The sequence below is a fragment of the Brevibacterium litoralis genome (assembly GCF_040212315.1).
Lineage (GTDB): Bacteria > Actinomycetota > Actinomycetes > Actinomycetales > Brevibacteriaceae > Brevibacterium > Brevibacterium litoralis.
In genome coordinates this window covers 1-44,155 of sequence record NZ_JBDIUY010000009.1, presented here as the reverse complement: position 1 = coordinate 44,155, position 44,155 = coordinate 1, and the positions used below count along the sequence as shown (strand labels likewise).

Annotated in this window: 41 protein-coding genes, 1 pseudogene and 1 riboswitch; of the genes and pseudogenes, 22 read left to right on the top strand and 20 right to left on the bottom strand. The window is 70.4% G+C overall.

Annotation, left to right across the window (positions count from 1 at the left end):
* On the top strand, window positions 1–123 hold a 123-nt coding region (locus AAD496_RS02135), incomplete at its 5' end, for a WhiB family transcriptional regulator (protein ID WP_349826987.1).
* Between the two features lie 185 nt (window positions 124–308).
* Here the strand turns inward: AAD496_RS02135 and AAD496_RS02130 are convergent.
* The 6 genes from AAD496_RS02130 to AAD496_RS02105 all read right to left on the bottom strand — a co-directional run bounded on the left by AAD496_RS02130 (window position 309) and on the right by AAD496_RS02105 (window position 8,909).
* Window positions 309–2,120 (bottom strand): dipeptide ABC transporter ATP-binding protein, encoded by a 1,812-nt coding sequence (locus AAD496_RS02130; protein ID WP_349826984.1) that lies wholly within the window; start codon window positions 2,118–2,120, stop codon window positions 309–311.
* A complete protein-coding gene (locus tag AAD496_RS02125) occupies window positions 2,117–3,133 on the bottom strand; it encodes an ABC transporter permease (RefSeq protein ID WP_349826983.1) in 1,017 nt (338 codons plus the stop codon). The genes AAD496_RS02130 and AAD496_RS02125 overlap by 4 nt, the downstream gene beginning before the upstream one ends.
* Window positions 3,134–3,135: 2 nt before the next feature.
* Window positions 3,136–4,164, bottom strand: coding sequence for an ABC transporter permease (locus AAD496_RS02120; protein WP_349826986.1), 1,029 nt, complete (start codon window positions 4,162–4,164; stop codon window positions 3,136–3,138).
* 134 nt (window positions 4,165–4,298) lie between these two features.
* Window positions 4,299–5,936, bottom strand: a complete 1,638-nt coding sequence (locus tag AAD496_RS02115; RefSeq protein WP_349826982.1) for an ABC transporter substrate-binding protein — start codon at window positions 5,934–5,936, stop codon at window positions 4,299–4,301.
* Window positions 5,937–6,195: 259 nt separating this feature from the next.
* Window positions 6,196–7,449 carry an acyl-CoA dehydrogenase family protein gene (locus AAD496_RS02110; RefSeq protein WP_349826981.1) on the bottom strand — a complete coding sequence of 418 codons (1,254 nt, stop codon included), beginning with the start codon at window positions 7,447–7,449 and terminating at the stop codon, window positions 6,196–6,198.
* Window positions 7,446–8,909 carry an LLM class flavin-dependent oxidoreductase gene (locus AAD496_RS02105; RefSeq protein ID WP_349826980.1) on the bottom strand — a complete coding sequence of 488 codons (1,464 nt, stop codon included), beginning with the start codon at window positions 8,907–8,909 and terminating at the stop codon, window positions 7,446–7,448. Before AAD496_RS02105 ends, AAD496_RS02110 begins: the two co-directional genes overlap by 4 nt.
* Window positions 8,910–9,074: 165 nt before the next feature.
* Window positions 9,075–9,215: riboswitch (FMN riboswitch) on the top strand.
* A 136-nt stretch (window positions 9,216–9,351) separates the two neighbouring features.
* Here AAD496_RS02105 and ribD point away from each other — a divergent pair.
* From ribD to ribH, 4 genes are all read left to right on the top strand, one after another.
* Window positions 9,352–10,446: a bifunctional diaminohydroxyphosphoribosylaminopyrimidine deaminase/5-amino-6-(5-phosphoribosylamino)uracil reductase RibD gene (ribD, locus tag AAD496_RS02100; RefSeq protein WP_349826979.1), complete on the top strand. Its 1,095-nt coding sequence runs from the start codon at window positions 9,352–9,354 to the stop codon at window positions 10,444–10,446.
* Window positions 10,447–11,226, top strand: a complete 780-nt coding sequence (locus AAD496_RS02095; protein ID WP_349826978.1) for a riboflavin synthase — start codon at window positions 10,447–10,449, stop codon at window positions 11,224–11,226.
* Window positions 11,223–12,572 (top strand): 3,4-dihydroxy-2-butanone-4-phosphate synthase, encoded by a 1,350-nt coding sequence (gene ribB, locus AAD496_RS02090; RefSeq protein ID WP_349826977.1) that lies wholly within the window; start codon window positions 11,223–11,225, stop codon window positions 12,570–12,572. The genes AAD496_RS02095 and ribB overlap by 4 nt, the downstream gene beginning before the upstream one ends.
* Before the next feature lie 78 nt (window positions 12,573–12,650).
* Window positions 12,651–13,112 (top strand): 6,7-dimethyl-8-ribityllumazine synthase, encoded by a 462-nt coding sequence (gene ribH, locus AAD496_RS02085; protein WP_349826976.1) that lies wholly within the window; start codon window positions 12,651–12,653, stop codon window positions 13,110–13,112.
* Between the two features lie 73 nt (window positions 13,113–13,185).
* Here the strand turns inward: ribH and AAD496_RS02080 are convergent, their stop codons facing one another.
* The 5 genes from AAD496_RS02080 to AAD496_RS02060 form a co-directional block, all read right to left on the bottom strand.
* Window positions 13,186–14,166 carry a hypothetical protein gene (locus tag AAD496_RS02080; protein WP_349826975.1) on the bottom strand — a complete coding sequence of 327 codons (981 nt, stop codon included), beginning with the start codon at window positions 14,164–14,166 and terminating at the stop codon, window positions 13,186–13,188.
* A gap of 303 nt (window positions 14,167–14,469) precedes the next feature.
* Complete coding sequence (locus AAD496_RS02075; RefSeq protein WP_349826974.1) at window positions 14,470–15,024, bottom strand: hypothetical protein; 555 nt, start codon at window positions 15,022–15,024, stop codon at window positions 14,470–14,472.
* 169 nt (window positions 15,025–15,193) lie between these two features.
* A complete protein-coding gene (locus AAD496_RS02070; protein WP_349826973.1) occupies window positions 15,194–16,330 on the bottom strand; it encodes an alpha/beta fold hydrolase in 1,137 nt (378 codons plus the stop codon).
* Between the two features lie 70 nt (window positions 16,331–16,400).
* Window positions 16,401–16,835 carry a thiol-disulfide oxidoreductase DCC family protein gene (locus AAD496_RS02065; protein ID WP_349826972.1) on the bottom strand — a complete coding sequence of 145 codons (435 nt, stop codon included), beginning with the start codon at window positions 16,833–16,835 and terminating at the stop codon, window positions 16,401–16,403.
* Complete coding sequence (locus tag AAD496_RS02060) at window positions 16,832–17,569, bottom strand: M50 family metallopeptidase (protein ID WP_349826971.1); 738 nt, start codon at window positions 17,567–17,569, stop codon at window positions 16,832–16,834. Before AAD496_RS02060 ends, AAD496_RS02065 begins: the two co-directional genes overlap by 4 nt.
* A 21-nt stretch (window positions 17,570–17,590) precedes the next feature.
* On the opposite strand from AAD496_RS02060, the gene AAD496_RS02055 reads away from it, so the two are divergent.
* The 8 genes from AAD496_RS02055 (at window position 17,591) to AAD496_RS02020 (ending at window position 24,279) form a co-directional block, all read left to right on the top strand.
* The gene (locus AAD496_RS02055) at window positions 17,591–18,502 is read left to right on the top strand and encodes a phytoene/squalene synthase family protein (protein ID WP_349826970.1); all 912 of its coding nucleotides are present in this window, start codon (window positions 17,591–17,593) and stop codon (window positions 18,500–18,502) included.
* Window positions 18,499–20,217, top strand: a complete 1,719-nt coding sequence (crtI, locus tag AAD496_RS02050; RefSeq protein WP_349826969.1) for a phytoene desaturase family protein — start codon at window positions 18,499–18,501, stop codon at window positions 20,215–20,217. Before AAD496_RS02055 ends, crtI begins: the two co-directional genes overlap by 4 nt.
* Complete coding sequence (locus AAD496_RS02045) at window positions 20,214–20,564, top strand: lycopene cyclase domain-containing protein (protein WP_349826968.1); 351 nt, start codon at window positions 20,214–20,216, stop codon at window positions 20,562–20,564. The genes crtI and AAD496_RS02045 overlap by 4 nt, the downstream gene beginning before the upstream one ends.
* A complete protein-coding gene (locus AAD496_RS02040) occupies window positions 20,561–20,971 on the top strand; it encodes a lycopene cyclase domain-containing protein (protein WP_349826967.1) in 411 nt (136 codons plus the stop codon). The genes AAD496_RS02045 and AAD496_RS02040 overlap by 4 nt, the downstream gene beginning before the upstream one ends.
* A 2-nt stretch (window positions 20,972–20,973) precedes the next feature.
* Window positions 20,974–21,876, top strand: coding sequence for a prenyltransferase (locus AAD496_RS02035; protein WP_349826966.1), 903 nt, complete (start codon window positions 20,974–20,976; stop codon window positions 21,874–21,876).
* A gap of 389 nt (window positions 21,877–22,265) precedes the next feature.
* Complete coding sequence (locus AAD496_RS02030) at window positions 22,266–23,387, top strand: asparaginase domain-containing protein (protein ID WP_349826965.1); 1,122 nt, start codon at window positions 22,266–22,268, stop codon at window positions 23,385–23,387.
* A gap of 106 nt (window positions 23,388–23,493) precedes the next feature.
* Window positions 23,494–23,691, top strand: coding sequence for a hypothetical protein (locus AAD496_RS02025; protein ID WP_349826964.1), 198 nt, complete (start codon window positions 23,494–23,496; stop codon window positions 23,689–23,691).
* Window positions 23,692–24,279: a nucleotidyl transferase AbiEii/AbiGii toxin family protein gene (locus AAD496_RS02020; RefSeq protein ID WP_349826963.1), complete on the top strand. Its 588-nt coding sequence runs from the start codon at window positions 23,692–23,694 to the stop codon at window positions 24,277–24,279.
* 39 nt (window positions 24,280–24,318) lie between these two features.
* Here the strand turns inward: AAD496_RS02020 and AAD496_RS02015 are convergent, their stop codons facing one another.
* The gene (locus tag AAD496_RS02015; RefSeq protein ID WP_349826962.1) at window positions 24,319–25,713 is read right to left on the bottom strand and encodes an aminotransferase class III-fold pyridoxal phosphate-dependent enzyme; all 1,395 of its coding nucleotides are present in this window, start codon (window positions 25,711–25,713) and stop codon (window positions 24,319–24,321) included.
* 186 nt (window positions 25,714–25,899) lie between these two features.
* On the opposite strand from AAD496_RS02015, the gene AAD496_RS02010 reads away from it, so the two are divergent.
* The gene (locus tag AAD496_RS02010) at window positions 25,900–26,964 is read left to right on the top strand and encodes an NADPH-dependent curcumin/dihydrocurcumin reductase (protein WP_349826961.1); all 1,065 of its coding nucleotides are present in this window, start codon (window positions 25,900–25,902) and stop codon (window positions 26,962–26,964) included.
* Between the two features lie 16 nt (window positions 26,965–26,980).
* Here AAD496_RS02010 and AAD496_RS02005 read toward each other — a convergent pair whose 3' ends face one another.
* Window positions 26,981–27,703, bottom strand: a complete 723-nt coding sequence (locus AAD496_RS02005) for a ribonuclease FAU-1 family protein (protein WP_349826960.1) — start codon at window positions 27,701–27,703, stop codon at window positions 26,981–26,983.
* Window positions 27,704–27,794: 91 nt separating this feature from the next.
* Here AAD496_RS02005 and AAD496_RS02000 point away from each other — a divergent pair, with 91 nt between their 5' ends.
* Window positions 27,795–28,679, top strand: a complete 885-nt coding sequence (locus AAD496_RS02000) for an amidohydrolase family protein (protein WP_349826959.1) — start codon at window positions 27,795–27,797, stop codon at window positions 28,677–28,679.
* Between the two features lie 52 nt (window positions 28,680–28,731).
* Here AAD496_RS02000 and AAD496_RS01995 read toward each other — a convergent pair whose 3' ends face one another.
* The 7 genes from AAD496_RS01995 to AAD496_RS01965 form a co-directional block, all read right to left on the bottom strand.
* Window positions 28,732–29,586 carry an enoyl-CoA hydratase/isomerase family protein gene (locus tag AAD496_RS01995; protein WP_349826958.1) on the bottom strand — a complete coding sequence of 285 codons (855 nt, stop codon included), beginning with the start codon at window positions 29,584–29,586 and terminating at the stop codon, window positions 28,732–28,734.
* 134 nt (window positions 29,587–29,720) lie between these two features.
* Complete coding sequence (gene idi / locus AAD496_RS01990) at window positions 29,721–30,248, bottom strand: isopentenyl-diphosphate Delta-isomerase (RefSeq protein WP_349826957.1); 528 nt, start codon at window positions 30,246–30,248, stop codon at window positions 29,721–29,723.
* Window positions 30,249–30,433: 185 nt separating this feature from the next.
* Window positions 30,434–31,321, bottom strand: coding sequence for a PhzF family phenazine biosynthesis protein (locus AAD496_RS01985; RefSeq protein ID WP_349826956.1), 888 nt, complete (start codon window positions 31,319–31,321; stop codon window positions 30,434–30,436).
* Window positions 31,322–31,503: 182 nt separating this feature from the next.
* Window positions 31,504–32,823, bottom strand: coding sequence for an MFS transporter (locus tag AAD496_RS01980; RefSeq protein WP_349826955.1), 1,320 nt, complete (start codon window positions 32,821–32,823; stop codon window positions 31,504–31,506).
* Between the two features lie 73 nt (window positions 32,824–32,896).
* Window positions 32,897–34,018, bottom strand: a complete 1,122-nt coding sequence (locus AAD496_RS01975; RefSeq protein ID WP_349826954.1) for a hypothetical protein — start codon at window positions 34,016–34,018, stop codon at window positions 32,897–32,899.
* Window positions 34,019–34,178: 160 nt separating this feature from the next.
* Entirely contained in the window at window positions 34,179–34,823 is a 645-nt protein-coding gene (locus tag AAD496_RS01970; RefSeq protein WP_349826953.1) for a response regulator transcription factor, read from the bottom strand.
* Entirely contained in the window at window positions 34,811–36,181 is a 1,371-nt protein-coding gene (locus AAD496_RS01965) for a sensor histidine kinase (protein ID WP_349826952.1), read from the bottom strand. Before AAD496_RS01965 ends, AAD496_RS01970 begins: the two co-directional genes overlap by 13 nt.
* Before the next feature lie 284 nt (window positions 36,182–36,465).
* On the opposite strand from AAD496_RS01965, the pseudogene AAD496_RS01960 reads away from it, so the two are divergent.
* The 7 genes and pseudogenes from AAD496_RS01960 to AAD496_RS01930 all read left to right on the top strand — a co-directional run.
* Window positions 36,466–36,789 (top strand): annotated as a pseudogene (locus tag AAD496_RS01960) (TIGR00366 family protein); the annotation flags it as partial.
* Window positions 36,790–36,886: 97 nt separating this feature from the next.
* Entirely contained in the window at window positions 36,887–37,402 is a 516-nt protein-coding gene (locus tag AAD496_RS01955; protein WP_349826951.1) for a TIGR00366 family protein, read from the top strand.
* Window positions 37,403–37,578: 176 nt separating this feature from the next.
* A complete protein-coding gene (locus tag AAD496_RS01950; protein ID WP_349826985.1) occupies window positions 37,579–38,181 on the top strand; it encodes a hypothetical protein in 603 nt (200 codons plus the stop codon).
* An 84-nt stretch (window positions 38,182–38,265) separates the two neighbouring features.
* Complete coding sequence (locus AAD496_RS01945) at window positions 38,266–40,131, top strand: AMP-binding protein (RefSeq protein WP_349826950.1); 1,866 nt, start codon at window positions 38,266–38,268, stop codon at window positions 40,129–40,131.
* Between the two features lie 135 nt (window positions 40,132–40,266).
* Window positions 40,267–41,457 (top strand): acyl-CoA dehydrogenase family protein, encoded by a 1,191-nt coding sequence (locus AAD496_RS01940; protein WP_349826949.1) that lies wholly within the window; start codon window positions 40,267–40,269, stop codon window positions 41,455–41,457.
* A gap of 246 nt (window positions 41,458–41,703) precedes the next feature.
* Window positions 41,704–42,759, top strand: a complete 1,056-nt coding sequence (locus AAD496_RS01935) for an alcohol dehydrogenase (protein ID WP_349826948.1) — start codon at window positions 41,704–41,706, stop codon at window positions 42,757–42,759.
* A 221-nt stretch (window positions 42,760–42,980) separates the two neighbouring features.
* The gene (locus tag AAD496_RS01930; RefSeq protein WP_349826947.1) at window positions 42,981–44,045 is read left to right on the top strand and encodes an alcohol dehydrogenase; all 1,065 of its coding nucleotides are present in this window, start codon (window positions 42,981–42,983) and stop codon (window positions 44,043–44,045) included.
* The last annotated feature ends 110 nt before the right edge of the window (window positions 44,046–44,155 follow it).

Here is a 44,155-nt window from a genome sequence, read left to right as displayed (position 1 = left end):
GCGGAGAGCTGCCTCCAGTGGGCTCTGGAATCCGGACAGGACGCCGGCGTCTGGGGTGGTCTGAGCGAGGACGAACGCCGCGCACTCAAGCGCCGCGCCGCCCGCGCCCGCCGCGCCGGCTGAGGCCGCCCCGGCCCCGGCACCCCACCGCTAGTGCTTTACGCCGCCCGAACCCCGGCACCCCACCGGCGAAGTCCGACACCGGTCCTGGCCCGCTGAATCGCTTCGGCCCCCTGAGATGAGCATCTCAGGGGGCCGAAGCGATTCACGGGGCCACGACTTCGACGACTCCGACGAAGGGAGCGGGCTCAGCCGATTGCGTCTCCGCGGAGCTTGCGGGCGACCTCACGGCGCTCGGCCTGGAGTGCGGGGTCCGGCACCGGCAGCGAGGCGATGAGCCGCCTGGTGTAGTCGTGCACGGGATCGCGCAGCACCTGGTCGTTCGTGCCCTGCTCCAGCATCTCTCCGTGGTAGAGCACACCGATCCGGTCGGCGAGCATGTCGACGACGGCGAGGTCGTGACTGATGAATACCGCCGCGAACCCGTAACGCTCCTGCAGTTCGGTGAACAGGTCGAGCACCGCCGCCTGCACCGAGACGTCGAGCGCGGAGGTCGGCTCGTCGGCGACCACCAGCTCCGGCTCCAGCGCGATGCCGCGGGCCAGTGAGCACCGCTGCCGCTGACCGCCGGAGAGCTCGTGCGGGTACCGCGCCGCGTAGTCCGTGGGCAGCTGCACCGCGTCGAGCAGCTCGGCCACCTGGTGCCGCCGCTGCCCCTCGGACATGTCCGGCCGGTGCACGACGAGCGGCTCGGCGATGCACTCCCCGATCGTCATGTGCGGGTCGAAGCTCGCCGCCGGGTCCTGGAACACGAACCCGATCCGCTTGCGCTCGGGCTTGAAGTGCCGCTCCTTGAAGCCGACCATCTCGTGCCCGAACACCCGCAGGGACCCACCGGTGGCCGGTCCCAGACCCGCGATCGCGCGCCCGATCGTCGTCTTGCCCGAACCGGACTCGCCGACCAGGCCGAACACCTCGCCGGCGCGGACCTCGAAGTCCACCCCCTTGACGGCCCGGAACGGCCTCTTGCCGAACCCACCGCCGAAGGTGACCTCCATGCCCTCCGCCTTCACGAGTACCTCGCCGAACGCGGACTCCTTCCCCGCCGCCGAGGTGCCCTGATCCGGGGCACCTGCCGTGGCGGGCGCCTCGGGCACGGGAGCCTTCCCGGCCTCGTCGAGCTCCTCAGCCGGAGCCGACTCCGTCACGTCCTCGACGTGCAGCCGGGGCACGGCGGCCAGCAACTGCTTCGTGTAGTCGGCCTGCGGATCGGAGAACAGCGTCTGCGCGTCGGCGACCTCGACGAGGTCGCCGCGGTACATGACGGCCACGCGGTCGGCGAGGTCCGCGACGACACCCATGTTGTGGGTGATGAGGATGATCGCCGTGCCCGTGCGGTCCCGCAGGTCCCGCAGCAGGTCGAGGATCTCGGCCTGGACCGTGACGTCGAGGGCGGTGGTCGGCTCGTCGGCGACGATGACGTCGGCGCCGAGGGCCAGGGCCATCGCGATGACGATCCGCTGCTTCTGCCCGCCGGAGAACTGGTGCGGGTAGTAGTCGTGGCGCTCCTGGGCGTCGGGGATGCCCACCTGTTCCATGGCCGCGACGACCTTGGCACGCATCTGCTTGCGGCCGATCTTCTGTCCGTGGGCGCGCAGGCCCTCGGCGATCTGCCAACCGACGGTGTACACCGGGTTGAGCGCGGTCGAGGGCTCCTGGAAGACCATCGAGACGTCGGTGCCGCGCATCGCGCGCAGGTGTGCCCCGGAGGCCCGGAGGACGTCCGTGCCCTTGAGGACGACGGCGCCACCGGCGGTCGCGGTCTCCGGGAGCAGGCCGAGGACCGTCTTCGCGGTCACCGACTTGCCGGAGCCGGACTCGCCGACGATCGCGAGCACCTCGCCCGCGGAGACCTCCAGGGAGACGTGGTCGACGGCGTGGACCTGCCCGCCGTCGGTCGCGAAGCTCACGTCGAGGTCGCGGATCGACAGGACCGGGCCCTGCCCGCCGGCCGGGGTCGGGACGGTCGCCGCGCCGGATCCTGTGGTGTCGGCGCTCATGCGGCGGCTCCTTCCGAGGTCTTCTGCTTCTTCCCGGCGCGACGGGTGCGCAGGCGCGGGTCGTTGAGATCGTTCATCGACTCACCGACGAGGGTGATGCCCAGGACCGTGAGCACGATGGCCAGACCCGGGAACAGTGCCGTCCACCAGATCCCGCTCGTCACGTCGGAGATCGCCTTGTTGAGGTCGAAGCCCCACTCGGCCGCGGAGGTCGGTTCGATGCCGAAGCCCAGGAATCCGAGGCCCGCGAGGGTGAGGATCGCCTCGGAGGCGTTGAGCGTGAAGATGAGCGGGATGTTGCGGGTCGCGTTGCGGTAGACGTGGGTGAGCACAATCCGCGGGGTCGACTCGCCGAGGACGCGGGCGGCCTCGACGAAGGGTTCGGCCTTGAGGCGGACCGTCTCCGCGCGGACGACACGGAAGTACTGCGGCACGAACACGACGGTGATCGAGATGGCCGCGGCGAACACACCACCGACGACGTTCGACTGCCCACCGGAGATGACGATCGTCATGACGATGGCCAGCAGCAGCGAAGGGAACGCGTATACGGCGTCCGCGACGACGACGAGGATCCGGTCGAGCCAGCCACCGATGTAGCCGGAGATCAGACCGAGCGCCACACCGATGAACAGGGACATGACGACGGCGACGGCGATGACGAACACCGCGGTCCGGGTGCCCCAGACCACGCGGGAGAACACGTCGAAACCACCGACCGTCGTGCCCCAGACGTGCTGGGCGCTCGGGGCCTGCTGGGCACCGAAGGCGCCACCATCCTCGTAGACCATCTGGGCGTAGCCGTAGGGCGCGATGAGCGGGGCGAAGACGGCCGCGAGCACGACGGTGCCGACGAGCACCAGGCCCGTGACCAGCATGCCGCGCTGCAGGCCGACGGACCCGAACAGGTGGGAGACGACCGGCAGGGACTTGATCCACTGACCCGGCGTGCGCTTGACGTGCAGGGAGGGCAGCTCGGAGCCGGCCGGCGCGAGATTCTGGTTCCGGGACATGCTCAGTACCTCACTCTCGGGTCGATGAGCGCCGCGATCACGTCGACGAGGAAGTTCGTCACCGCGACGATCACGGCGAGCAGGACGACGATGCCCTGGACGGCGACGAAATCACGGGCTGCGAGGTACTGGGAGAGTTGGAAGCCCAGGCCCTTCCACTCGAAGGTCGTCTCCGTGAGGATCGCGCCACCGAGAAGCATGGCGATCTGCATGCCCATGACGGTGATGATCGGGATGAGGGCCGGCCGGAAGGCGTGCTTGGTGACGAGTCGGAACTCGCTGACACCTCGGGAGCGGCCGGATTCGACGTACTGGCTGCCGAGGGTGCCGATGAGGTTGGTGCGCACGAGGCGCAGGAAGGTGCCACCGGTGAGCAGACCGAGGGCGACCGCCGGGAGGACCGCGTGGGACAGCACGTCACCGAAGACGTCCATGTTCCCGATTCGCAGGGCGTCGACGAAGTAGATGCCCGTGGGACCGACGACACCGGACATGACGAGTTCGGTCTGGGTGTCACCGCGTCCGGCGATCGGCAGGACCGGCCAGAACACGCCGAAGATCAGCTTGAGGATCAGACCGGCGAAGAAGACCGGGGTCGCGTAGCCGAGGATCGCGAGGATCCGGAGCGTCGCGTCGGGCCAGCGGTCGCGGAACTTGGCCGCGACCATACCCAGCGGGATGCCGATGAGGAGGGCGACGATGAGGGAGAAGAACACGAGCTCGACGGTGGCCGCCCCGTACTGCGCGAGGATGCCGGCGACGGGCCGGTTGTCCGACAGGGTCGTGCCGAAGTCACCGCGCAGCAGATCGCCCATGTACTCGAAGTACTGGACGAGCAACGGGCGGTCGTAGCCGGCCGCGGAGATCCGTTCCTGCAATTGGGCCTGGGTGAGGCGTCCTCCGAGGGCCGCGGTGATGGGGTCACCGGTCACCCGCATGAGGAAGAAGACCATGGTCGTGAGGATCCACACCGTCGGGATGATGAGGAGGAACCGGACGACCAGGTACCGCAACAGCGGCGAGGTGGTCAGGCCCTTCTTCGTCTCTGCCGCGGAGTCGGGGTCGGAGGGATCGGATGTGTCGCTCGAGGCGCCGGAACGGGCGGACGCCCCCGCAGTCGCGAGGGCGTCCGGGCCGGTGAGCGCCGAGTCGTTCGGCGCGGTGCTCACTTCGAGAGCATCCCGAGGCGGAAGGTGAAGGACGGGTCGAGGGTGTCGGCGACACCCTGGACGTCCGCACCGGCCACGGCGATCTGCGAGCCCTGCAGGAACGGCAAGGTCGGCAGCTGCGCGGCGAGGTCCGTCTGGATCTGTTCGATGGCGGCGGCACGCTCCTCCGGGTCCTCGATGGAGACCTGCTCCTCGAGGGCGGTGTTGATGTCCTCGTCCGTGAAGTGGTTGCCGAGGAAGGCCGGCGACTCCTCCGTGTTGTGGAAGAAGGGCACCAGGTAGTTGTCGGCGTCCGAGTAGTCCGGGAACCAGCCGAGCTGGTAGGCCGGGTAGACGTCGTTCACACGGTCGTCGGAGTACTGGACCCACTCGGTCTGCTGCAGGTCGACCGAGAACAGGCCGGTGTCCTCCAGCTGCTGCTTCACGAGGGCGTACTCGTCACCCGAGCTCGGGCCGTAATGGTCGCCGTTGTACTGCAGGCTGATGTCCACCGGGGTCTCGACACCGGCGTCCTCGAGGGCCTTCTTCGCGGCATCGGCGTCCGCGCCACCCTCACCGTCGCCGTAGGCCTCCTTGAGCGCCTCGTTGGCGCCGGCCAGGCCATCCGGGACGTAGGAGTACAGCGGGGTGTAGGTGCCCTTGTAGACCTGCTCGGAGATGGTCTCGCGGTCGATCGAGTGCGCCATGGCCTGACGGATCGCCAGGGCCTTGTCCGCGTCCGGGTCCTCGGACTTCGCACCGTGGGGCATGGTGTCGAAGTTGAAGACGATGTAGCGGATCTCGCCGCCGGGGCCCTGGTGGACGGTGACGTTCTCGTCGGCCTCCAGGTCCTCGATGTCGGTGGACGACAGCGAACGCCAGGCGACGTCGATGGTGCCCTGCTGGACGTCGAGCTTCATGTTCGAGGCGTCCGTGTAGTAGCTCATATTGACCGCGTCGTTCTGCGGTGCGCCCTGGAGACCCTGATAGTCGGGGTTCGCCTGGTAGGACACGAGCTCGTTGAACGAGTAGTTGGCGATCGTGTACGGACCGGCGAAGGCCTGGCCGTCGACGATCTCGTCGTCGGAGGTGATCGCGGTGGCCGAGAAGACGTCCTCGTCGACGATCGGACCGGCCGGACCCGCGAGGATCTGCGGGAAGGTCTGGTCGGTCGTCTTGTTGAGGTGGAAGATGACCGTGAGGTCGTCCGGGGTCTCGACGGACTCGAGTGAACCGAGCAGCGAGGACGGACCGTTGGGGTCCTGGATCTCCAGCTGGCGGTCCATCGAGAACTTCACGTCCGAGGAGGTCAGCGGGTTGCCGTTGGCATAGGTCAGACCCTCCTTGAGGGTCACCTCGAAGGTCGTGTCGGAGGTGAACTCCGCGGTCTCGGCGATGCTCGGAGCGATCTCCGAGGTGCCGGCCCGGTACTCCATGACGTACGGGTACACGTTCTTCATGACGAAGTTCGAGCCGTTGTCGTAGGAGGCGGCCGGGTCGAGGGCGGTCACCTTGTCGGTCGTGCCGACGGTGATGGTGGCCCCGCCGCCTTCGGTGGAGTCGCCACCCTCGGCCGGGGCGGTGGTGGACGTGGAGCAGGCGGTCAGGGTGAGGGCCCCGACCACGGCTGCAGCAGCGAGCAACCTGCGCTTCATGCTGGACTTCTTCCGTGTCGGTCACGTCGGCGGATCCCGCCGCACGGCACGGCCGGCCGGATGTCCCGGCACCGTCACCGCTGACGTGAGTGGTGGTACTCGGTACGGCCTGAACCGTACCTCTGGGTGGTTTCAGACACGTCACACGACGTGTCGCACAATCAGTAGAGTGTTCCACACCACGGAATGAATGCCCAATCGAGGCACCGGCGTTCCCCTCGTGAAACTCCAGTGTGGAGGGATTGGCGTTCCGAGGGGGTCAGGACGCCGATCCCTCCACACTGGAAGTAGCACTCCCCCGCGTCGCGTCGCCGATCGCGTTGAGGCCTTCGGGCACCGTGCCGTTCACGTGGAAGTCACCGAGCGACCGGGCGCGGAACGGGATCGGGTTGTGCGTCGCGACCGTCTGGGCGTTCCGCCAGTGCCGGTCGTGCCCCTTGCGCGCCGAGGTCGCCGAGGCGCCCGAGCACCGGAACAGCGCCTGCGCAGCCTCGATCGCCAGCTCCGGCACACCGACATGGGCCGCCTCGACGGCGAGTTCGGCCTCGATCGCCTCCTGCGGTGCATCCGCCGGATCGTGGCTCAGCCCGATCCGGCCGTCCGCCGTCCTGGCCACGTCGAGGGCCCGCGCCGCTGCGAGGACCGTCGCCTCACACACATACGCTTTCGAGGCGATCTGTCCGATCTCCGCGAGGATGAGCGGATCCTCCCGGAAGGGCACCCCGGACCCGGTGTTGAAGGTCCGCGTGCGACCGGCCACGATCCCCGCGGCCTCGTCGCGGGCGGCCCGCGCGATCCCCGCCTGCACGCACAGGAGCACGAGCTGGAAGAAGGCCGCCTCGTGGAGCGCCTCCTGCGACTTCGGCGTCCGGGGCCACACGTGTTCCGGCGCGACGGCCACGTCCTCCAGGACGGTCGTCCCCGTACCGGTGAGCTTCTGGCCGAACCCGTCCCAGTCGTCGACGACGGTGACACCCGGGGCGTCCGTCCGCACGAGGGCGAACACCCGGGAGTCGTGCCCGGTCAGGCCCGCGCTCACGCGGGTCCAGTCACTGAAGATCGTGCCGGTCGTGTAGTACTTCTTCCCCTCCAGCACGTAGGTGCCGTCGGGCTGTTCGGTGAGCCGCGTATTCAGCGTGCCGAGAGCGTTCCCACCGATCTCCGTCGAGGCGTTGCCCACCGTCTCACCTGCGACGACACGGGCGTACCAGTCCTCCCGGACCGCCGGTGGCTGCCAGGCGATCGTCTCGACGAAACCGAGGTGCGACCGGTACAGGTGGGCGACGTTCGAATCCGCGGCCGCGAGATCGACGAGCAGGTGCGCGAGCGTCTCGATGCTCGCCCCGAACCCACCGGCGGACTCCGGCACCCGCAGCGCACCGAAACGCGCCTCGTCGAGCCATGCGACCTGCGCGTGGGGGAGCACGCGTTCGGCGTCCCGCTCCTGAGCGCCCTCGGTGATCCGGTCGAACACCGGCCGGAAGCGGGCGGAGAGTTCTGCGTAGGACGTCATGCGGGGGATCCTTCCGGGGTGGCGGGAGAGGCCGGGGCGGCACCCGGGGTCGGGGGCGCCTCGGCGGCGGTGGCGCGAGGGGCAGCGAAGGCACCGCGGTGGCGGGCGGCGGGATGGGTGGGCTCCAGGCGGTCGTCACGCCCGAACACCTTGCGGCGCAGGGACCCGGGCGCGTACTCGGTCTGTGCGAGGCCGCGGCGCTGCAGCTCCGGCAGGACGCCCTCGACGAACTCCGTGTAGGAGTCCGGCAGCAGCGTGTTCATCACGTTGATCCCGTCGACCCCGGCGTCCTGCCAGGCCTCGAGGGTGTCGGCGATCTGCTCGGGGGTGCCTGCGATCCGCTGGCCGGTGGCACGGGAGACGGCGATCTCGCGCAGGGTCGGGTTCCCGGTGGCGGACACCCGGCGCAGCGTATCCAGGTGTCCCTGGTTGCCCTCGGTGGTGGCGGACCCGCCTGCGATGTCGTCGAGCGTCGCGTCGAGGTCGTACCCACCCAGGTCGACGCCCAACCCGCCGCCGACGTGGGCGATGATGTACTCCAGGTCGGTCCACTCGTCGAACTCGGCGAGCTTGCGGGCCACCTCGGCCTCGGTGCTGCCGACGACGAAGGACAGTCCCGCGAAGACCTTGACGTCCCCGGGTGCGCGCCCCGCGGCCACCGCCTGTTCGCGGACGCCGGCGGCATTGCGGCGGGCGACCTCGGTGTTCGGGGCGAAGAGGAAGGTCGCCTCGGCGTGGGTGCCGGCGAAGGCCTTGCCGCGCGGCGAACTGCCCGCCTGGAAGAGGAAGGGCGTGCGCTGGGGGCTGGGCTCCGACAGGTGCGGGCCGACGATCGAGTACCGGTCCCCCACGTGGTCGATCGGGTGGACCTTCGCCGGGTCCGCGTAGACGCCCCGTTCCCGGTCGACGAGCACCGCACCCTCGTCCCAGGACCCCTCCCACAGCGTGTAGCAGGCGTCGACGTACTCCTCCGCCCAGTCGTAGCGGGAGTCGTGTTTCTCCAGCTCAGCGGCCCCGAAGTTGCGGTGCGCGTTCTCCAGCACGCTGGTCACGACGTTCCACGCCACACGCCCGCCGCTCAGATGGTCGAGCGTGCTCATCTGCCGGGCGAACTGGAAGGGCTGTGCCTGGATGATCGAGCTCGTGAAGGCCAGCCCGATGTCCGAGGTGGTGGCGGCGAGCGCCGAGGCGAGCACGAGCGGATCGTTCGAGGGGACCTGCAGGCCCTTCTCGACATGGTGGGCGTACCCGCCGTCGTGGTCGCCGTAGAGCCCCGCGACGTCGGCGAGGAACAGGGCGTCGAACTTCGCGTCCTCCAGGATCCGCGCGGTCTCGGTCCACAGCGCCAGGTCCGTGTACTCGTGCTGGCGGGACTCGGGACGGCGCCAGTGACCGCCGAGGATGTGCCCGGGCGTGTTCATGAGGAATGCGCTCAGCAGCAGGCGGGGACGGTCGGCCATGCGGGATCCTTCCGGGACGTTGCAGAGCGCCCGGGTGCAGGGCACCGGAAACGCCACAGAATCCACACTGGACGGGGAGCGCGGTTCGTTGCGATTCGTGACGTCGTGCGACTTCGCGACGGAAAGCGCAGTTGGCACTCCTGCCGGTCGGTCGTACAGTGTGCGTAGTTGTTCCGGGGACGGTGAGATTCCGTACCGGCGGTGACAGTCCGCGACCCGCGGGGCCCATGAGAGCCATGGATCCCCACGGTTGACTCGGTGAAATTCCGAGACCGACAGTGAAAGTCTGGATGGGAGGAACACGGACCGCACGGTGCACCCGTGGGGTCCGCGGGGATCACCGACGGTCGGCCGCCAGGCTCACCACGCGACCTCCCCGACACGCCGCACGTCGGACCCCCGACGCGTCGCACTCCCGTCTCCCGGTGAACGGGAGGTGGAGATGAGCAGCGACGACGAGCGGGCCGTGCAGGCGGCGCTCACCTCGGCCGGGGCAGGACCGCGCGGCGCGAACCCCCTGGTCGGAGCGGCCGTCCTCGCCGCCGACGGGACCCTGGTCACCGGACACCACCGTGGTGCCGGCACCCCCCATGCCGAGGTCGACGCGATCGAACGCGCCACCCGCGCCGGGATCGATCTCACCACGGCGAGCCTCTTCGTCACCCTCGAACCGTGCAACCACTCCGGCCACACCGGGCCGTGCGCCCAGGCCGTCGTCGACGCCGGGTTCGCCCGCCTCGTGTACGCCGTGGAGGATCCGAACCCCACCGCATCGGGTGGCGCGGCACGGGTGCGCGACGCCGGGATCCCCGTGGAGACCGTGGAGTCCGCGACCCTCGTCGAGGCCGCCCGGGAGCTCAACGCCCGCTGGTTCACCGCCAAGGAGTCCGGCCGCCCCTTCGTCACGCTCAAGATCGCCCAGTCCCTCGACGGCCGGGTGGCCGCCGCCGACGGGACCAGCCGGTGGATCACCGGACCGGAGTCCCGGGCCCACGCCCACCGGGTGCGCACCCGGGTCGACGGGATCCTGGTCGGCACCGGCACCGTCCTCGCCGACGACCCCCGGCTCACCGCGCGGGACGAGGCGGGCGAACCGCTCGGGTCACAACCACGACCCGTCGTCCTCGGCACCCGTGATCTCCCGGCCGACTCCCACCTCGCCCGGAACCCCGCGACCCTCCACCTGCGTACCCGTGATCCGCGGGAGGCACTCCGCTCCTGCGCGGAGGCCGGGATCGACCACCTGCTCGTCGAGGGCGGACCCGGGATCAGTGGCGCGCTGCTCGCCGCCGACCTCGTCGACGAGGTGCACCTCTACACCGCCCCCGTCCTCCTGGGCGACGGGCTGCCGGCCGTCCGCGACCTCGGTGTCGACACGCTGACCACCGCGCCGCGCTTCCGCCGCGACCACACCGGCGGGGCGAACCCCGAGGTGCTCGGCGCGGACACCCTCGTCCGTCTCGTCCCGGCCCCCGCCGTACACGCGGCCGAGGCGCCCTCCCCCTCCACCCTCCGACCCGTACCCGAAGGAGCCTGAGTGTTCACCGGAATCATCGAGGCCCTGGGAACCGTCACCGACGTGACGGTCGATCCCGGTGGCGAATCCGCCCGTATCACCGTAGACGCGGGCCCGATCGTCCACGACCTGCCCCGTGGCGGATCCCTGGCCGTCAACGGCGTCTGCCTCACGGCGGTGCCGGTCACGGCCGGTGACGGAGACGGCGACGCCCCCGGTGGTGGGTCCACCGCGGACGGAGAGGACACCGGCGTCACCCGTGGCTCCTTCACCGCGGACGTCATGGGCGAGACCCTGCGACGCACCTCGCTCGGGGCACTCGCCCCCGGCAGCCCGGTGAATCTCGAACGCTGCATGCCCGCCGGCGGCCGCTACGACGGTCACGTCGTCCAGGGCCACGTGGACGGCCTGGGCACCGTGAGCGAGCGTGAGGATCTCGACGGGTGGGTACGCCTGCGCGTCGACATCCCCGCAGACCTCGCCCGCTACACCGCGGAGAAGGGGTCGATCGCTCTGAACGGCACGAGTCTCACCCTCAAGGCCGTGAGCCCGGTCGACGCCCCGACCGCCTGGGTCGAGGTCGGACTCATCCCCGCGACGCTCGACCACACCGTGTTCGGCCAGGCGGCCGCCGGTGACCCCGTCAACGTCGAGGTCGACGTGCTCGCCAAGTACGCCGCTCGCCTCCTCGCCTTCTCCGCGCAGACCGACTCCACCGACCCGGCCGCTCGGTCCCACCCGGGTGCACGGTCCCGCCCGGCAGCAGTCCCGTCCACCCCGTCCCATCAGGAGCCCGCATGAGCACCGCACCCGACAGCCGCCTCGACAGCATCGACCGCGCGATCGCGGAGGTCGCCGCAGGTCGCCCGATCGTGGTCGTCGACGACGAGAACCGGGAGAACGAGGGCGACCTCGTCATGGCCGCCGAGTTCGCCACCCCGGAGTGGATGGGGTTCATCGTGCGGTACACCTCGGGCGTCATCTGCGCACCGCTCACCGCCGCCCGCGCCGCCGAGATGGAACTCCCGCCCATGGTCTCGCGCAACGAGGACCCGAAGGGCACCGCCTACACCGTGAGCTGCGATGCGGTCGAGGGCACGAGCACCGGCATCAGCGCCGCCGACCGCACGGCCACCGTCAAGGTCCTGGCCGACGCCCCCGCCGGACCCGCCGCGATCTCCCGGCCGGGCCACGTCTTCCCGCTCATCGCCAAGGACGGCGGCGTGCGCGAGCGTGACGGTCACACGGAGGCGGGCGTCGAGTTCAGCCGCCTGGCCGGCGCAGCCCCGGTCTCCGTCATCGCCGAGGTCGTCCACGACGACGGCTCGATGATGCGCCTCGACGCCCTCCTGGACTTCGGCGCCGCGCACGGGCTCGCCGTCGTCTCGATCGCCGATCTCATCACCTGGCTCGATGCCCGGGATGCGGCGGGGTCCGCATCCACCCCGGAGGACGCACCCGCCGTGGAGGCGGACGCCGACGGTGCAGGTGGTACCGGAGGGCGGGGCGCCTCGGCGGCGGGGGTCGACGTCCACGCCGGTACGGAGATCTCCCTGCCGACACCGCACGGTCTGTTCCGCGCCCAGGCGTGGACGGTCGACGGGATCGAGCACCTGCTCGTGACGGCCGGGAAGCCGGCGGGCTCGGGAGCGGGGAGCGCCGACGTGGCGGAGGCGCCGCTCGTGCGGATCCACTCGGAGTGCCTGACCGGCGACGTGTTCGGTTCGCACCGCTGTGACTGCGGCGAGCAGTTGGACCTCGGACTCGCGACGATCGCCGAGCGCGGCGGGGCGCTCGTGTACCTGCGCGACCACGAGGGGCGCGGGATCGGGCTGGCGAACAAGCTCGAGGCCTACGCGCTGCAGGAGGCCGGACAGGACACCGTCGACGCGAACCGGGCTCTCGGGTTCGGGGACGACGAACGGTCCTACGGCGCGGCCGCCGCGATCCTGCGCGGCGCCGGGCTCGACCGGATCCGGCTGCTCACCAACAACCCGGCGAAGTCCGAGGCACTCGCGTCCGAGGGCGTGACGGTCGAGGCCGTCGTGCCGGTGCAGGTCGCGGCGCGGCCGGAGAACGCGCGGTACCTGGAGACCAAGCGGGTACGGATGCAGCACCTGCTCGCCCCGGCGGTCACGACCGCCTGACACACCACCCGCACGCGCGGGTGGCACCGGACCTGAACGAACGAACAGTACGCACAGCACGGACGAAGGAGACACACCATGGCAGGACACGGAGCGCCGGACCTGGCCCCGCGGAAGACCGACAAGACGCTGGCGATCGTCGCCTCCTCGTGGCACACCGAGGTGATGGACGGCCTCATCGCCGGAGCGCGGAAGGCCGCCGCGGAGGCCGGGATCGAGCCGACGCTCGTGCGGGCACCGGGGAGTTTCGAGCTGCCCGTCGTCGCGCAGAAGCTCGCGGCCACCCACGACGCGGTCGTGGCACTCGGCGTCGTGATCCGCGGCGGGACCCCGCACTTCGACTACGTGTGCCAGGCGGCCACGGACGGTCTGAACCGGGTGGCGCTCGACAGCGGGAAGCCCGTCGGATTCGGGCTGCTCACCTGTGACGACGAGGAGCAGGCGCTCGACCGTGCAGGCCTCGACGGGTCGAAGGAGGACAAGGGGTACGAGGCAGCGACCGCGGCTCTCGCGACGGCGGAGCTGTTGGGCGAACTCTGAGGTACGTCAGCGGCGGCCCGGGTCCCGACGGTTTACTCTCTTTACTCTTCGAGGATCGGAGTGTTCAGGACGGTCAGCCGCGGAGGTACATGACCCCCGTCTGTCCGTTCCAGATCCGGTCCTCGTCCGAGTGGTCCTCCAGGGTCGAACCGTCCGGCATCGCCGGGTAGATCGAGAAGTCGGCGTCGATCGGGACACCGGCCGGGTGGTAGGACCCGAAGGGGGCTCCGTCTGCGCCGTAGTTGAACACCCCGTCGACCTCATTCATGAACGAGATGGGGTGGGTGGACTCCTGATCGGTCCCGACCATGTAGGTGACCTCCGAGGTCGTCACCTCGACGCACCCGTTCGTCGTGGAACCGGAGGCCTGCCAACTGCCCGGGGTCGGGCACCAGAAGCCCTCGATCCCCTCGGCGGTCGCGGGGCCCGTCTCGCCGGACGACGGGATCTCCCCCGGCGTCAGTTCGCTGCCGTCCCATTCGAGGAACACCCGGGTCTCGCCGCTGGCACAGCAGGCTGCGTCGCCCTCGAGGAGTGCGGCACTGCGGATGAGGAGTCCCCCGTCGCGGAACTCGATCGACCGGGTGCCGTTCCGGGCACCGTCGACGTCCTCCGCGAGGTCGTAGGCGCCGCCGAGGTGGTCGATCCCCTCGATCGTCGCCGTGAAGACGACCACCTGATCGGGCCAACTGACTCCTCCGTTGTTGCAGTTGAACACCGCCGCGAGTTCGTCCACACCGTCACCGGTGAGGTCCCCGGCGACGATCTCGTGTTCCTTCACGATCGCGGGAGACCTGGCATTGTCCCCGTACTCGGGATGGGGCTCCGGGAGTTCACCGTCGACCAGGTCGCCCTCGGGGAATCCGCACATCGACGGGATCGGAGCGCTCATCACCATCTCGGGTGTGAGACCCACGGTGTCGGGGCCGTCGCCGTCCGCGTCCTCGGTTCCCGATCCGGTGTCGGCTCCGCCCGTGCCTTCGCCGCCGTCTCCGTCACCGGCTGCCGAGGTGTCCGCTTCCGCGTCCTCGGCTCCTCCGGAATCCGCGTCCACGGAATCGGAATCCGAGCCTTCGGACGGGGACGAGACCGCACCACCCGTCGGATCACTGCAGGCACTGCCGTACACGGACACGACGAGTAGGGCAGCCGCGGCCACCGTCGCCCTGAGAACCCGGTTCCTCACCATGTGCTGCTCCCTCTGTCGGCCCGGCGTCGGCGCACTCTGTCGGCCTGGCGCCGAGGTCCGTCGCGGCCTGCGTCGGCATACTCGATGCCGACAGAATGTCATGCGCCGGTCGCGCGACGAATGTTTCGCACAGGATCCACATCCACCACCCAGGATCGGGGCAAGCGGTCAGAGTTCGTCGGCGAGTTCGACCTCATCGGCGCCGGCGACGCCCAGATCGTCGAGCTCGATGTGGAAGATCCCCACCTGCATGGGTGACCAGGCGCAGGCGATCTGTTGGTCGGGGTCGTCCGGTCGGCTCACGGTGGTCACGCGTCCCGCGCCATCGGTGATCGCGACCTCGTGCGAGTGGCAGACGCTGTGCCGGAAGGCGAGGAGAACGGAGTCCTCGAGCTCCGGCTCGACGGTGAGCGCCGCACGCATGCCGCCCTCGCTCGGGACGGTCTCCAGCCAGTCGTCATAAGCCGTGGCGTCGGGGAGCAGCACAGGCACTTCCACACCGTAGGAACCGCGGGTCGGCCCCACGGTGTTCTCCGGATCGGTGGGGACGAGGTCGGGGCCTTCGCTCGCGTCCCCCGGTGTCCACAGGGCGATGGTCTCGCCGACGACCCGGGGTTCGTCCGTGACGCCACCTGTCGGGTCCGCACACCCCGTGGCCGTGAGAGCCCCGAGGAGGATCGGGACCACGGCGGTGAACCGGAGGGCGCGACATGTGGAACCCACACCCCCAGTCTACGAACGGGTTCCCGTCGGCGGGAGACCTGCTTCACCGGACGGGGCGGAGAACACCTGCGGGAAGAGCAGCGGCCGGATCAGATGCTGGATCGTTGGAGGTTTCCCAGCAGCTGATCTCCCCACCCTCCGGCTTTCCAGCATCCGATCCCCCTGACACTCAGTCGAACACCTGAACCTCGTCGACGACCGCGGCGGTGAAGGTCCGTACGGCCTCGACGTAGTCGCGCGGGTGCTCGAAGTGGAAGCCGTGGCCGGAGGACACCCGCAGGAACTCGGCGTCGGGGACGAGTTCGAAAGCGCGGTCGGCGTCCTCGTCATCCATCGCGGCGAGCAGGATCCCGGTCTCGTCGTAGCGCCAGTCGCAGGCGATGAGGAGGGTGGGCACGGAGATCGCCGACAGCGTCGTCGCGTGGTCGAACAGATGGTGGAAGGACCCGGAGTGGAAGGCCTCGCCGAAGGCCGGGTCGTAGGAGTCGAGGCCGCGCATCATCTCGTTCATCACCGGCGACATGTACGGCCAGGTGACGGGCACGTCGGGGCGGGCCTGCCGGTCCCGGATCCCGGAGGTCCGCAGCCGGTCCTCCAGGTCGCCGAAGAGGGTGAAGAACCGACCGGTCCGCAGGTAGTACTCGACGAAGTCGTCGGTCCACTCGGGGTCCTCCGCCTCGCCGCGTTCCGGGTCCGGGTCCTGGCCGACGAACCCGTGGGCCGCCGTCGCGAGGTCGACGTGGTTCCAGGTCCTCTCGGCCCGCGGGTGTTCGGAGGAGAAGAAGGGAGGATCCTCGAGGACGAGCGCGGCGACGACCTCCGGCCGGGCCGCACCCATCCAGGCGGCCACCAGTCCGCCCGAGGAGTGGCCGGCGACGATCGCCTGCTCCCCGATGACACCGGCGACGAAGTCCGCGAACAGTTCCCCGAGCACCGGTCCGTGGTACAGGTCCGTGTCGAAGTCCGACTCCCCGTGACCGGGAACGTCGAGGACGAAGACGTGGAAGTCCCGGGCGAGTTCCCGCATGACCCGCGCGTAGTTCCACAGGTCGGACCCCTGACCAGGGACGAGCAGGAGTGCCGGCCCGTTGTCCGGGCCCTCGGCGAAGTGCAGGTCGTGCCCGTTGACGAGGGTGTGGCCGGTGACGAACCCGGCGCGTTCGGCGCGCATCCGGTCGATCGCGGCGTAGGTCGAGGTGTACACCGCGAACCCACCGGCGGCGGCGAGCGCGGTCCCGACGAGAGCCGAGGCCCCGAGGGCGGTGGAGAGGAGGAGACGACGGGCGGACGGGTGCGGTTGCGTCATGACGGCCTTCCGGTGGCGAGCGCGTGCACGGTCGATCCCTACACCTCGCACGCTAGTCGAAACCCGCTGCTCACGCCTCATGCACGCCGCACCCACCGGGATTCGCCGTACACCAGGGCGTCGCACCCGGGAAGTGCCGCCGGTTCCGCGCCACCCACTGGTAGACGCCGTCGACCACGCCGACGATCCCCGGCCACGCGAGCACCCGCGGGAGCACGCCTGCGCACCCCTGCCGGCTCCCCGCGAGCACCTGGGCGATCGCGCCCACCGCCTGGGCGCCTCCGGTCGCCCGGCCCGCCCGGTCGAAGGCCCAGATCTGGTGGTCGACCATCGCCCGCGTGAGGCCGTGCTCCTCGACCACCCCGGGCACCTGGTTGGCGACGAACCGCACCCGGCCCCGTCCGCCGTCCAGACGCTCTCCCGTCCGGGCCCACCGAGTGCACATGCCGCACAGCCCGTCGAACAGGACGACGAGCTCCGCTCCCGAGGCGCCTTGCCGGTTCATCCCACACCCCACATCGTCGTCGCCACGAACCACAGCGTGGCCGCCGCGGTCCCACAGGTCACCAGCACGAACACCGTCAACCACAGCACCGCCGGTCCTCCGACGGCACCCGCGGCGAGGGTGGCGTCCGAGTGGGAGGCACCGCGGCGGAGGTGGGATCGGACGAGGTCCCAGGCCGCCCGCGGCGCTCCGAGCGCGAGGAACAGGCCGAGCACGATCACCACGGTCGTCACGAGGGACGACTCGTTCGACCACAGCACCAGGCCGCTCCCGGCCAGGGAGACGAGGAGGACGAGCACGCCCCACACGTTGCGCACGAGGAGCAGCGCCGCGAGCAGCAGGACGACGAGCAGCACGAGCGAGGCGCCCGAGTACCCCGCTGCCGCCGCCCACACGAGTACGAGCCCCACGATCCCCGGCGCCGGGTATCCGGCGAGCGCGACGAACAGCACGCCCGGACCCCGGGGCTTCCCGCGTGTGACCGCCAACCCCGAGGTGTCCGAGTGCAGCCGGATCCCCTGGACCCGCCGCCCGACGAGCACGGCCGCCAGCACATGACCCATCTCGTGGACGATCGTCAGCGCATTGCGGGCCAGGTGCCAGACCTGCGGGACGAGCAGGGTCGCGAGGATGATCCCGGCGGCCACGTACAGGGCGGTCTGCGAGGGCTCCGCACTCGCCGTCCACCGCTCGACGATCCAGTTCCAGGCCTCGTGTATTCCGTCCGTACCCATGCGCCCCAGTATCCTGGAGGAATGAAGTCACAGAGCCGGTGGACCCGCACGACGCGAGCGGCCTCCCAGCAGGTTCTGCGGGAGTACTCGACGTCGTTCTCTCTCGCGGCCCGCATCCTGCCGCGTGCGGTGCGCGACCACATCGCGGCCGTCTACGCCGTCGTGCGCGTGGCCGACGAGGTCGTCGACGGCGCATTCCCCGAGGCCACGGGCGCACAGAAGCGTGACGCCCTCCTGGAGCACGAGGCCGCACTCGCCCGCGCGGTCGAGTGCGGCTTCTCCACCGACCCGTACCTCCACGCCTTCGCGCTCACCGCGCGGGCCACCGGCATCGGTCCCGAACACTGGGGTCCCTTCTATGCCGCCATGCGTCAGGACGCGGATCCCGTCCCCCATGACCGGGAGTCCCTGCGCACCTACATCCACGGATCCGCCGAGGTCGTCGGCGAGATGTGCGTCCTCGCCTTCTTCGACGGGGCACCGCTGCCCTCCGACGCAGGCCTTCACGACCGCCTCTTCCGCGGGGCCCGCGCGCTCGGCTCGGCCTTCCAGAAGGTCAACTTCCTCCGCGACCTCGGCGAGGACACCACCCAGCTCCACCGCTCCTACTTCCCCGAGGCGGGCGCCGCCACCGGAGCGGACCCCGCGGGCCCGGCGTCGGACCCCGACGCCTTCGACGACGCCGTCAAGGACTCCCTCGTCGCGGAGATCGACGCGGAACTGCGTCTCGCCTCGGCCGCGATCGACCTCCTGCCGCCGCGCACCCGCCCGGCCGTCCGCGCCGCACAGTCGCTCTTCACCGACCTCAACGCTCGTCTGGCCCGCACCCCGGCCCGCGAACTCCTGCGCACCCGCGTCCGCGTCCCCGACCCCCGCAAGCTCTACCTCACGGGCCGCGCACTCGCCGGGCGCAACCCGTTCCCCGCCCGATGACCGCACGGACCTCGCCCACCTCCCCCGCCGCCGAGGCGCCCTCCCTTCCGCGTCCCCGTACCGTCGTCGTCGGGGCGGGGATCTCCGGCCTGGCGAGCGCGGCGCTGCTCGCCCGTGAGGGGCACGAGGTCACGCTCCTGGAGAAGAACGCGCAGGTGGGCGGGCGGGCCGGCACCCACGAGGCGGACGGTTTCCGCTGGGACACAGGCCCCAGCTGGTACCTCATGCCGGAGGTCTTCGACCACTTCTTCCGGCTCTTCGGGACCACGAGTGCCGCACAACTCGACCTCGTCACCCTCGATCCGGGCTACCGCGTGTTCGCCTCGGCGATGGCCGATACCGACTCCGGTGTGGTCCCTCCGATCGACGTCCCCCTCGGCCGGGATCGCGTCCGGGACCTGTTCGAACGGCTGGAGCCCGGCTCCGGTCCCCGACTCGACGCCTACCTGGACCTCGCCTCGGACGCCTACGACCTGGCGCTCCGACACTTCCTCCACACCACCTTCGACGACCTCACCACCCTCGCCGCGCCGGAGGTGCTCGCCCGCCTGGGCGACCTGGTCCCCATGCTCACCGGCACTCTCGGCGACCGGATCGACCGGACGGTCGGGCACCCGGCGCTGCGGCAGATCCTCGGGTACCCGGCGGTGTTCCTGGCGAACTTCCCGGCCGGGACACCGGCGATCTACCAACTCATGAGCCGCCTCGACCTCGTGGACGGCGTGCAGTACCCGCGTGGCGGCATGTACGCACTCATCGAGGCGATCGCACGCCTGGCCCGGGAGACCGGCGTGGAGATCCTCACCGACCACGAGGTCACCGCGATCCACGTCGACCCGAGGGTGCCGAGCGCGACGGCGGTCGCACGGGCCACGGCTGGGCTCCTCGGGCGACTCCCCGGCGTCACCACCGGACGGGTCCGCGAGGTCGTCGCGCGCGCCGCCGACGGCCTCCACGTCTTCGAGGCCGACCACGTCGTGACGACCGCCGACCTCCACCACGTCGAGACCTCCCTCCTCCCCCGTGCGTACCGGTCCCGCCCGCCCGGCTCCTGGCACCGCCGCGACCCGGGCATGGGTGCGATCGTCATGCTGCTCGGCGTCGAGGGGCGCGTCCCGGAACTCGCGCACCATTCCCTGTTCCTCACCGCGGACTGGCGGGCGAACTTCGCCGCCGTCTTCGGTGAGCGGGCGGGAGGCCGCGCACAGCTGCCGGAACCGGCGAGCGTGTACGTGTGCGCGCCCTCGCGAACGGACGACAGGGTCGCGCCGGCGGGCGCGGAGAACATCTTCGTCCTCGTCCCCTGCCCCGCCGACGCGGGCCTGCGGGCGGACGACCCGCGGGTGCAGGAGTACTGCGACCGGCTGTTGGCCGACCTCGGGCGGCGGGCCGGGATCGCGGATCTGCCGGGTCGCATCACGTACCGGAAGACACTGGCGCCGGCCGAGTTCCGTGCGGACCTCCACGCCTGGCACGGCACGGTACTGGGTCCGGCCCACACCCTGTTCCAGAGCGTGTGGTTCCGGGGGAGGCCCCGGAACTCCCGGGTCGCGGGGCTGTGGCACGCCGGCGCCTTCACCGCACCGGGCGTCGGCCTGCCCATGTGCCTCATCGGGGCGCAGAACGTGCTCAAGGCGGTCCGTGGCGACACCTCCACCGGTCCCCTCGACCCGGAGACCGTGTGGGAGCAGGCGCCGGAGAGGGAAGCGCGATGACCTGGCTCTACCTCGGATGTCTGCTCTTCTCCCTGTTCGGCATGTGCATGCTCGATTGGCGCCACCGCCTGTTCTGGTTCGCCGACTGGCGCCGCGCCGCGCTCGTCCACGCCAGTGCCGTGGTCCTGTTCCTCGCCTGGGACGCCGCCGGGATCCTCACCGGCAGTTTCTTCCGCGGCGATTCCGGGTACTTCACGGGCATCGAGCTCGCTCCCGACATGCCTCTGGAAGAACCGGTCTTCCTTTTCTTCCTCTGCTGGCTGACCATGAACGTGTACTGCGGCAGCGTCCGCCTGCTCGCCCACCTGCGCGGACGGACCCGCACCGACGAGGAGGTCCACCCGTGACGTACACGCTCGTCAACCTCGTGTTCCTCGCCCTCGCCGTGGCCGTCGCGGTCCCCGCGCTCCGTGGACCCCGGGCGTCCGCCCGTCCCTCCCGCTCCCGAGGCGCCCTCCACCGGGCACCCCGCCTCTCCGTGACGGCCCTGCTGGCGACCGGTGCGTTGCTGGTGGCCCTCACGATCGTCTTCGATAACCTCATGATCCTCGCGGGGTTCGTCGAGTACGGGGAGGCCCAGACGAGCGGGATCCGGATCGGCGTCATGCCGATCGAGGACCTCGCCTACACCGTCTTCGCGGTCCTGTGGTTGCCGGCCCTGTGGACACTCCTCGGCCGGCGGAAGAACGGGGTGGGTGCGCCGGGAGTGCAGGGCACCTCGGCGGCGGGGACCGACGCAGGGCAGGAGGACTGAGCATGTGGCGGGAACTGCTCCACGCCTCGCGGCCGGTGTCGTGGGTGAACACCGCCTACCCGTTCGGGGCGGCGTACCTGCTCACCGGGGGCGGACCCGGCCTCACGTTCTGGGTGGGCGCCCTGTTCTTCCTCGTGCCGTACAACCTGGCGATGTACGGGATCAATGACGTCTTCGACCACGAGTCCGACCTGCGGAATCCACGGAAGGGAGGGGTCGAGGGCGGTCTCGTGTCCGCCGAGCGGGCGGCCGTCGTGCACCCGCGGATCCTGTGGGCGGCCGCGTTGTCGTGCCTGCCCTTCTGTCTGTACCTCGTGATCGTCGGCTCCTGGCTGTCGACGGCGGTGCTGGCGCTCAGCGTGTTCGCGGTCCTCGCCTACAGCCTGCCGAAGCTGCGATTCAAGGAGCGGCCGGGGCTCGACGCGGTCACGAGTTCGACCCACTTCTCCTCACCCGCGTGGTTCGGGGTCGCGCTCTCGGACGGGCGGCTCACCGACATCGGGCTCGCGGTGCTCGTCGGGTTCTTCCTGTGGGGCTGCGCCGCACAGGCCTTCGGGGCGGTGCAGGACGTCCTGCCCGACCGTCAGGCGGGCCTGAAGTCCGTGGCGACCGCGCTCGGGGCCCGGCCGACGGTGCGGATCTCGACTCTGACCGTGCTGCTGGCCGGCCTCGTGCTCGTGGGCGTGGGCGTCATCGGTGGACCGGGCGACGGGGTGCATGCACACTGGCCGGTCGTCCTCGCGGGGTTGCTCGCGGTGCCCTATGCGGCGAACTCCGGCCGGTTCTGGCACGTCACGGACGCCGACAGCGCCCGCACCCACCTGGGGTGGAGGACCTTCCTGTGGCTGAACTACGCCGTCGGGTTCCTGGTCACCCTGCTGATCCTGTGGTGGGCGCTGGGGTAGACGGGGCCTTCTTCGCCGCCTTGCCGATGGCGGTGAGACCTGCGACCGCGGCTGCGGCCACCTTGGTGCGGGCTCGTCCGAAGAACGATGTCTTCATCGTGGTCCTTCCGGAAAAGGCTGGTGTCAGGAGTGTGGCGCCGACCGGTCCGGAAGACCCGCGGCGAACGCGCGCGGGTGTCACCGTTCCCAGACGTACTTGCTCGGAATAACGACCGGGTGAGGTTTCTCATAGGCCGAAAGGGAGACTATTCGCCCCATTCGTCACCCCATGCCCGAATCGTTATGAACCGGCCATCGGGAGAGTCCCCGCTCACCCGATCCGACTCGGCTCGTCACCGGTCACCGTCTAGCCTTGGACGGTCGATCTCCCCCTGTCACGAGAGGCTCCGATGCCGACGAGCACAACCCCGACACGCACAAGCCCCCCTGCCGGAAAGCCCGGTCTCCACGTCGTCGCGCTCGGCGGGACCATCGCCTCGACGGTCACCTCCACGGGTGGTGTGGCCCCACAGGTCTCCGCGGAGGACATCGCCGCGGCCGCCCGCCTGGACACCCTTCCGGATGGCGCTCCACAGATGACCTTCCGTCAGATCGCGCAGGTCTCCAGCGGCAGCATCGAGCTCGACCACCTGGTGGCCGTCGTCCACGAGGCCCGCCGCGCCGCCGCCCGCGGCATCGACGGTCTGGTCCTCACCCAGGGCACCGACACCCTCGAGGACTCGGCCTTCGTCCTTTCACTCCTCAACGACTCCGGCATCCCCGTCGTCGTCACCGGTGCCATGCGCAATCCCACCCTGCCCGGCGCCGACGGACCCGCGAATGTCCGGGCCGCAGCACTGGCGGCCCTCGACCCGCGCCTGCGCCCGCTCCCCTCCCTCGTCGTCATGGCAGACGAGATCCACGACCCCACGGCGGTCACCAAGTCCCACGCGAGCTCGGTCGCGACCTTCGGCTCCGGCCCCTCCCTCGGGCCGCTCGGCTGGGTCTCCGAGGACCGTGTGGTCCTCGGGCACATGCCCGCCTCCCTGGCCCAGGGCTTCACGGTCCCCGCGGAGGGCCGCCAGGGGCAGGGGTCCTCGACCGGAGACCGGGCACCCGCGGCGGGGTTGCGTCGGGGTTCGGTTCAGGGCGCCTCGGGAGCGGGGACGGACTGGCCGAAGGTGGCGCACGTGGAGGTCGGACTGCACGACTCCCTCGACCTGCTCGACGCCCTGCCGGGACTGGGGTACCGCGGCGTCGTGCTCGCCGGCGTGGGTGGCGGGCACGTGCCGGCCTGGACCGTGGAGAAGGTCGTGGAACTGGCACGTCGGGTGCCCGTCGTGCTCGCCAGCCGCACGGGCTCCGGCGCGACCCTGGAGCGGACCTACGGTTACCGCGGCGGGGAGATCGAACTCCTCGACGCCTCCCTGCACTCCGCCGGGCGCCTGCACCCGCGCAAGGCACGCCTGCTGCTCACACTCGCGCTGCACTTCGGGGTGCCCGCCGAACAGGCCTTCGCACAATTCCGGTGACAGTACGGTTCCGCTGAGGGCCCGGAGTCGGCGGCCAGGTCGAGCGCCCGGCTACCGGCTCGGATCAGGCTCACGTCCCACCACCAATGCTCGATAGAATCACCGTATGGCGCAGGCAGATGTGGAGAAGTTCCGGGAGATCTTCGACATGTTCGACCTCGGCGTGCGCATGTATCGCCAGCGGATGCGTCGCGAGCATCCCGACGCCGTCGACGAGGAGATCGAAGCGTTGGTACAGGCGTGGCTCGCCACACCGAGTGGTTCTGCAGGAGAACGCCTGCAGCTCTCGTCACGGAGTGCGTAGGTGCAAGCGATCGACCACGTTCTGGAGAGGATCGCCGCGGACCTCGAAGACCTCGGGGTTCCGTGGGCGCTCATCGGCGGCATCGCGGTCTCGTTCCGGAGCGAACCCCGGTTCACCAAGGACGTCGACCTCGCGGTGGCCGTGAGTGACGATGTCGAGGCCGAATCGATCGTCAACCGACTCAGCGTTCGTGGTTACGCCCTTTCCGGGTTCGTCGAGCAGGACTACGTGAACCGTTTGGCGACCGTGCGTCTGGTGAGTCCGCAGCCAGGTGGGTCCAGCGCATTCGTCGATCTCATGTTCGGGAACTCCGGCATCGAGGACGAGATCGTTGCGCAGGCGGAGCGACTTGAGGTCCTGCCGGGCACGTTCCTTCCCGTGGCATCACTGGCCCACTTGATCACGTTGAAGGTGCTCGCCGGACGTCACCAGGACCTCACCGACTTGGGATACCTCCTCCGTGCCGCATCCGATGCAGACCTGGACACGGCACGAGAAGCGGCCTCACTCATCATGAAGCGCGGCTACGGCCGCGGAGAAGACGTGATCGGCGATCTTGAGTCGTTGATCGAACAGGCCGGGCGATAGGGCACCCGGCCACCGGCTCGGATCAGCGTTCGGAATGGGTCACAGCTCGAAGTACATCTGTTCGATCTTCGGCACCACCGCGGTCAGTGCCCGGGCCATGTGCTCGAACTCGGGTGTGTCCGCCACGAGCGGCGGGCAGATGGAGAGGGTCGGGATGCCCCCGCCGGTGCCCAGTCGGAACATGACGCCCTCGTCCTCGAACAGCGCGAGGGTCGCCTTGCCGTAGAGCTTCGTGAGTTCGTCCTGCGTCATGGGGCTGCCGTCGGCCTTCGTGTTCGCGAACTCGACGGACAGGAAGAATCCGGTGCCGCGCAGTTCGGTGACGACCTTCGAACCCTCGAGGGCCCCGGCGATCGTGTCCCGCAACTCCGTCTCCTTGGCGAGCACGTGGGCGTTGAGCGCCTCGCGCTCCATGATCTCCAGGTTCTTGAGCGCGATCGCGCACATGACCGGGTGACCGCCGAAGGTGTTGCCGTGGGTGAAGCTCACCCCGGCCTCCCGGAACGGCGCGTAGACCTTCTCCGAGGCGATCGCGCACCCGATGACCGCATAGGCCGAGGACAGCCCCTTGGCCGTCGTGATGATGTCCGGCTGCACGTCGAACCGCTCGCTCGCGAACCAGTGCCCGGTCCGCCCCCAGCCGGTGATCGTCTCGTCGGCGGCCACAAGGATCCCGTACTTGTCCGCGATCGCGCGCACTCCGGTCGAGTACCCCTTCGGTGGCACGAGCATGCCGCCGTGGTTCTGCACCGGCTCCTGGAGGATGAGCGCGATCGTCTCCGGTCCCTCCTGGACGATCCGCTCCTCCAGGTCGTTCAGGAGGAACTGCGTGAACTCCTCCTCGGTCTCCCCGGCCGGCCGGTCGACCCGGCGGGTGTTCCGCACCTTCACCATGCCCGGTAGCAGCGGCTCGAAAGGTTGGCGGTACGCGGGGATCCCGATGACCGAGAGCGCCCCGAGCGAGGTGCCGTGGTACGCGTTGTACCGCGAGACAACCTTGAACCGGTTCTCCCCCTTGAGCCGGAAGTACTGGCGGGCGATCTTGATCGCGGTCTCGACGGACTCTCCCCCGGACGGCGTGAAGAACACGTGGTCCAGGTCCCCCGGCGCGAGCGAGGCGACCTTCTCGGCGAGCGCCACCGCGGTCGGGTGCGAGGACCCCCAGGTCGAGTGGTAGGGCAGCTTCGCCATCTGTGCGGCCGCCGCCTGTCCGATCTCCTCGCCGAACGAGTACCCGATGTTCACACAGAACAGATTCGCGATCCCGTCGAGTAGCCGGTTGCCCTCGGTGTCGGTGAGGTAGCAGCCCTCAGCGGACTCGATCACACGCGACGGTTTGTCCGCCATCGGCGCGAAGTGGCGCCACAGGTGGGCTCCGTCGTCGGTGTCGGGGAGTGTGGCGGTCGGGAAAGGGGCGTCGAGCGGAGTGTTCACGGGGATTCCTTCGAGTGCTCAGGCAGTGACGGGGATCACCTCCGATGGTGCGCCCGTTCCGGGCCCGTCTCAACCCGCGGCCCGCGGTCCTGAGACGTCGGGTCGCCCGCCACCGGCCCGCCGCACCTCACCGGCCCGGTTCCCGCGCTCCTTCCCGCACACCTCAAGGATGGATAGTCTGCGGACATGACCACCCCACAGAGCACCCCCACGACCGACCACACCTCCCACCGCATCCGTCTGGCCTCCCGGCCGGTGGGTGAACCGCAGCCCTCGGACTTCATCCACGACGACGCTCCGGTCCGCGCCCCCGAGGACGGCGAGGTCCTCCTGCGCACCCTCTACCTGTCCCTCGACCCGTACATGCGCGGTCGGATGTCGGATGCGAAGTCCTACGCCAAGCCCGTCGAGGTCGGTGACGTCATGGTCGGTGCGACCGTGAGCGAGGTGGTCGAGTCGCGCTCCCCCGACTTCGCCCCCGGCGACACGGTGCTCGGCTACGGCGGCTGGCAGACCCACAGCACCGAGAAGGCCGAGATCCTCCGCAAGCTCGACCCCGCTCTCGCCCCGGTGACGACCGCCCTCGGTGTCCTCGGCATGCCCGGCTTCACCGCCTACGCCGGCCTGCTCGCCATCGGTGACCCCAAGCCCGGCGAGACCGTGGCCGTCGCCGCGGCCACCGGGCCGGTGGGCTCCGCCGTCGGCCAGATCGCCAAGCTCAAGGGCGCCAGGGCCATCGGCATCGCCGGCGGTCCCGAGAAGGTCGCCTACCTGGAGGAGCTGGGCTTCGACGCGGCCCTCGACCACCGTGCCGTCGACTCCGCGGGCAACCCGGCGCTGCCTGCCGACCTCGCAGCCGCCGCTCCCGACGGCATCGACGTCTACTTCGAGAACGTGGGCGGCGCCGTCTGGGACGCCGTCCTGCCGCTGCTCAACACCTACGCCCGCGTCCCCGTGTGCGGCGTGGCCTCCTCCTACAACGCCACGAGCCTGCCCGAGGGACCAGACCGCTCCCAGGCCCTCATGGGCACCGTGCTGCGCTCCAGCCTCACCCTGCGCGGCTTCATCCAGACGGAGTTCGTGCCCACCATGTTCTCCGATTTCCTGCGCGACATGGGTCAGTGGGTCGCCGAGGGGAAGGTCGCCTACCGCGAGGACATCACCGACGGCCTGGACAACGCCCCGGCCACCTTCGTCGGCATGCTCAAGGGCCAGAACTTCGGCAAGACGATCATCCGCGTCGCGGACTGACCTCGACGCCGCCTGTTCAGGCCGGCGGCGCCCACCGGGTCCACTCGGCGTCGAACGCCCAGTGCCCGGTGTGCCAGGCCTCGAGCGCCAGGTCGGCCTCCGCCCGAATCGTCCGCACGATCTCCGGCGACCACATGCCCGCGGCCTCGGCCGCGACCAGTTCGTCCTCGTCCTTGAGCCGCACGTGCCCCGTGCACGTGATCCACAGGTCGAGCGTGTGGTCGCTGGAGTAGTGGTCGACCACGCCGTCCTCCCCGCGCGCCCGTACGTGCCGGTGCTCGAGGTTCACGTACCACCCCCTGAAGGTGCTCTCCCGCGGGGAGGGCGCCTCGGGAGCGTCCCAGAACAGCCAGACGGAGAAGGGCAGGCCCGCCGGGACGATCCGCAGGACACCGGTGCCCGTCCACTCGCCGGGGACGGTGACACGGGGCAGGGCGGTGTCGGCGGGACGGAAGCGGACCTCGTGGGGCACGCGGTGCGGGTTGACGTCCTCCCAGCCGCTGATGCGCGAGTTCTGCACGGGGGTGCCTCCGGACATCCACAGGACGGCGCCGCGGGCGTCGTCGCGGACGACGGTCATGGGGTGGACGACCTCGGTGCCGTGGTGGGCGAAGTCGAAACGCCGGAACCGCCACCTCACGGGGTCCCCCACCTGCAGGAACGGCTCCTGCCCGACGGCACGGGTGTCCGCGGGCAGGACGATGGGGTACGGATCGGGGAGGGTGGCGGAGGCGTACATGCGACCCATTCTGGTCCACTCGTCGATGTGGTGCGTTCCTGCGGTGGGACGGGCCGTGCCGTGACCGGGCGAACGTGCCAGGATGAGGGACATGAGAGACGAGGACGTCCCTGCCTACACGGCCGCGCTCGGGTTGCCGGGCCTGGCCGACATCCACGTGCACTTCCTGCCGCCGCCGATGGAGCGGAAGGTGTGGGCGTACTTCGACGAGGCCGGCCGCCACTACGGCAAGGAGTGGCCGATCCGGTACCGGTTCCCGGAGGACGAACGCCTGCAGATCCTCCGCGACCTGGGGCTCCACGCGATCCCGGCGCTCACCTATCCGCACAAACCGGGCATGGCGCAGTGGCTCAACGACTGGAACGCCGAGTTCGCCGCCCGGGTGCCCGACGGGATCCACTGCGGCACGCTCTACCCCGAGGAGGGCGTGGGCGACTACGTGGAGGCCGCGTTGGAGTCCGGCGCCCGGCTGTTCAAGATGCACGTGCAGGTGGGCGAGTTCGCGCCGGACGATCCCCTGCTCGACCCGGCCTGGGCGGCACTGCAGGAGGCCGGGGTGCCCGTCGTCATCCACGCGGGATCCTCGCCCCTGCCCGGTGCGTACACGGGTCCGGACCACGTGCGCACCGTGCTGGAGCGGTTCCCGCGGCTCACCCTCGTGATCGCCCACATGGGCAATCCCGAGTACCGCGAGTTCACGGACCTCACCGAGGAGTACGTCAACGTCCACCTGGACACGACGATGGTGGGCACGGACTTCTGGAACGACCGGAACGGTGCACTGCCGGACCATCACCTGGCGCGCCTGGGAGGGATGCCGGAGAAGGTGGTCCTCGGTACCGACTTCCCCAACATCCCCTACGACTACGCCCACCAGATCGAGGCACTGGAGGCCTGGGGCCTCGGCGACGACTGGATGCGCGCGGTCCTGTGGGACAACGGCGCGCGGTTGCTGGGGCTCGCTCCCCGCGAGTGAGCGCGCGGGGAAGGCGCGGGCCAGGCCCGCGCAGGTGGCACGGGAGGGCGCCTCAGCGGCGGGAGTAGTGGGGGTCGCGCTTCTCCAGGAAGCTCGCGGTCGCCTCCTCCCGGTCGTCGAGGAGCGCGGTGAAGAGCTGTTGGCGGTTCTCGAACTCGACGGCGGCCTCGAAGGAGGGGATCTCCAGGGACTTCCACAGTCCCTCCTTCGTGTACTCGACCGACAGCGGGGCGTTGCGCATGATCTGCCGCGCCGTGGCCAGTGCCGTGTCCATGAGCTCCGCCGGTTCGACGACGGCGGCGAGGAGTCCGAAGGAGTGCGCCTCGGCGGCGGTGAAGCGGCGGCCGGTGAGCATGAGTTCCTGGGCGCGGCCGGCCCCGACGATCCGCGGGAGCAGCCACGACAGGCCCATGTCGCAGGCGGAGAACCCGGCGCGGATGTACCCGACAGCCATCGCGGCGTCCGGGACGGCATAGCGGACGTCGGAGGCGCAGAGCATCGAGAGGCCCAGGCCCGCGGTCGCGCCGCCCGCCGCCGCGACGACGGGGATGCGCAGGCCGCGGATCCGTGCGACGAGGTGTGCGATCTCCTTCTGGCGCTCCATGGTGCGGAGAACACGGCCGCGCTCGGTCACGAGGTGGTCGTCGTCGAAGCCCGTGAGGTCGAGGCCGGCACAGAAGGCGCGGCCCTCTCCGGTGAGGACGAGCACCCGCAGGTCGGTGTCGGACTCGACCTCGTCGAGTGCCGCGAGGACGGCCTGCACGAAGTGGGTGTCGCCGGCATTCATCCGATCGGGGCGGCAGAGGGTGAGCCGTGCAATGCCCGGTTCCGGGTGGTCGAGCCGGACCCGCGTGAGGTCGGGCGAGGTGGTCGGGTCCTGCGGGGTGGGAACGTCGTTGCTGTCCATGCTCCCGACAGTAGACGCGCAGGCCCTGCACGCGGGAGACGTGGTCGCATCGCAGGTGACAAACCCGCGAGTTCGACACTACAAATCCGCGAGTTCAGTCCTGCAGATCCGCAAAACTGCAGGTCAGGGAGGATTCACACCTGGTGGGAGCGGAAGGCCTGCCACTCGTCGTACATCCAGGGGCTGAACGCGAAGGGAGCGGCCTCCAGCGCGGCGTCGAGATCCGCCGGTGCGATCCAGGCGGTCTCCATGACCTCGTCCGGGACGGGGACCAGCTCACCGTCGAGGGTCGCCGTGTAGACGGGGCAGACCTCGTTCTCCACCACGCCCGAGGCGTCGACCGCGCGGTACCGGAAGTCCGGGACGACCGGTGCGATGTCACGGACCCGGGTGCCGAGTTCCTGGTGGGCGCGGCGTTCGATCGCCGCGTCGAAGGGTTCGTCGGGCCCCGGGTGACCGCAGAAGGAATTGGTCCACACACCCGGCCAGGTCTTCTTCGACAGCGCCCGCCGGGTGAGCAGGATCCGGCCCTCCGTGTCGTACAGGAAGCAGGAGAAGGCCAGGTGCAGCGGCGTGTCCGTGCTGTGGACGGTCGCCTTGGGCGCGGTCCCGGTGGGCGTGCCGTCATCGGCGAGCAGGACGACGAGTTCTCGGTCGGTCACCCCACCAGCCTACGCGGCCAGGGCCGCGCTCCTTCCGCGCCTACGAGCAAAGCGTCGATCCACAGGACTCATGTCTCGTAGTCACGCACGACTACGAGACATGTGCTCCGTCGAACGGCATCTACCTCGCACTCCCGCCCCAGGCGGCCCAGCAGTCCCGCCGACAGGGGCCGGAACCCGGGGCCTCACAGGTCGACGGAGCCGGTGATGACGGTGCGGGTCGCGCCGCCGACCCACAGGTCCTCGCCCACCCGTTCGACGTGGACGAGACCGTCGTGGCCGATCGCCACGCCCTGCTGCGCGGTGTACGCGGCGGGGAGCTCCCCCTCTCCGATGAGCCACTGCCCCAGGCTCGCGTTGAGGCTGCCGGTCACCGGGTCCTCCATGAAGAAGCCGGAGTCGCCGTCGGCGAAGAAACCACGGACCCGGATGTCGGCAGGGGCCTCCGTGCCCTGCCCGGATCCGGAAGGTTCGTGCACGGGTCCGGCGATACCGATCTTCCAGCCGGCGAAGGCCGCGGCGTCGGGCCGGACCGCGTCGACCGTCGCGGCGTCGTCCAGCCACAGACCGAACCAGCCGGGCCCGTTGTCGATCCAGCGGGCGCCTCGGACGTGGGAGGGTTCGAGGTCAAGGGCACGCAGGGCACCGGCGAGTTCCTCCTCGGTGGGTGCGTCGGAGCGCACCTGGGGCGGAGCGGCGAAAGCCAGACGGCCCGCCTCCGCGTCGTGACGCAGGCCGACGATCCCGGCCGCGCATTCCTGGACGACGGACCCGGCCCGCGCGGGCTCGCCACCCGCGGCCAGCCAGGCGTGGGCGGAGCCGAGGGTGGGATGACCTGCGAAGGGGAGTTCGCCCGCCGGGGTCCAGATGCGCACCCGGTAGTCGGCGCCGCCGGCACGGCCGGACTCCGTGGGCGGGAGGAGGAAGGTGGTCTCCGACAGGTTGGTCCAGCGCGCGAAGTCGGCCATCCTCGCATCGTCCAGGTCACCGGCCTCGTGGACGACGGCGAGCGGGTTACCGGACAGACCGGTACGGCCGAACACGTCGACCTGGGTGAAGGGGTGGAGTGCCATGCCCCGAGCCTATGCCCGCGGCGTCGACGCGGCAGCCTGGCCTGCAACCTCCGTGTCAGCTGCCGTACCGATGCACGGCAGGCAGACCGGATTGCCGTGCATCGGTACGGCAATCGGCAAAGACCTTGTCGTTGACGGTCGATGGGCGGCGTCGGGGTCGGCCGGCGAGCGGGGAACGACTGTCAGCGTGGTGGCACGCGGCGCAGGGTCCCGGCGGTCAGCAGCGCCACGACCCCGGCGAGGAACGGCAGCAGGAACGCCCACCGCAGACCCAGCGCGGCGGCCAGGAAGCCGATCGACGGTGAGGACACGAGCCCACCGATCCGCAGGACCCAACTGGTGATCGCCACGGCCGTCCCGTGCTTGAACCCCGGCAGGCGCCCGGCCACCGCATAGGCCGTCGGGACGAAGGTCGCGCTGCCGAACCCGGTGCACGCGAATCCGACGAGCACCGCCCACGGCGTCCCCACCGTCATCATGAGCCCCATCCCGAGGGCCGTGAGCAGCCCGCCGAGTCGGATGAGCACGACGGAACCGAACCGCTCCGTGAACCCGTCCGCGAGCACCCGCCCGACGAACTGGCTGCCGAGCGCCACGACGTAGGCGGCCCCGGCGAGCCCGATCGGTATGCCGCCCACACCCTCGAAGTACACCGCCGACCAGTTGAGGCCCACGTCCTCGACGAGCACCCCGAGCACCCCCAGGACGATCACGAGCGCCAGCAGTCCCCAGGCCGGGGAGACGGGGGCGGCGGGATCCTGCCGAGGAGAGTGCGCCTCGGCGGCGAGCTCCGGGTCGTCAACGGACCGGTTGCGTCGGGGAGAAGACCAGGGCGCCTCGGCGGCGGGTTCGGAGGATCCTGCGTGCTCGACGACGGTGCGGGTGCGCCGCGACCCGTCGACCAGGTGGGCACTGCGGCGGGCGAGCGAGGCGGACCACAGGCACAGGCCGCCTGCGAGCAGCCCGACACCGGTGAGGTGTGCCCACAGCGGGATCCCGAGGGCGGCGGCACCGAGTCCGAGCGCGCCGCCGGCCACCGACCCGATGCTCCAGGTGGCGTGGAGGGCGCTGAAGATCGCGGAGCCGTAGGCCTTCTCGACGGCGAGGCCGTGGACGTTCTGGGCGGCGTCGACGACGGCGTCACAGAAGCCGTTGCCGGCCATGAGCAGGACGACGAGGAGAACGACGGGGAGCCATGCGGCGGCGAAGCCGATCGCGAGGGTGCACAGGATCATCGCGACGGTGCCGACCAGGGTGACGGGGACGGCTCCGAACCGGCGTATGAGGGGCGCGGGGAGCGCGAAGGCGCACAGCGACCCGATCGTCACGCAGGCGAGGACGAGGCCGAAGGCCGCTTCGTCGAGGGCGAGCGCCACCTTGAGTTCCGGGTAGCGGGGCATGAGCCCGGCGAGCACGAACCCGTTGAGGAGGAACATGAGCGCCACCGACCAGCGGGCGGCGCGCTGCGCGGGGGTGCGCCGGGAGGGGGTGCGGGGATTCACCGTCCCAGACTGCCAGAGGCCCCTGCCGGCGGAACCGGCCGGAGCCTCCGGCGGTGTGTCGTGTGGTGGATCGTCAGGTGTGGTGGATGTCCACCGCGCCGGTCTCGGCGCGGACCGTCACGGGGATGATGCCGTCGCCGGGTGCCGGCTCGCCGTCGATCTCCGTCTCGACGTGGCCCTGGTCGCTGCTCGCGTCGACGAAGTACCCCCGCACCGGGGAGGCGTCCCCGTCCTCACCGGCGGCCGGGTCGCCGGGGTCCGGGGTGCCCGGGTCCGGAGCCCCCGGCACGGCCGCGGCGTTCTCGGCGTCCGCGTAGTCATCGGCCCGCGGCAGGGCGAGATCGACCCAGGCGTCATCGGAGTCGATCGTCACCCCGCCCACGGGGACGAGCGCGGGGTCGAGGGTGACGGAGACCGGCCCGGTCCGCGAGGTGACGTCGAGCGTGTCGGACACGGCGATCTCGTCGACGGAGACGACCCCGTTCTCCGAGGTCAGCGTGGCGCTGGCGGCCCTCCCGGACAGGGTCAGGGCGCCGGTCCTGGTCTCCACGGTCAGCGCCCCGTCCGTCTCGATGTCGGCGTCGACGGCTCCGTTGACCGTGTCGATGTGCGCCGAGGCGAACCGGCCGTCGATGTGGGAGAAGCCCACCCGCGTCTCGACGCCCAGATCCATCCCGGCGGCCATGTCGGCCGGGACGACGACGTTCAGGTCGACCTGCCGGTCGATGATGTTGCGGATCCCGGCGCCCGGCTGGTCCTCCAGGCTCACGTGGACCGCGGCGGAATCGGGGTCTCCCGACTCGGCGACGTCGAGCACCGGAGCGGTGCCGACCCCCTGGTACTCCAGTTCGACGGACACCTGGTCGGCACTGTGACTGGTCGAGACGTCGACCACGGCGTTCGGGGCGTCGATCGTGAGGGTGGAGACCGCCGAGGTGATCGAGCGGGTCGTACTGTCCGCGCGCATGCGCAGATCGTGGACGAACCCGCTGACGGTGAACCCGCCGACCACGAGCGCGACGATCACGGCGACGGTGGCCGCGACGACCCGCACGGCGGTCTGGCGACCCTGCGGGAACTGCGGGGGTTCGGGGCGCTGTCCGGTGCCGTGGGGACCGGGGCCGCCCGGACCGGAGCCCGGGGGACCACCGAGGCCGCCGGGAACGGCTGTGGAGGTGGGAGCGAATGTCGACATGACGTGGAGTCCTTCCGGCCCGGCCCGTCGGGGGACGGCCTGCGGATGTGACGAGATGACGGTGAGGTGACGAGCGGGTGAGCACGTGCCCGCTCGAGGCCTACCGAGCGCCCGGTGGACGGTTCAGGAGCCCAGGGAGCGCCCGGTGGACGGTTCGGGGTCAGGCGCCGAGGAACTTGAGGACCGCGAGGACACGGCGGTTCTCGGAGACGTCCTGGGTGAACCCGAACTTCGTGAAGATGCTGCTGATGTGCTTCTCGACGGCCCCGGCACTCAGGTAGAGCGTCCCGGCGATGGCGGCGTTCGACTTGCCCTCGGCGATGAGCTGCAGGACCTCGCGCTCCCGCGGGGAGAGCTGACCGAGGCCGTCCTGCTTGCGCGAGCGCACCAGGATCTGCTGGACGACCTCCGGGTCGAGGACGGTGCCACCGGCGGCGACCTCCTCGACGGCCTCGAGGAAGTCCTCGACGTCGGCCACCCGGTCCTTGAGCAGGTAGCCGAAACCTCCGCTGTTCTCGGAAATGAGGTCCGCCGCGTACTTCTCCTCGACGTACTGCGAGAGGACGAGCACCGCGGTGTCCGGGTTCTGCTTGCGCATGAGCCCGGCGGCACGGATCCCCTCGTCGGTGAAGGTCGGGGGCATCCGGACGTCGACGACCGCGAGATCGGGGGTCGAGGCGTTCACCGCGGAGAGCAGTTTCCCGGCGTCGTCGACGGCGTGGACCACCTCGTGGCCGGCGTCGGTGAGAAGTCGGACGAGTCCTTCGCGCAACAGGACGGCGTCCTCGGCGATCACGATCCGCATGGCACCTCCGCGACGATGATGGTCGGTCCTCCGACCGGGCTGGTGACGGTGCAGGTTCCCCCTGCGGCCGCGACCCGGTCGACCAGGCCGGCGAGCCCTGTGTGGGAGCCGTCCCGGGTGATGACGGCACCTCCGCGTCCGTCGTCACTCACACTCACCTGCACACTACCGCCCCGACCGCCGGGTCCGGGCCCCTGCGAACCGGTGACCCTCACCCGGGCGCGGGTGGCCTGCGCGTGCTTGGCCGCGTTCGTGAGCGCCTCGGCGACGACGAAGTAGGCGACGGACTCCGTCTCCTCCCCCGGGCGGAAGGGCAGGTCGATGGTGACGTCCACGGGGATCGGCGAGCGCCCGGCGAGCGCACTCACCGCCGCGTCGAGGCCCCGGTCGGTGAGGACGGCCGGATGGATGCCCCGGGCCAGCTGGCGCAGCTCGGTGATGGCGGACTTCGACTCGGCGTGCGCCTCGGCGAGCAGCTGCTTGGCCCCCGCCGGGTCCTTGTCGAACTTCGCCTTGGCCATCCCGAGCTTCATCGACACCGCGACGAGCATGGGCTGGACGCCGTCGTGGAGATCGCGTTCGATCCGCAGTCGTTCCGCGGTCGCCGCCTCGACGGCACCGCTGCGCGCGCGGTCCAGGCGGGTCACCTGCTTCTCCAGCATGCCGCTGCGGGTGGGCGGCAGCAGCCCGCGGTCGAGGCCGCGGTCCAGGTAGGCGGAGAACCACAGGAGCATCCCGGAGGAGGCGAACACGACGACACCGAGTGCCACGTCCATGATCCGGTTGACGAACCACTCGGGTTCCCCGCCGAAGGAGAACGCGACGCCGCCGGAGACCGCGGACATCGGGTTGATCGCGGCGGCCAGCAGGTCCGCCCCGATCCCCAGGCCGGTGAGCACGAGGACGCAGACGAGCAGTCCGTAGAGTGCCTTGACGTAGTGGTGGGCGGCCGAGCGCCAGAACGCCGCCGAGGTGAAGGCGTTCCACTGCCGCTGCAGGAACCCGGCGGCACCGGTCTTGGACACCGGCTTCTCGACCGGCACGAGCAGGCCCTCGCCGTAGATCGCCTCGGCGCGCAGGCGTTCGAGGTGGTTGACCACCCGCTGCACCGCGAACCAGGCGAGCAGCAGAATGATCCCGGAGCCGAGGGCCAACAGCCCGCCGATCCCGAAGACGAAGAGGCCCAGCGGGATCCACAGCCAGAAGAGTCCGAGGACGCCGGAGAGGACGACGTTGACGACGCCCGGCAGTCCCGGCTGTACCCGGGCGGAACCCCCGTGGTCACGGTCGGGCACCGTGACCGGGCGTGGAGGCAGGTCGACCACCAGGGGCGGGGCCGTGCCGACAGAAGTGTTCATGGAATCAAAGGTACGCACGCGGACTACTGCGCAGTAGGGAGGCGACCCACCGAGCGGGGTGGGGAAACCCGGAGCCTTCCCACGGACATGGTTCCCTCGGGAAGGGACATGGTTCCCCCGGGAATCCGCCCGCCACCATGCGGATCGCCCCTCGACACTGAACGAGCGTTCAGGTAACGTACCGGCCTGTTCTGTCCGACCGGACCCCCACGACGTCCCGCACGAAGGAGTGCCCCGGGCTCAGAGTCATCACCGGCCCGTTCAGCCGATTCGTCGAACGCTGGATGCCCGCCCCGCTCGTCTTCGCCCTCGCCCTCACGGTCATCGTGTTCATCGCGGCGATCCTCTTCACGGACATCGGCGCGATCGGTTCGGTCGAGTCCTGGGGCACCGGCCTGGCGGGACTGCTGCCCTTCACCATGCAGATGTGCCTCATCCTGTTCCTCGGCCACGCGCTCGCGAACACCCCGGTGGTGCACAAGGTCCTCATGCGTCTGGCCCCGGTCCCGCGCACCGAGTTCCAGGCCTACGCGTGGGTCACCTTCGTCTCCTGCGTGGCGACGATGCTCACCTGGGGCCTGGGCCTCGTCGTCGGTGGCCTCATGTCCCGCGAGGTCTCGATCCAGGCCGCCCGCAAGGGACTGAAGATCCACTTCCCGCTCATGGTCGGTCGCCGCCGCCTACACGAACCTGAGCGTGTGGTCGATGTGCTACTCCTCGTCGACCGCCCTGGCCGTCGCGACCCCGGACTCCTTCATCATGGACACGCTCGGCCGCGTCGTCCCCGTCCAGGAGACCCTCCCGACCTGGTGGAATCTCCTGGGCATGGTGCTCGCCGTCACCGCCCTCGTGTGCCTCATGCCCACGCTCGCACCCAAGGACCCGACGAAGATCAAGACCCTGCCGCCCGGTGCCGCCGAGGACGCCTTCCCCACCACCGCCGAGGAACCCGAGAACACGCCGGCCGGCGGCCAGTTCGCCATCCAGGGCCCGATCATGCTCGACGCCGCCGGTCGCATGGGCGCGGACCCCGGCCTCATCACGATGGCGATCGGTTACGGCGACGCGCTCACGAACATGATCCAGCCGCTCTTCGCCCTCCCCCTGCTGGCGATCGCAGGCTGCCGCATGCGCGACATGGTCGGCTACTCGTCGGCCTCGATGCTCATTTCCGGCCCGATCCTCATCGTGCTCGTCTTCGTCGCGAGCCTGGTCGTCTGATCCCGCGCCCGAGGTGCCCTGCAGTTCCCATGAGGACTGCAGGGCACCTCGGACGCAGGAAGAGCCGGGACGGTCGGGGTGCGTCGGAGATCGGGTTAGGGCGCCTCGGGCGCGGGGAGGAGGTGTGGAGACTCCCCTCAGCCTCTCCCGGGAACGGCGGACTACGCTGCGGGGGCATGGAGACGAACCACCCCGGAACGCCCCGGCCGGACCAACCGACCACCGGCGAGATCCGCCGTCGGCGTGGGATCGTGCGCACCCGGCGCCGGATGCAGGTGCTGTGGTGGATCGCCCTCGTCGCCGGTGTCGGCATGTCCGCCTGGCTCCACTGGCTGCAGATCCAACAGCCCACGCACATGGACTCGACGGCCTCGACCCGGATCCTCGTCACCGTGTTCGTCGACCTGGCACTGGGCACCCTCGCCCTCGGGCTGTTGCCGGCGGCGCTGCGCCACGACCCCATGGAGGTCCAGGAGTCCTATGTCGGACCACCCTCGGCCCTCGTCGCGAGCCTGGTGATCCTGTGCGTGTGGATGGTCTCGTGGCTGGCGGCACCGGCCGGGGCGATCGTCCTCATCTCCGTGACGGCGCGCCTGTCACCGGGCTGGACCCTGCCCGCGATCGGCGCGTCGATGCTCTCCGTGTTCGTCCACGAACTCACCTTCGACGTCGAACACGCCGGGGTCCAGGCGACGATGGTCTTCTGGGTCCTCGTCCTCACCCTCATCCTCGTGGCGATGGGCTCCGTGCGCGGGCTCATGCTGCGCCGACTGCTCTGAATGCCGCCCCATCCCCGGCACCCCACCGACTGTTCTGAACGTACCCCCTCCCCCGACCCCGAACCGAAAGCGAGTCGATCCCCGATGTCGTCGACGACGCCGCACATCTCCACCACTCTCTTCGGCCGTCTCCTGCGTGACGCCGAGGCCGCCCCCGACCACCCGGTCCTCGTCGAACCCGTCGACGAGGGTGCCGGCGGACACCGGATCCACACCCGCGCCGACCTCCTCACCGACGCGGTCCTGCTCGCCGGACTCCTGCGTGACCACGGGGTCGGCCCTGGCGACTGCGTGGCGGTGTGGACCCCCTCCTGGGCCGAGGTCTACGCCTGGCAGTACGCCGCCTCCGCGCTCGGTGCCCACGTGATCGGCGTGAACACCCGCTACGGCGTCGCCGAGGTCGGCAACGTCCTCGTGAAGGCCCGCCCCCGGGTCCTCGTCATGGCCCACGCCTTCCGGGGCGTCGACTTCCTCACCACCGCGCGCCGTGCAGTCGAGGAGGCCACGCGCGCCCACCCCGGCGAAGCCTCGGCTCCGTTCCGCACACCCACGGTCGTCGTGACGACGCCGCCCGGCCGTCGGCACCGCGCGGTCGAGGCGCTCGCGGAGCACGACCTCGGCGCGGGCGCCGTGGTGACGCCGCTCGTCGGGAGGGACGGGGAGTGGGGCGGTCAGGACGCCTCGGCCGCGGTCCGGGCACCCGCGGACCGTCTGCGTCGGGGTTCGGATCAGGGCGCCTCGGGCGCGGGAGCCGCCGCCGAGGCGCCCGCGGAGATCCGCGCGACCGCACGGGAGCTCCGGACCACCGGGGACCTCGACACGCTCGCGGTCGCCTTCACGACCTCCGGGTCGACGGGCATGCCCAAGCTCGCGGCCCACTCGGAGGCGGCGGTGCTGCGACACATGGACGCCGTGGCCGCGCGGCTGGGGTTCGGGGACGCGGACGTGCTGATCGAACCGCTGCCGTACTCCGGGGTGTTCGGGTACATGGCCGGGATGGCGGCGCTCACCGGCGGAGCGCGCGTGGTGCTGCAGCCGGTGTTCGACGCGGCCGCGCTGCTGGCGGACTGGGAGCGGTTCGGCGGGACCCACTACATCGGAGGGGACGACATGATCTCCCGGTTCCGCGCGGAGTGGGAGAAGGCACGGGCCGCAGGTGCCCCGATCGATCTGGCGACCTGGCGGTGGTCCGGGGTGGCGGACTTCCAGGGGATGAGCGCAGAGCTCGCGCGGTGGGCCGCGGCGGAGTTCGGCACCGTGACGAGCGGGCTCTACGGGTCCTCGGAGGTGTTCTCGGCGCTCACCTCGTGGGCCGACGAGGTGCCGGAGGACCTGCGCCTGCGCGGCGGCGGGGCGCTCGTGGACTCCGGTTACGAGTATCGGGTGGTCGACCCGGGGGACGAGTCCCCGGTGAGCGCGGGCGAACGTGGAGAACCCGGGGTTCGGGGAGAACTGCAGCTGCGCGGGACGAACGTCGTCGACGCGTACCTGGGCGACGCGGACGGGTCCGTCATGCGGAAGAACGTGACGGACGACGGATGGTTCCGGACCGGCGACCTGGCCGCGGCCATCGACGCCCGGTCCTTCGCGTTCGTGTGCCGGATGGGAGACGTCATCCGGCTCAAGGGATTCCTGGTCGACCCGGCGGAGATCGAGATGCATCTGGCTTCCCACCCCGGCGTGGCGATCGCCAAGGTCGTGGGCCGGACCGGAGTCACCGGCGAACCCGAGGTGGTCGCGTTCGTGCAGGTCACGGAGGGTGCCGACGGGGAAGGCGCCTCGGGTGCGGGTGCGCCGACGGGCGAGGACCTGCGGGAGTACTGCCGGGACCGGCTGGCACGGTTCAAGGTGCCCGCGGAGGTGCGGATCGTCGAGGCGATGCCGACGACCGCCGGGACGAACGGCACGAAGATCAAGGCGGCCGTCCTACGCGAGTGGGCGGCGCTGTGAGACCGGACCGGGCTGTGACGTGCGGCTTCCCCGTGCGGCGACGACCTGCCTCGGGCCCCTGGCGTGATCGATACCACCTCACGCTATAATCGCTAGTGGATTCATACCGTTTCTGGTGCCAAAGGAGACCACCTCGTGACGCACAAGCCCCGCCCCCGCCCGAACACTCCCCACTACATGACCGAGGACCGGAAGGCACTGCAGGCGCTGGCCCGGCAGTTCTCGCGCGAGGTGGTCCTGCCGATCGCGAACGAACTCGACCCCGTCGAGGGCCAGTTCCCCGAGGACATGGTCCAGCAGATGGCGGACATGGGATTCTTCGGCATCCTCATCCCGGAGGAGCACGGCGGGCTGGGGCTCGGGGTGTTCGAGTACTGCCTCGTCGCCGAGGAGCTCTCCCGCGCCTGGATGAGCGTCTCCGGCCTGCTGGCGCGCGGCAACGGCATGGGCGGTGGCTGGACCGAGGAGCAGGAGGCGCGTGTCCTCCCCAAGGTCGCCACCGGTGAGTACCTGGGTGCGTTCGCGCTCTCCGAGGCGGAGGCCGGCTCCGACGTCGCGAACATCAAGTGCCGTGCCGAACAGGACCCCGCGACCGGCGAGTGGGTCATCACCGGCACGAAGATGTGGTGCACGTACGCGGACATGGCCGACTACATCGTGCTGTTCGCCCGCACCTCGACGGACCCGGACCCGAACAAGCGGCACCGCGGGATCAGTGCCTTCCTCCTGGAGAAGGAACGGGGCAGCTTCCCTGAGGGCATGACCGGCACGCCGGCCAAGAAGATCGGCTACTTCGGCTGGAAGACCTTCGATCTCAACTTCGACGGACTGCGGCTGCCCGCCGACGCCCTGCTCGGCGAGAAGGACAAGGGCTTCTACCAGGCGGTCTCCGGCCTGGAGGTCGGCCGTGCGCACACCGCGGCGCGCTCGATCGGGCTGGCCCAGGCGGCGCTCGAGGACTCCATCGAGTACATGAACACGCGCGTGCAGTTCACGCAGAAGCTCGCCGACTTCCAGCACCTGCGGTTCAAGATCGCGGACATGGCCGCCCAGATCGAGGCCGCCCGGCAGCTCATGTACCACGTGGCGACGGCCATCGACTCCGGTGAACGGTGCGACAAGGAGGCCGCGATGGTCAAGTACTTCGCCGCCGAGATGGCCGAACGGGTGACGAGCGAGGCCGTGCAGATCCACGGCGGCGCCGGCTACACGAAGGACTTCGCCGTCGAACGGCACTGGCGCGACGCCCGGCTCACCAAGATCTTCGAGGGCTCCAGCGAGATCCAGATGCGCATCATCTCGGATCTCCTGCTCGGCAAGCAGTGAGCGCGGGTGGCCCCAGGTGAGACGCAGGGTCTGCCTCGAGATGTGAGCCGCGCAGGCTACATCTCACGGCAGACCCTGCGTCTCACTTCGGCGGAGGTTCACCCGGCTCCGGGTCCCGGTACTTCCCTCCGGGACGTATGCGTGATGGGATACACGTGTCACGCCGAACGGTCGTTCAGCCGATTTCAGGACCAGCGCGGTCCGCACGCCACCGACGACCGTCACCCCGATCGAGGAGGATCACCCGTGCAGGTCTACGCCGTCCCCGCTCCCGCCGCCCCCGCCGAGCCCATGGAGTTCCCCACCCCGGAACTGCAGGGCAAGGAGGTCCTGGTGCACATCACCCACACGGGTGTCTGCCACTCGGACGTCCACACGCAGGAGGGACACATCGACGTCGGCGGTGGCAAGACCATGCCGTTGACGGCCAGTTTCCCGGCCGTGTTCGGTCACGAGATCGTCGGCACCGTGGCCGCCGCAGGCCCTGATGCGACGGTGCAGCCGGGCGACGAGAAGTTCATCGTCTTCCCGTGGATCGGCTGCGGCGAGTGCCAGGTGTGCCGGGACGACGCGGAGAACCTCTGCGTCCGCGGCCGCAACCTCAGCATCGCCGTCCCCGGCGGGTTCGCCCACGAGGTCCATGTGCCCGACGAGAAGTACCTCATCCCGCTGGGCGACATCGACCCGGCCTGGGGTGCCACCCTCGCCTGCTCCGGCGTCACCAGCTACTCCGCGGTCAACAAGCTACTGCCCGTCGACGACGACGCGGTCATCGGCGTGCTCGGCACCGGCGGGGTGGGCCTCATGGCGATCGCCGCCCTCCGCGCGCTCGGCCACCCGAACATCCTCGCCATCGACGTGAGCGACGAGAACCTGGAGACCGCGAAGTCGATGGGTGCCACACTCACCTTCAACTCCGCGACCGCCGAGAACCCCGGGAAGGAACTCCTCCAGGTCGCGGGCGGCCCCATCGCCGGCATCGCCGACTTCGTCAACAACGGTGCGACCGCCTCGCTCGCACTGCGCGCACTGCAGAAGGGCGGCAAGCTCGTGTCCGTCGGCCTCTTCGGCGGCGCCCACGAGTACGGCACCGCGCCGCTCGCCCTCCAGGCCAAGACGATCCAGGGCTCCTTCGTCGGCAGTCTCGGCGAGCTCAAGGCCCTCGTCGAGATCGCCCGCACCAACGACCTCCCGTCCCTGCCCATCACCGAGCAGGAGCTGGGCGCGGACAACCTCAACGCCGCTCTCGACGCCCTGCGCGAAGGGAAGTCCCGCGGGCGTACCGTCCTCGTCGCCGACTGACCGCGCCCACGCCCCACCGCTCCCGAGGCGCCCGTCGCACACGACCCGTGCGACGGGCGCCTCGGCGTTCGGCACGTGCCGCACCGCATGCCGCCGGCCCGCGGGCCTGACACGGGATTCAGGTCGTTCCATTACCGAGAACGCATGGATTTCTCTTGCCAACTGCAACAGTCCAGTGATCGGGTGGAGTTCCCTGAACATGTGATCAAAGGAGATCAGAGATGCAGGCATATGCAGTCCCCACCCCGGGACAGCCGGTCGAGGCCATGGAGCTGCCGACGCCCGAACTCACCGGGAAGTCGGTCCTCGTCGACATCACCCACTCCGGCGTGTGCCACAGTGACGTGCACACCGCCGAGGGGTTCTTCGACCTCGGCCAGTTCGGCAAGCTCGAACTCACCGCCTTCGGCACCGAGTTCCCGGCGGTCTTCGGCCACGAGATCGTCGGCACCGTCTCCGCGGTCGGCCCCGACGCGACCGTGGCGCCCGGTGACGAGAAGTTCATCGTCTTCCCGTGGATCGGCTGCGGCGAGTGCGTCACCTGCCAGGACGAGAAGGAGAACCTGTGCCCGCAGGGCCGGATCATCTCCGGTCCCCTCAAGGGCGGTTTCGCCCACCAGGTCTGGGTGCCCGACGAGAAGTACCTGGTCCCGCTCGGTGACCTCGACCCCGCCTGGGGCGCGACCCTCGCCTGCGCCGGCATCACCGCATTCTCCGCCGTCAACAAGCTGCTGCCGGCCGGGCCCGAGGACACCATCGCGGTCATCGGCGCCGGCGGCGTGGGCCTCATGGCCGTCGCCATGCTCAAGGCCCTCGGCCACCTCAAGGTCGCCGTCGTCGACGTGAGCGACGAGAACCTGGAACTCGCGAAGTCCCTGGGCGCCTCCATCACCGTCAACTCCATGACGGCCGAGGACCCGATCGCCGCCCTCGTCGGTGCGGCCGGAGGCGAGATCCACGGCGCCGTCGACTTCGTCAACAACGACAAGACCGCACCCCTCGGGTTCCACTCGCTGCGCAAAGGCGGCACCCTCGTGAGCGTCGGCCTGTTCGGCGGCATGCACACCTACCCGACCTCGATCGCCCCGCTCAAGGTGCTCAACATCCGCGGCTCCTTCGTCGGCAGCCTGCCGGAACTCAAGGAGGTCGTCGAGATCGCCCGCACCCACGACCTGCCCAAACTCCCGATCGTCGAGAAGCCGATGAACGCGGACGTCATCAACGAGACGATGCAGGCACTGGCCGCCGGCGGCTCCCGCGGTCGCACGGTCCTCACGATCGGCTGAGTCCCACGCCGCCCAAGCCCCGGCACCCCACCGGCTGAGTCCCACGCCGCCCCGGACCCCCGCTCCCGAGGCGCCTCGGGAGCGGGGGTCCGGGGCGGCGTGGGACTCAG

Bases quoted from the DNA above. Each gene is read 5' to 3' on its own strand.
- AAD496_RS02060 (WP_349826971.1), bottom strand. From the start codon at position 17,569: ATGGGTACGGACGGAATACACGAGGCCTGGAACTGGATCGTCGAGCGG.
- AAD496_RS02010 (WP_349826961.1), top strand. From the start codon at position 25,900: ATGACCACCCCACAGAGCACCCCCACGACCGACCACACCTCCCACCGC.
- AAD496_RS02070 (WP_349826973.1), bottom strand. From the start codon at position 16,330: ATGACGCAACCGCACCCGTCCGCCCGTCGTCTCCTCCTCTCCACCGCC.
- ribH (WP_349826976.1), top strand. From the start codon at position 12,651: ATGGCAGGACACGGAGCGCCGGACCTGGCCCCGCGGAAGACCGACAAG.
- AAD496_RS01995 (WP_349826958.1), bottom strand. From the start codon at position 29,586: ATGGACAGCAACGACGTTCCCACCCCGCAGGACCCGACCACCTCGCCC.
- AAD496_RS02125 (WP_349826983.1), bottom strand. From the start codon at position 3,133: ATGTCCCGGAACCAGAATCTCGCGCCGGCCGGCTCCGAGCTGCCCTCC.
- AAD496_RS02030 (WP_349826965.1), top strand. From the start codon at position 22,266: ATGCCGACGAGCACAACCCCGACACGCACAAGCCCCCCTGCCGGAAAG.
- ribB (WP_349826977.1), top strand. From the start codon at position 11,223: ATGAGCACCGCACCCGACAGCCGCCTCGACAGCATCGACCGCGCGATC.
- AAD496_RS02105 (WP_349826980.1), bottom strand. From the start codon at position 8,909: ATGGCCGACCGTCCCCGCCTGCTGCTGAGCGCATTCCTCATGAACACG.
- AAD496_RS02025 (WP_349826964.1), top strand. From the start codon at position 23,494: ATGGCGCAGGCAGATGTGGAGAAGTTCCGGGAGATCTTCGACATGTTC.
- ribD (WP_349826979.1), top strand. From the start codon at position 9,352: ATGAGCAGCGACGACGAGCGGGCCGTGCAGGCGGCGCTCACCTCGGCC.
- crtI (WP_349826969.1), top strand. From the start codon at position 18,499: ATGACCGCACGGACCTCGCCCACCTCCCCCGCCGCCGAGGCGCCCTCC.
- AAD496_RS02035 (WP_349826966.1), top strand. From the start codon at position 20,974: ATGTGGCGGGAACTGCTCCACGCCTCGCGGCCGGTGTCGTGGGTGAAC.
- AAD496_RS01985 (WP_349826956.1), bottom strand. From the start codon at position 31,321: ATGGCACTCCACCCCTTCACCCAGGTCGACGTGTTCGGCCGTACCGGT.
- AAD496_RS01955 (WP_349826951.1), top strand. From the start codon at position 36,887: ATGTGCTACTCCTCGTCGACCGCCCTGGCCGTCGCGACCCCGGACTCC.
- AAD496_RS02055 (WP_349826970.1), top strand. From the start codon at position 17,591: ATGAAGTCACAGAGCCGGTGGACCCGCACGACGCGAGCGGCCTCCCAG.
- AAD496_RS01930 (WP_349826947.1), top strand. From the start codon at position 42,981: ATGCAGGCATATGCAGTCCCCACCCCGGGACAGCCGGTCGAGGCCATG.
- AAD496_RS02045 (WP_349826968.1), top strand. From the start codon at position 20,214: ATGACCTGGCTCTACCTCGGATGTCTGCTCTTCTCCCTGTTCGGCATG.
- AAD496_RS02000 (WP_349826959.1), top strand. From the start codon at position 27,795: ATGAGAGACGAGGACGTCCCTGCCTACACGGCCGCGCTCGGGTTGCCG.
- AAD496_RS02005 (WP_349826960.1), bottom strand. From the start codon at position 27,703: ATGTACGCCTCCGCCACCCTCCCCGATCCGTACCCCATCGTCCTGCCC.
- AAD496_RS02065 (WP_349826972.1), bottom strand. From the start codon at position 16,835: ATGAACCGGCAAGGCGCCTCGGGAGCGGAGCTCGTCGTCCTGTTCGAC.
- AAD496_RS01975 (WP_349826954.1), bottom strand. From the start codon at position 34,018: ATGTCGACATTCGCTCCCACCTCCACAGCCGTTCCCGGCGGCCTCGGT.
- AAD496_RS01945 (WP_349826950.1), top strand. From the start codon at position 38,266: ATGTCGTCGACGACGCCGCACATCTCCACCACTCTCTTCGGCCGTCTC.
- AAD496_RS01965 (WP_349826952.1), bottom strand. From the start codon at position 36,181: ATGAACACTTCTGTCGGCACGGCCCCGCCCCTGGTGGTCGACCTGCCT.
- AAD496_RS02110 (WP_349826981.1), bottom strand. From the start codon at position 7,449: ATGACGTCCTACGCAGAACTCTCCGCCCGCTTCCGGCCGGTGTTCGAC.
- AAD496_RS01970 (WP_349826953.1), bottom strand. From the start codon at position 34,823: ATGCGGATCGTGATCGCCGAGGACGCCGTCCTGTTGCGCGAAGGACTC.
- AAD496_RS02130 (WP_349826984.1), bottom strand. From the start codon at position 2,120: ATGAGCGCCGACACCACAGGATCCGGCGCGGCGACCGTCCCGACCCCG.
- AAD496_RS02115 (WP_349826982.1), bottom strand. From the start codon at position 5,936: ATGAAGCGCAGGTTGCTCGCTGCTGCAGCCGTGGTCGGGGCCCTCACC.
- AAD496_RS01950 (WP_349826985.1), top strand. From the start codon at position 37,579: ATGGAGACGAACCACCCCGGAACGCCCCGGCCGGACCAACCGACCACC.